Source organism: Klebsiella pneumoniae complex sp. WS1778, assembly GCF_049472055.1.
Lineage (GTDB): Bacteria > Pseudomonadota > Gammaproteobacteria > Enterobacterales > Enterobacteriaceae > Klebsiella > Klebsiella quasipneumoniae.
Genome location: NZ_JBKGTJ010000002.1, coordinates 342459 through 400129, shown reverse-complemented (window position 1 = coordinate 400129; position 57671 = coordinate 342459). Strand labels below are relative to the sequence as shown.

Genomic DNA, 57671 nt, shown 5'->3' with positions numbered 1-57671 from the left:
CAGCGCCGGACGGCATGGGTTGCCTGACGTTCAGGCGGGTAAAATGCATGAACAGCGGCCGGATGAGGCGCGAGCGCCACGATCCGGCAGGGGGCTATTCAGCAATCTTCTCGGAAATGTACGGGTCCTCATAGCCCAGAGCAAGCATTATCTCTGTTTCGAGGCCTTCCATCTCTTCCGCTTCGTCATCTTCGATGTGATCGTAGCCCAGCAGATGCAGGCTGCCGTGCACCACCATATGCGCCCAGTGCGCCTCCAGCGGCTTCCCTTGCTCGCTGGCTTCCTGCTCCACCACCTGACGGCAAATGATCAGATCGCCGAGCAGCGGCATTTCAATTCCCGGCGGCGCTTCAAACGGGAAAGAGAGGACGTTGGTCGGCTTATCCTTGCCGCGATAGGTCAGGTTCAGCTCATGGCTTTCTGCAACGTCGACCAGACGAATCGTTAACTCTGACTCCTCCTGAAACGGCGGAATGACGGCGTCGACCCAGCGTTGAAAAAGGGCTTCGTCCGGCAGGCCGCTGGTCTCTTCGCAGGCCAGCTGTAAATCGAGGATCACCTGACTCATTTTTGCTCCTGTTCCTGGGCTTCGCGTTTGCGCTCGGCGGCCAGTTCTGCTTTACGTTTCTGGTCTGCGGCTTCCCATGCCTCATAGGCGTTCACGATGCGGGCGACCACCGGATGGCGGACCACGTCTTCGCTATGGAAGAAGTTAAAGCTGATCTCATCGACTTCCGCCAGCACTTCGATGGCGTGGCGCAGACCGGATTTGGTGCTGCGCGGCAGGTCAATCTGCGTGATATCGCCGGTGATCACCGCCTTGGAGTTAAAGCCGATGCGGGTCAGGAACATTTTCATCTGCTCGATGGTGGTGTTCTGGCTTTCATCAAGAATGATAAAGGCGTCATTCAGCGTCCGTCCGCGCATATAGGCCAGCGGGGCCACTTCGATGACGTTACGCTCAATCAGCTTTTCCACCTTCTCAAAGCCGAGCATCTCGAACAGCGCGTCGTACAGCGGGCGCAGATACGGGTCGACCTTCTGGCTCAGATCGCCGGGCAGGAAGCCGAGCTTTTCACCCGCTTCGACGGCCGGACGGGTCAGCAGAATGCGGCGGATCTCCTGACGCTCCAGCGCATCAACCGCCGCCGCCACCGCCAGATAGGTTTTCCCGGTACCCGCCGGACCCACGCCGAAGGTGATGTCGTGATCGAGGATATTGGCGATGTACTGCGCCTGGTTCGGCGTACGCGGTTTGATCACCCCGCGCTTGGTCTTGATATTGACGGCTTTTCCGTACTCCGGCACGCTCTCGGCGCTTTGCTCAAGCACGCGCGCCTCTTTGATCGCCAGATGGATCTGCTCTGGTTCAATATCCTGAATCTGACCGCGCATCGGCGCCGTGTCGACATACAGGCTGCGCAGAATATCGGCGGCGGCGTGTACGCAAAGGGCGCGTCCGGTCAGCTTAAAGTGATTGTCACGGCGGTTGATCTCAATGCCTAACCGACGCTCCAGCTGTTTGATGTTGTCGTCAAACGGGCCGCACAGGGCTAACAGGCGTGCGTTATCCGCTGGCTCCAGGGTAATTTCACGAGTGTCTATGTTCAAACTGTTCCTCTTTACGCAGGTGGCCGGACGCGGCGCGTGGCCGGCTAATCAGGAAATTATTTACGTCACAGGAAAATGGCGCAAGCATTGCTGTAGATATAGGGACGGAGAGAGGAATTACAAGGCCTGCCGGAACCGACAGGCCTGAAGGGATCACGGCTGATAGATACCCACGCCAAGATCGTTCTCTTTACGGGTGCGGGCAATCACTGATTCGGGGGATTCAGCGATACGCAGACCCATCTCCGCTTCGGTGCGCACGATTTTGCCGCGCAGCGAGTTGGTGTAAACATCGACGATTTCGACATCGACAAACTTGCCGACGAGGTCCGGGGTGCCTTCGAAATTGACCACCCGGTTGTTCTCCGTACGCCCGGAGAGCTCCATGATGTTCTTGCGCGACGTGCCTTCCACCAGGATGCGCTGTACCGTGCCGAGCATGCGACGGCTCCAGGCCATCGCCTGCTGGTTGATGCGCTCCTGCAGAATATACAGACGCTGTTTCTTGTCTGCATCCGGCACGTCGTCGACCATATCGGCCGCCGGGGTGCCCGGACGGGCGGAGAAGATAAAGCTGTAGCTCATATCGAAATTGACGTCGGCGATAAGCTTCATCGTCTTTTCGAAATCTTCCGTGGTTTCGCCGGGGAAGCCGACGATAAAGTCTGAGCTTATCTGAATATCCGGACGCGCTTCACGCAGCTTACGAATAATCGCTTTATACTCCAGCGCGGTATGGGTCCGTCCCATCAGGTTCAGCACGCGGTCGGAACCGCTCTGCACCGGCAAGTGCAGGAAGCTCACCAGCTCCGGCGTATCGCGATAGACGTCGATGATGTCGTCGGTAAATTCGATCGGATGGCTGGTGGTGAAGCGAATGCGGTCGATGCCGTCGATAGCGGCCACCAGGCGCAGCAGATCGGCAAAGCTGCCGGTGGTGCCGTCGTAGTTCTCACCGCGCCAGGCGTTCACGTTCTGGCCCAGCAGGTTGACTTCACGCACGCCCTGCGCCGCCAGTTGGGCGATTTCAAACAGGATATCGTCGCACGGGCGGCTGACTTCTTCACCGCGGGTGTAGGGCACCACGCAGTAGGTGCAGTATTTGTTGCAGCCTTCCATAATCGAGACAAAGGCGGTAGGGCCTTCGGCGCGCGGTTCTGGCAGGCGATCGAATTTTTCAATTTCCGGGAAGCTGATATCAACCACCGGGCTGCGGTTGCCGCGCACAGAGTTAATCATCTCCGGCAGGCGGTGCAGGGTTTGCGGCCCGAAAATAATATCGACATAGTGCGCGCGCTGACGAATATGGTCGCCTTCCTGGGAGGCCACGCAGCCGCCAACGCCAATAATCAGGTCCGGGTTCTTCTCTTTCAGCAGCTTCCAGCGTCCAAGCTGATGGAAAACTTTTTCCTGGGCCTTCTCACGAATTGAGCAGGTATTGAGCAACAGCACATCTGCTTCTTCCGCCACTTCGGTCAGTTGATACCCATGTGTCGCATCCAGCAGATCGGCCATCTTTGATGAATCATACTCGTTCATCTGACAGCCCCAGGTTTTAATATGGAGTTTTTTTGTCATTGACTTGCTCATGCTCAGTAATAGATATCCAAAACGCGGGGATATATACAGGGTGAATTTCGCATTCCAGGGCGCGTATTGTAATGCTTTGGTCGCCCCCTGACCAGTGCGAGCGTTATCACCGCAAGAGGGCGAAAAATCCGGTAAACTTAACGGATTCTGCTTTAAGGATAATAGCCATGACAATTCACGCAACAGATGTCGCCATCGTGGGCGGCGGCATGGTCGGCGGCGCCCTGGCGTTAGGGCTGGCGCAACAGGGATTTACCGTGACGGTGCTTGAGAAAACGGCGCCCCCGGCTTTCGATCCGGCATCCGCCCCGGATGTGCGGATCTCGGCGATCAGCGCGGCCTCGGTCGGCCTGCTGAAAAGCCTTGACGTCTGGGATGCCGTGCGGGCGATGCGCGTCCACGCTTACCGTCGTCTGGAGACCTGGGAGTGGGAGAGCGCGCACGTCGCCTTTGACGCCGCAGAGCTCAAGCTCCCAGAGCTGGGCTATATGGTTGAGAACAAGGTCCTGCAGTGGGGCCTGTGGCAAGCGCTGGCGGCGCACGAAGGGGTTACCCTCCGCGTTGGCGGCGAACTGGAGGCGATGCAGCGCGGCGAGGCGCAGACGGCGCTGCGTTTACGCGAGGGGGAGACGATCCACGCCCGGCTGGTTATCGGCGCCGACGGCGCCAGCTCTCAGGTGCGGGAGATGGCCGGCATCGGCGTGCATGCCTGGCAATATCAGCAGTCCTGTATGCTCATCAGCGTCCAATGCGCCGACGATCCCGGCGACAGCACCTGGCAGCAGTTTACCCCCAGCGGACCGCGCGCCTTCCTGCCGCTGTTCGACAACTGGGCCTCGCTGGTGTGGTATGACGCCCCGGCGCGGATCCGTCAGCTACAGGGCATGTCCATGCCCCAGCTTCAGCAGGAGATCGCCCGCCATTTCCCGGCGCGTCTCGGACGGGTGACGCCGCGGGCGGCCGGCGCCTTCCCGCTCACCCGGCGTCATGCGCTGCAGTATGTTCAGCCCGGTCTGGCGCTGGTGGGCGATGCGGCGCACACCATTCATCCGCTGGCGGGGCAGGGGGTTAACCTTGGCTATCGCGATGTCGACGCCCTGCTGGAGATCCTGGCGCAAGCGCGCGGCCGAGGCGAAGAGTGGGCCAGCCTGCCGGTGCTCAAGCGCTACCAGGCGCGGCGGCGGGCGGATAATTTTATTATGCAGTCGGGGATGGATCTGTTTTACGCCGGATTCAGCAATGACCTGGCGCCGGTGCGGATGCTGCGTAATATTGGCCTGATGGCGGCCGAACGCGCCGGGGTGCTGAAGCGTCAGGCGCTGAAGTATGCGTTAGGCTTGTAACTCCGGCTTCCCGGGCGGGGGCGTAGTGGAAAGCGCCTGCCCGGCAGTCAGTGACGCGCCAGGATGGCTATACGCCAATAGCAAAAAAGCCCACCGAGGTGGGCTTTTTTGCATTTAAGTGGCTGGGGTACGAGGATTCGAACCTCGGAATGCCGGAATCAGAATCCGGTGCCTTACCGCTTGGCGATACCCCAATTGTCTGTTGCGCCTGACCGTCATTATCACGGTTTAAGAGCAACAGTGCGTTCATTGCTGAACGACTTTTTAATTTGGCTGGGGTACGAGGATTCGAACCTCGGAATGCCGGAATCAGAATCCGGTGCCTTACCGCTTGGCGATACCCCAACAAATTGTTTGCGGATTTATCGATGTGTATCGATACGTCCCGAATATGGTGGCTACGACGGGATTCGAACCTGTGACCCCATCATTATGAGTGATGTGCTCTAACCAGCTGAGCTACGTAGCCAAATTGTCTTACTGTTTCTTCGATGGCTGGGGTACCTGGATTCGAACCAGGGAATGCCGGTATCAAAAACCGGTGCCTTACCGCTTGGCGATACCCCAATACCGTCGCGGTGACCCGCAAATATCGAAGAAATATGGCTGGGGTACCTGGATTCGAACCAGGGAATGCCGGTATCAAAAACCGGTGCCTTACCGCTTGGCGATACCCCATCCGTACAACGCTGACTGGTGAATGGTGCGGGAGGCGAGACTTGAACTCGCACACCTTGCGGCGCCAGAACCTAAATCTGGTGCGTCTACCAATTTCGCCACTCCCGCAAAAAAAGATGGTGGCTACGACGGGATTCGAACCTGTGACCCCATCATTATGAGTGATGTGCTCTAACCAGCTGAGCTACGTAGCCATCTTTTTTTCGCGTAACCTTATCGGCGTTGCGGGGCGCATTATGCGTATTGGGCCTGCGAGCGTCAACCTCTTTTTCAAGGAAAATCGTTGTAATGTGACTGTTTGGTTAGGTTGCGAACAGCTCGCTGCAATAATCGGCAATTATTGGTTATTTATCGTTTTTCAGCGGCATAATTCCCGCAAAAAGAAAACGGACCCCGGAGGGTCCGTTTCGCGTATCAACGCCTGTCAGGGCTTATTTATAGGCCGACTGGTGGACGCCTACCGCGCGGCCTGACGGATCGTTCATGGTTTTGAATGCTTCATCCCACTCAATGGCTTTAGCAGAAGAGCAGGCCACCGACGGACCGCCAGGAACACACTCCGCCGCGCTTGGCAGCGGGAACAGCTCTTCGAAGATCTCGCGGTACAGATAGCCTTCTTTGGAGGTCGGCGTGTTGTACGGGAAGCGGAAGCTTGCGGTTTCCAGCTGCTGGTCGCTGATCTGTTTCGCGGCCACTTCTTTCAGCGTATCGATCCAGCTGTAGCCGACGCCGTCAGAGAACTGCTCCTTCTGGCGCCAGGCAACGCTGGCCGGCAGATAGGATTCAAAGCATTCGCGCAGCACGTGTTTTTCCATTTTGCCGTTGCCGCACATCTTATCCTGCGGGTTGATGCGCATCGCCACGTCGAGGAACTTCTTGTCAAGGAACGGCACGCGGGCTTCCACGCCCCAGGCGGACATCGCTTTGTTGGCGCGGGCGCAGTCAAACATATGCAGCGCCTGCAGCTTACGTACCGTCTCTTCGTGCAGTTCTTTGGCGTTCGGCGCCTTATGGAAGTAGAGGTAGCCGCCGAACACTTCGTCCGAGCCTTCGCCGGAAAGCACCATTTTGATGCCCATGGCTTTAATTTTCCGCGACATCAGGTACATCGGCGTCGAAGCGCGAATAGTGGTCACATCGTAGGTTTCGATGTGATAGATAACGTCGCGGATCGCATCCAGCCCTTCCTGGACGGTAAAGTGAATTTCATGGTGCACGGTGCCAAGGTGGTTAGCCACTTCCTGCGCCGCTTTCAGGTCAGGAGAGCCTTCCAGACCGACCGCGAAGGAGTGCAGCTGCGGCCACCAGGCTTCGCTACGCTCCTGATCTTCAACGCGACGGGCGGCAAATTTCTTGGTGATGGCGGAGATGACCGAAGAATCAAGGCCGCCGGAGAGCAGCACGCCGTAGGGGACGTCGGACATCAGGTGGCTTTTCACCGACTCTTCCAGCGCCTGGCGCAGCTCGTTCTTATCGGTAACGTTGTCTTTTACCGCGTCGTAATCGAACCAGTCGCGCTGATAGTACTGGCGAATTTCACCGTCTTTGCTCCACAGGTAGCTACCCGCCGGGAACTCTTTAATGGTGCGGCACACCGGCACCAGGGCTTTCATTTCAGAGGCGACATAGAAGTTGCCGTGTTCGTCATGGCCCATATACAGCGGGATAATGCCGATATGGTCGCGGCCAATTAAGTACGCGTCTTTTTCGCTGTCGTACAGGGCGAAGGCGAACATCCCCTGCAGGTCGTCGAGGAACGCCGGGCCTTTTTCCTGATACAGCGCGAGGATCACTTCGCAGTCGGAGCCGGTCTGGAACTGATAGCGGTCGCCATATTCCGCGCGCAGCGCCTGATGGTTGTAGATTTCTCCGTTAACGGCCAGCGCATGGGTTTTTTCGGCGTTGTACAGCGGCTGAGCGCCGGCGTTGACATCGACAATCGACAGGCGCTCGTGCGCCAGAATCGCTTTGTCGCTGGCATACACGCCAGACCAGTCCGGACCGCGATGGCGCATCAGGCGGGAAAGCTCCAGCGCCTTTTTACGCAGCTCACCTGCGTCAGTTTTAATATCCAGTACGCCAAAAATAGAACACATAGCCTTCTCCATTACCCTGTCGTGTTTGATGTTGTGCTGGCTTCGTCTCGTGGCGAAGCCTGAGTGCGTGCTTAAGAAAATGCCGTAAAGGGGGAGCAGGCGCAAGGGTTTTACGGCCGGAAAAAGAAAAAACGCAACTGCGATTGTTGAATAGTAAAAAAAGAATATCTTTTGAACGGCTTCATTGAAGAATACGCAATTTTAAGCCGTTTTTATTAGATATGGTACTTTTGGCAGGCGTCAAAAATGAACAACCACGTCCTGAGACGTGGCTGACATTAGAAAATATCGATTTCCGCGACGGAGGGGTAGATCCACGACGGGCGGAACGGCATGCTGTCGATGTCGTCGAGGGTTGAGACTCCGGAGAGCACCAGAATGGTCTCCAGCCCCGCCTGGAAGCCAGCCAGAATGTCGGTGCGCAGATTGTCGCCGACAATCACCGTCTGTTCGGAGTGGGCCTGCATTTTGTTCAGCGCTGAGCGGATGATCCACGGGCTGGGTTTACCGACGTAAAACGGCTTACGGCCGGAGATCTTCTCGATCCCGGCGCACAGGGCGCCGCAGGCCGGGTAGAAGCCGCGACCGTGAGTATCCGGGTTAGTGGCAATGAAGCGGGCGCCATTGGCGACAAAGAAGGCCGCCTTATGCATCATCTCCCAGTTAAAGGACCGGGTTTCCCCGACGATGACAAAATCCGGGTTGACGTCGGTAATGGTAAAGCCGGCTTTGTACAGCTCGTGGATCAGCGCCCCTTCACCCACCACATAGGCTTTCTTACCTTCCTGGCGGCGCAGAAAATCGGCCGTCGCCATCGCCGAGGTGTAGAAGGCGCTATCCGGAACCTCAATCCCGGCGGTGGCGAAACGGTTCGCCAGATCCTGGCCGGTTTGCGACGGGTAGTTGGTCAGCATCACCAGCGGCATGCCTTTCTCGAGGATGCGCTTGATAAACTCGGCAGCGCCGGGAACGGCGACGTTATCGTGCATCAGCACACCGTCAATATCACAAATTATGTTTTGAATGGTCATGGTGGGTCCAGAATCATTATCAAAGACGAAACTATACGCGTCATTGATGAGGTTTCACACCTCTGACGGGCGATGCCCGCCAACGACAGAGCGACGCGCTTATCAATAAAGGGGGGCGGTTAGCTCTCAAGCAAGCGCTGCAGCAGCGTGCCATTGAGCATGGCGCGTTTGACCAGCGCGAAGGCGCCAATCGCTGAGCGATGATCGAGGGTGGAGCGCACCACAGGCAGGTTCTTACGAAACGCCTTCAGCGCCTGGGCGTTAATGCAGCCCTCAATGGCCGGGAGCAGCACTTTCTCGGCTTCCACAATTTCGCCGGCGATGACGATTTTTTGTGGATTGAACAGGTTGATGGCGATGGCGATCGTTTTTCCGAGGTGACGCCCTACGTACTCGACCACTTCGCAGGCCAGGGCATCGCCTTTGTTGGCCGCTTTGCAGATGGTTTTGATGGTGCAGTCATCGAGGGTCAGACGGCTCTGATAGCCCTGCTCCAGCAGGTGGCGAACGCGATGTTCGATGGCGGCATTAGCTGCGACGGTCTCCAGACAGCCAAAGTTGCCGCAGTGGCAGCGCTCGCCCAGCGGGTCGACCTGAATATGGCCGATTTCGCCGACGTTGCCGTTACGGCCGATAAAAATGCGTCCGTTGGAGATGATCCCTGCCCCGGTGCCGCGGTGCACGCGCACCAGAATGGAGTCTTCGCAATCCTGGCTTGCGCCAAAATAGTGCTCGGCCAGCGCCAGGCTGCGGATATCGTGTCCGACAAAGCAGGTAACGTTGAAGCGTTTTTCCAGCGCCCCGACCAGGCCCCAGTTTTCCACCGCAATGTGCGGCATATAGCGGATCACCCCGCTTTCCGGATCCACCAGCCCCGGCAGGATCACCGAGATGGCGATCAGCTCGCGAATTTTGCGCTGACAGTTTTCAATAAAAGTGGCGATGATATTCAGCAGGGCGTGTTCCAGCGTTTCCTGGGTGCGCTCGGGCAGCGGGAAATGCTCCTCTTCCAGGGTCTTGCTGCTTAAATCATAGAGGGTGAGAGTGGCGTCATAGCGGCCAAGGCGCACGCCAATGGCGTTGAAGTTGCGCGTCTCCGCAATGATGGAGATGGCGCGGCGCCCCCCGGTGGAGGCCTGCTGATCGACTTCTTTGATCAGGCCGCGCTCAATAAGCTGACGCGTGATTTTGGTCACGCTGGCAGGGGCAAGCTGGCTTTGTTCCGCGATCTGAATGCGCGAGATAGGCCCATGCTGGTCAATCAGGCGGTACACGGCCGCGCTGTTCAGTTGTTTTACGAGGTCAACGTTACCAATTTGAGCTTGTCCGCCTGCTGTCATACTTTTACTTACTCAGTGACGACCTCGTTACCATTAACGATGGTCTTGGTGATTTTATAATCGCGTGTAAAGGCGGTCAGGTTAGCGACCATACCCGGCGCAATACTGCCGAGCTGCTTGTCCACACCAATGGCGCGCGCGGGATAGAGCGTCGCCATGCGCAATACTTCGTCCAGCGCCACACCGCAATGCTCAACCAGATTACGCACCCCTTCAATCATGGTCAGGGAAGATCCGCTGAGGGTGCCGTTTTCATCTACGCACAGCCCGTTGCGGTAGTATATTGTTTTCCCGGCAAAAATGAACTGGTCAATATTCGCCCCCGCCGGCGCGGTGGCGTCGGTGACCAGGCACAGTTTGTCGCCTTTCAGGCGCTTGGCGTTGCGCACGTTGGCGTAATCGACGTGCATCCCGTCGACAATAATACCGCAGTAGACATCCGGCTCGTCAAAAATCGCCCCGGCCAGACCCGGTTCGCGGCCAGTAATGTACGGCATTGCATTATACAGGTGGGTGGCGAAGGTAATGCCTGCGCGGAAGCCCACTTTCGCCTCTTTCAGCGTGGCGTTGGAGTGGCCCGCGGAGACGACGATCCCGGCGGCGACCAGTTTGCGGATCACTTCCGGCTCAACGCGCTCAGGGGCGAGGGTTACTTTGGTGATCACATCGGCGTTGTCGCACAGGAAATCGACCAGCGCCGCGTCCGGTTTACGCACATAGTCCGGGTTGTGGGTGCCTTTCTTGACGATATTCAGCCACGGTCCTTCAAGATGCAGACCCAGCGCCTGGTTCGGGTGCTTTTGCAGGTATTCGCGCATCACGCGCACGCCTTGCTTCATCAGATCGTCGCTGGAGGTAATCAGCGTCGGCAGGAAGCTGGTGCAGCCTGAGCGTTCGTTGGCCTTCTGCATGATCTCCAGCGTGTCGACAGTGACCGCGTCAGGGCTGTCGTTAAACTGTACGCCGCCGCAGCCGTTGAGCTGGACGTCGATAAAACCGGGGGCGAGGATGGCGCCGTTGACTGAGCGCTGCTCGATGTCAGACGGCAAATCTGCCAGCGGACAAAGACGTTCGATAAGGCCATTAGCGATAACAACCGCATGGTCATCAAGAATTTCATGACCGGTATAAACCCGGCCCTGGGTTAATGCATACATTACGACCCCCGGTATATACGCCTCATCAGGCCCGGGTACGTTCGTTTGCCGCCGGCATGATGATGCATACAAAGAAAAAGATGGTCCCGCGCAAATCGCGGGACACGACTACATTACAGACCTTTAATATTTTCAGCTTCTAATTCGTTGAAATATTTCAGTGTCTTCACTTTCAGCTCCATGGTAGACGGTTCGTCACAGACGATCACCGCCTTCGGATGCAGCTGCAGACAGGTAATGGTCCACATGTGGTTGACGTTACCTTCTACCGCCGCCTGCAGCGCCAGCGCTTTCTGATGGCCCAGCACCAGAATCATTACCTCTTCTGCGTCCAGCAGGGTGCCCACGCCGACGGTTAGCGCATATTTCGGCACCAGATCCACGTCGCCGTCGAAGAAGCGGGAGTTCGCCACGCGGGTTTCATGGGTCAGGGTCTTAATACGGGTACGAGACGCCAAAGAGGAGGCCGGTTCGTTAAACGCGATGTGACCATCGTTGCCCACGCCGCCCATGAACAGGTGGATTTTACCGTAGGAACGAATTTTTTCTTCATAGCGACGGCATTCCGCATTGATGTCCGGCGCGTTACCATTCAGCAAGTTGATATTTTCTGCCGGAATATCAACGTGGTCAAAGAAATTACGGTGCATGAAGCTATGATAGCTTTCCGGATGCTCTTTCGGCAGGCCAACGTATTCATCCATGTTGAAGGTGACGACGTGTTTGAAGCTAACCTGGCCTGCTTTATGCATTTCAACCAGCGCCTTGTAGGCGGTGAGTGGGGTGCCGCCGGTCGGCAGTCCCAGGACGAACGGACGGTCCGCGGTTGGTTTAAATGCATTAATGCGGTTAACGATATGGCGGGCAGCCCATTTACCGACCTGCTCAGCGGTTACCAGGGGGATCAGTCTCATTCTTCACCTCTATAGTTAAAGTAGATTCTGGCGGATTGGCGCCAGCACTCTGAGGAGAGTATTGCAGCAACTGCGCCGACCGGGGTCAATCCGTGTTGATTTTTTGAATGATAAAATAAGTTTTCGATGTTAGCCAGTGTAAGGGAGGGGGGAATACGATATTTGGTGATAATTATCACAAAAAATACCCATTTAATTTGCGATACGAATTAATTTTTCACACACTTTGCCGGTAAGTGATAAAACCGACCTTGTTACACAATAAAAAAGTGGCTTTGAAAATGAGCCTCATCGGGGTCTCATAGGGGGAATAAGATGAATATTTTAGGTTTCTTTCAGCGGCTGGGTAGGGCGTTACAGCTCCCTATCGCAGTGCTGCCGGTCGCAGCATTGCTGCTGCGTTTCGGGCAACCAGACCTGTTGAATGTACCCTTCATCGCGCAAGCGGGTGGGGCTATCTTCGACAACCTGGCGCTGATCTTTGCTATCGGTGTGGCGTCAAGCTGGTCCAAGGATAACGCCGGTTCTGCGGCGCTGGCCGGGGCAGTAGGTTATTTCGTGATGACCAAAGCGATGGTCACCATCAATCCGGAAATTAACATGGGCGTACTGGCCGGTATCATTACCGGTCTGGTAGCAGGGGCGGTGTACAACCGCTGGGCCGGCATCAAGCTGCCGGACTTCCTGAGCTTCTTCGGCGGCAAACGCTTCGTGCCGATCGCCACCGGCTTCTTCTGTCTGATTCTCGCGGCGATCTTCGGCTACGTCTGGCCGCCGGTGCAGCACGCTATCCATGCGGGCGGCGAGTGGATCGTTTCCGCAGGGGCATTGGGTTCCGGTATCTTCGGTTTTATCAACCGTCTGCTGATCCCGACCGGCCTGCATCAGGTGCTGAACACCATCGCCTGGTTCCAGATTGGTGAGTTTACTAACGCCGCAGGCGCCGTGTTCCACGGCGACATCAACCGCTTCTACGCCGGCGACGGCACCGCGGGGATGTTCATGTCCGGCTTCTTCCCAATCATGATGTTTGGTCTGCCGGGCGCGGCGCTGGCGATGTATCTGGCCGCTCCGAAAGCGCGTCGTCCAATGGTGGGCGGTATGCTGCTGTCTGTTGCCATCACCGCGTTCCTGACCGGGGTAACCGAGCCGCTGGAATTCCTGTTCATGTTCCTGGCTCCGCTGCTGTACCTCCTGCACGCGGTACTGACCGGTATCAGTCTGTTCATCGCAACGGCGCTGGGCATTCATGCGGGCTTCTCCTTCTCCGCCGGCGCCATTGACTACGTGCTGATGTACAGCCTGCCGGCCGCCAGCAAAAACGTCTGGATGCTGCTGGTGATGGGCGTGGTCTTCTTCTTCGTCTACTTCCTGCTGTTCAGCGCGGTGATCCGCATGTTCAACCTGAAAACACCGGGTCGTGAAGACAAAGCCGCTGACGTGGTAACGGAAGAAGCTAACAGCAACACTGAAGAAGGCCTGACCCAGCTGGCGACCAGCTATATCGCCGCGGTGGGCGGAACGGACAACCTGAAAGCGATTGACGCCTGTATCACCCGTCTGCGTCTGACCGTGGGCGATTCGGCGAAAGTGAACGACGCCGCCTGTAAACGTCTCGGCGCATCCGGGGTGGTGAAACTGAATAAGCAAACCATCCAGGTTATCGTCGGCGCGAAGGCAGAGTCTATCGGCGATGAGATGAAAAAAGTGGTTGCCCGCGGCCCGGTAGCGGCAGCGGCAACCGCACCGGCTGGCAACGTCGCCACCGCAGCGCCAGCGGCTAAACCGCAGGCGGTAGCGAACGCGAAGACCGTTGAGTCGCTGGTTTCGCCGATTACCGGTGACGTGGTGGCGCTCGAACAGGTGCCGGACGAAGCCTTCGCCAGCAAAGCCGTCGGCGACGGTATCGCGGTGAAACCGACCAGCAACATCGTTGTCGCGCCAGCGGCGGGTACTGTGGTGAAAATTTTCAACACTAACCACGCGTTTTGCCTCGAAACCAACAACGGTGCGGAAATCGTCGTCCACATGGGTATCGACACCGTGGCGCTGGAAGGCAAGGGCTTCAAGCGTCTGGTTGAAGAGGGCACGGACGTGAAGGCGGGCGAGCCGATTCTGGAAATGGATCTGGACTTCCTCAACGCCAACGCGCGCTCGATGATTAGCCCGGTCGTCTGCAGCAATAGCGATGACTACAGCGCGCTGGTGATACTGGCGAGCGGTAAGGTCGTAGCCGGCCAGACGCCGCTGTATGAGATTAAAGGCAAGTAAGGCTCCTGAGTCGAGTTTATGCCTCAGCGGCGAAGGGAAACCTTCGCCGCTTTTTTTTCCAGCAATCGGCCCCATAATCCTCTTCTGATACCTATTTTACGTAACTAATAGTTGTCACTACGCCCTGCTTGTAAGATCATGTGCCGTTATACGTTGTTTACGCTTTGAGGAACCCGTGATGAGTGAGGCAGAAGCCCGCCCGACTAACTTTATCCGTCAGATCATTGATGAAGATCTGGCTACCGGTAAGCACACCACCGTTCACACCCGCTTCCCGCCGGAGCCGAACGGTTATCTGCACATTGGCCATGCGAAATCCATCTGCCTGAACTTCGGCATCGCCCAGGATTATCAGGGCCAATGCAACCTGCGTTTCGATGACACCAACCCGGTGAAAGAAGATATCGAATACGTGGAGTCGATTAAAAACGACGTGCAGTGGTTAGGTTTCCACTGGTCCGGGGACGTTTGCTACTCGTCTGATTACTTTGATCAGCTGCATCAGTATGCGGTTGAGCTGATCAACAAGGGCCTGGCCTACGTTGATGAACTCTCTCCTGATGAGATCCGCGAATACCGCGGCACCCTGAAAGCGCCGGGTAAAAACAGCCCGTATCGCGACCGCAGCGTGGAAGAAAACCTGGCGCTGTTCGAAAAAATGCGCAGCGGCGGCTTCGAAGAGGGCAAGGCCTGCCTGCGCGCGAAGATCGATATGGCGTCGCCGTTCATCGTGATGCGCGATCCGGTGCTGTACCGCATTAAGTTCGCTGAGCATCATCAGACCGGCAACAAGTGGTGCATCTACCCGATGTACGACTTCACCCACTGCATCAGCGATGCGCTGGAAGGCATTACCCACTCGCTGTGTACCCTGGAGTTCCAGGACAACCGTCGTCTGTACGACTGGGTGCTGGACAACATCAGCATCCCGGTGCACCCGCGCCAGTACGAATTCTCGCGCCTGAATCTCGAATACACCGTGATGTCCAAGCGTAAGCTGAACCAGCTGGTGACTGAGAAGCACGTGGAAGGCTGGGACGATCCGCGGATGCCGACCATCTCCGGTCTGCGTCGTCGCGGCTACACCGCCGAATCCATCCGCGAATTCTGCAAGCGTATCGGCGTGACCAAGCAGGACAACACCATTGAGATGGCGTCGCTGGAGTCCTGCATTCGCGAAGATCTCAACGAAAACGCGCCGCGCGCGATGGCGGTGATCGATCCGGTGAAACTGGTTATTGAGAACTATCCGCAGGGCGAAAGCGAAATGGTGGCGATGCCGAACCATCCGAACAAGCCGGAGATGGGCAGCCGCGAAGTGCCGTTCAGCGCGGAAATCTGGATCGACCGCGCGGACTTCCGTGAAGAAGCCAACAAGCAGTACAAGCGTCTGGTGCTGGGCAAAGAAGTACGTCTGCGCAACGCCTACGTCATCAAAGCGGAACGCGTGGAGAAAGATGCCGAAGGCAATATCACTACTATCTTCTGCACCTACGATGCCGACACCCTGAGCAAAGATCCGGCTGACGGCCGCAAGGTCAAAGGCGTGATCCACTGGGTGAGCGCGGCGCATGCGCTGCCGGTAGAGATCCGTCTCTACGATCGCCTGTTCAGCGTACCAAACCCGGGCGCAGCGGAGGATTTCCTCGCGGTGATCAATCCGGAATCGCTGGTGATCAAACAGGGTTACGCGGAGCCGAGCCTGGCGCAGGCGGAAGCCGGTAAAGCTTACCAGTTTGAGCGTGAAGGTTACTTCTGCCTCGACAGCCGCTATGCAACCGCAACCAGTCTGGTGTTTAACCGCACCGTCGGTCTGCGCGATACCTGGGCGAAAGCGGGCGAATAACATTTTCCCTACCGTCAAAGCGCCGCTCTCTGCGGCGCTTTTTTTTGTTTCAGAATCAGCCAATTACTCTTTTAATTTTCGCGAAGCGAATTAATTCTGTTTCGCTCCGGAAATAAATAACGCTTCTGATGTTTCCTGTCTCATATAAAAAACCAATGTAATCGCTTTCAGTCTTCGCATTTTTCCCTGATTTAGCAATGACTTCCATGATAAAATCATCAGAGATAAGACTGTAACAAAACGACATAAATTATGTGCGCTTTGTCATAATCTTAAGCTTTGCCTCACGAAAAACATTGATAATTCGCGTCACGAAAAATAGTCTATCTACAGTGGTTTCGCGGCCTTTTTCGCCGCCCCACATTTTTCAGTTTTATTTATTTTTTTAGCGAATGACCCCTGGTCTTCGCCTTTTAAAACGTCAAAGAGGATATGCACATGCGTACGTTTAGTGGCAAACGTAGTACGCTGGCGCTGGCTATTGCCGCCGTCACCGCGATGTCGGGCTGGGTTGTGATTCCGCAGGCCAGCGCAGCAGGCTTTATCGATGATTCTACTTTAACCGGCGGTATCTATTACTGGCAGCGTGAGCGTGACCGTAAAGATGTGACCGACGGCGATAAATACAAAACCAACCTTTCCCACTCCACCTGGAACGCCAACCTGGACTTCCAGTCCGGCTATGCCGCCGATATGTTTGGCCTTGATATTGCGGCGTTTACCGCGATTGAAATGGCGGAGAACGGCGACAGCGGCCACCCGAACGAAATCGCCTTCTCGTCGCGCAACAAAGCCTATGATGAAGACTACTCCGGCGATAAGAGCGGCATCAGCCTGTATAAAGCCGCCGCGAAATTCAAATACGGTCCGGCGTGGGCGCGCGCGGGCTACATCCAGCCAACCGGTCAGACCCTGCTGGCGCCGCACTGGAGCTTCATGCCGGGGACCTATCAGGGGGCGGAAGCCGGGGCCAACTTCGACTATGGCACCGCGGGCGCGTTAAGTTTTTCCTACATGTGGACGAACGAGTATAAAGCGCCATGGCATATCGAAATGGATGATTTCTACCAGAACGATAAGAAGACCAAAGTTGATTATCTTCACTCCGTCGGCGCCAAATATGATTTCAAAAACGACCTGGTGCTGGAGGCGGCATTTGGTCAGGCTCAGGGCTATATCGATCAGTACTTTGCTAAAGCCAGCTACAAGTTTGACGTCGCCGGCGCACCGTTGAGCACCAGCTACCAGTTCTACGGCACTCGCGATAAGGTCAGCAACGGCGGGGTCAACGACATCTATGACGGCACCGCATGGCTGCAGGCGTTAACCTTTGGCTATAAAGTGGCGGATGTGCTGGATCTGCGTCTGGAAGGGACCTGGGTGAAGGCCGATGGCCAACAGGGCTACTTCCTGCAGCGTATGACCCCGACCTACGCCTCCTCCAACGGTCGTCTCGATATCTGGTGGGATAACCGTTCCGACTTCAATGCCAACGGTGAAAAAGCGGTCTTCTTCGGCGCGATGTATGACATGAAAAACTGGGATATGCCGGGCTGGGCGTTTGGCGCGTCTTATGTGTACGCCTGGGATGCGAAGCCTGGCAGAATGGCTTCTCCGGATGCGTACTATGACCCTGACTATCGCCTGAAAGAGTCGGCCTATAGCCTCGATGCCATGTATACCGTGCAGGAAGGCCGGGCGAAGGGCACGCTGTTTAAACTGCACTTTACCCAGTACGACAACCATTCCGATATTCCGAGCTGGAGCGGCGGCTACGGCAATATCTTCCAGGATGAGCGCGACGTGAAGTTCATGGTTATCGCCCCGTTCACCATTTTCTGATGCCTGCGCGGCGGGCGTGAGCCTGCCGCACCTCTGGGAGAACGACTATGAAAAAAATGCTGCTTATTGCCATAATGGCATCGGCTCTGGTGGCCTGCACCACGTCCCCGGCCCCGAAAGAAGACACCAAACTGAAAGATGCCTATAGCGCCTGTATTAATACGGCGGAAGGCAATCCGGACAAGATTGAAGCCTGCCAGAGCGTACTGAATGTCCTGAAAGAGGATAAACAGCACCAGCAGTTTGCTAACCAGGAGAGCGTCCGGGTGCTGGATTACCAACAGTGTATCCAGGCTACCCGCACCGGCAACGATCAGGCGGTAAAAGCGCGCTGCGACCAGATCTGGAAAGAGATCCGCAGCAATAATTCGACCCATTAAGCCAGACGGCAGCGGCAAACGGGCGGAGCATATCTCCGCCCGTTTGCTTTTTTAGCGCTGACTCTCCGCCGGCTGATAGCCGCGACTCAGGCGCACAAACAGCAGCGCGGTGGCGATGAACCCGCACAGCGCAGCGCACATTAGCCACCATCCCGGCGCGCTTTTATCGCCGGTAAGCTCGACCAGGGCAGTGGAGATAGCCGGCGTCAGGCCGCCGAAGATGGCGGTGGCGAGGCTGAAGGCAAGCGAAAAGCCCACGGTGCGGACGTAAACCGGCATCACTTCGGTGAGCGCCGCCACCATCGCGCCGTTATACATGCCAAAGAAGAATGAGAACCACAGCAGGACCAGCGTCATGCGGGTGAAATCCGGCGCGGCGGTGAGCCAGTGCATCACCGGCCAGGTGGTGAGCAGCGCCAGCACGGTAATTCCCATCAGCACCGGGCGACGACCGATCCGGTCAGAGATGGCTCCGCCAATCGGCAACCAGATAAAGTTGGAGATGCCCACCAGCATGGTTACCAGCAGGCTGTCGCGGGCGCTGAGGTGCAACACCGCTCTGCCGTAGGTTGGTGTATAGACGGTAATAAAGTAAAACGTGGTGGTGGTCATCGCCACCAGCAGGGTCCCCGCGGTAATAATGCGCCAGTTCCTGGCGATGGTGGTCAGGATCTCTTTGGTATCCGGGCGATGTTTACGCTGCAGGAATTCCTCGGTTTCCTGCAGTGAGCGGCGCAGCACGAAAATCAGCGGAATGATCAGGCAGCCAATAAAGAAGGGGATGCGCCAGCCCCAGGCGGCGATCTCCTCATGTTCCAGCGTGGCGTTCAGCGCATAGCCGATCAGCGCCGCCATGATGATAGCCACCTGCTGGCTGGCGGACTGCCAGCTGGTATAGAAGCCTTTATTGCCCGGCGTGGCGATTTCAGAGAGATAGACCGACACTCCGCCAAGCTCGACGCCCGCCGAGAACCCCTGCAGCAGACGGCCCACTAACACGAGGATCGGCGCCAGCACACCGATAGTCTGATAGCCAGGGACCAGGGCGATGAGTAGCGTCCCGCAGCCCATGATCGCCAGGGTGACCATCAGCCCTTTGCGGCGACCGATTCTGTCGATATAGGCGCCGAGCACCACCGCGCCGATGGGACGCATCAGGAAGCCCGAGCCAAATACCGCAAAGGTGAGCATCAGCGCCGCGAACTCGCTCTCCGCCGGAAAGAAGGTGCGGGCGATATAGGTGGCGTAAAAGCCAAACAGGAAGAAGTCGAACTGTTCGAGAAAATTACCGCTGGTCACGCGGAGGATAGCGCCGACGGTGCCGGCGCGGGTGGGTTGTTGGGTCATAGGGGGTGCTCTCCATTGTCTTTATCTTGTTGTTATCGGGTGCAGAGGGGGTAGGTCAGTCGCCGGCGACGCCCACCTGTTTTCCGCGGCGTTTCTCAATCGCCCACTTGAGTAACGCCGCACAGCGATAAAATCCGTGGGCAAATTTTCCATACGGCAGGGTTAAGAACAGGGCCATCACCACCCCGAGGTGGATGGCGAGCAGGATGCCCATCCACGAGGTATCCCGCCCCGCCAACAGCGCCAGGCCAGTGAAGCTGGTCAGCAGCAGCAGCAGAATAAATCCGCGATCCATCGGCTTCTGCCGCGCGTCGCCGTGCAGCGGCGAGCGGCGCAGGTTCAGCCACAGTAGGCCCGCCGGGCCGACCAGCAGGCCGATGCCGCCGAGGGTGCCGAGCAGCACCGGCAGGCTGAAGAACGGGTAGGGGGCTTCCCGGCCGGCGATATAGTGATAGCCCGTGGCCACCACGGTGGCGGCGAAGCAGAGCATAAAACCGTAGAAGGTGCAGTGGTGGAATCGGCGGCGCAGCAGGGTGAAGGCGTCATCGGCTTCGTTGCAGCCTTTCCCGTGCCCGCCGTCGAGATATTTCAGCGTCAGCGCATCATGGGATGCCTTTGCGATATCAATCGGTTGCGGCTGGCCAGGGGAGATCTCGCGCCAGAAGCGGATCACCCCGGTCATCAGTAAGCCAATCGCCAGCACCAAGACCGAGCCAAACATCCACGCCAGCAGGTTATGGGGGAATATCTGGTAGAAGTCGCCTGCCAGCGGCGGATGAAGCAGCGAGCCTTTGAGCCCCATCGCCAGCAGCAGAAAGATAATCAGGCCGCCGACCAGCGCCAGCACGGTGGTCATGCCGGCCCGGCGGTACAGGCTGCCAAAGGCGGCGGGCTGGGCGTAGTGTTGATAGGTCTCGAGCCGGACTTCGGCCATCGCCTTCGGCACGTTAATGGCGAACTCGTGCGGTGGCGCGTACTGGCAGGCGTGCAGGCAAGCGCCGCAGTTATGGCACAGGTTAGCCAGATAGTTGATATCCGCCTTGCCAAAGGCCAGGCGCTGGGTCATCGCCGGGAAGACGGCGCAAAACCCTTCGCAGTAGCGGCAGGCGTTACACACCTGCATCACCCGTTCGACTTCCGCTTCCGGTTCGGTGATGATCTGCGCGTCAATGATCAGCTTTTCAAGCGACTTCATGGTGTTTCTCCTGCTGCGCCGCCCGGGCGGCTTGCTGGCCGGCGATACGGCCGAAGGTGGTGCCGATCGACATCCCAACGCCGGCGGTGTAGCCCTTGCCCAGCACGTTGCCAGCCATCATTTCCCCGGCGACGAACAGATTACGGCTGGGTTGACCGGCGAAATGGACGGCGGCGGTGTCGTCGACGTAGAGCCCGAGGTAGGTGAAGGTGATCCCCGGACGCATGGCGTAGCCGTAGTAAGGCGGCGTATCGATGGGGCGCGCCCAGTGAGTTTTCGCCGGGGTGAGGCCAGAGGTCGCGCAGTTATCCAGGCGGGTGTGATCGAACTGGCCCGGCGCGCAGGCGGCATTATAGTCGGCGATGGTTTGCGCTAAGCGTTCGCCGTCAAGCCCCAGCTGGCGGGCCAGTTCCGCGATGGTATTGGCCTGAGCGCCGGGAAAGACCGGGGGCATAAAGTGGCCGATGGCTTTGCTGTCGATGATCGAGTAGCCGATCTGTCCGGGCTGGTGGGCGACCAGTCGGCCCCAGATGGCGTAGCGTTTAGGCCAGAAATCTTCCCCTTCATCATAAAAGCGCACGGCATCGCGGTTGACCACCACCCCCAGCGAAACGCAGTCGACACGGGTGCAGATCCCGCCGTCATAGAGCGGCGCCCGGGCGTCAATGGCGACGCAGTGGGACTGAGAAGGATCGCCGATGATATCGGCCCCAGCGTCGATCATAAACTTGAGCAGCACCCCCTGGTTGAAGCGCGTGCCGCGGATGAGAAAGTTATCGGCGGGCCATTCGCCGCGGTCATTTTGCCCCCAGGCCTCGCGCAGCCACTCGCGGTTGGATTCAAATCCGCCGGCGGCGAGAACGCAGCTTTTCGCGACAATCCGTTCCTCGCCCGCCAGCGCGGCGACAAATTCACCGTTGCGCAGCTCCAGGGCCTGCACCGGCGTGTTGTAGCGGATCTGCACCCCCATCTGCTCTGCGCTGCGGTAATAGGCATTGACCAGCGCTTTGCCGCCGCCCATAAAAAAGGCGTTGGTGCGGGCCACGTGCAGGGCGCCGGAGAGCGGCGGCTGAAAGTTAACCCCGTGCTGGCGCATCCAGTCCCGGCACTGGGATGAGGTGCGGATCACCAGCCGGGCCAGCGCTTCGTTGGTGTTCCCTTCGGTGACGCGCAGCAGATCCTGCCAGTACTCCTCTTCCGGGTAGCTGTCGACCAGCACGTCCTGTGGCGCATCGTGCATACAGCGCAGGTTACGCGTGTGCTGCGAGTTGCCGCCTCGCCACTCCCGCGGCGCCGCCTCCAGCAGCAGCACCGAGGCGCCGGCTTCCCGGGCGGTTAAGGCGGCGCATAGCGCGGCATTGCCGCCGCCAATGACCAGTACATCCACCATTATCGGTTCCCTTGTAATTTAATTAATTGTTAAATTTGTAATGGGAATGTAGGCGGTAACGGCGGCAGGGCGCTATGGTGTAGCGCTAAAGAGGGGTTTAGTTAACGTAAAGGGTAGCACCTGGCCAGCGATCCGACTCCACCAGCTGGCGCATGACTTTGCTCAGTATTACCCTTGCCGCAAGGCCTGCCGGGGTGAGCTCATCATCCGACAGGCTGACCAGAAAGTTGGGACGGCTGAGGACCGGATTAGCGATGCCGATCACCCTCAGCGCCTGATGGTCGAGATGGGAAATGGCGGCCCCGGGCTGCAGGGTAGCGCCCAGCCCGCTGCGCACGGCCTGCATCAGCAGGGCCAGACCGTCAATGTCCGCCACCACCTCAACGCTGAGGTTGTGCTGCTGGCAAACCGCCTCCAGCCTGCCGCGCAGGCCGTGGCCCTGGCTTGGCATAATCAGCGGCAGGGTGGTGAGCTGGTCAGGGGAAACAGGGTCATCCGGCAGCGAGGCCAACAGCGCATGGGTGCCAATCAGGAACAGGCGCTCTTCGAGCACCGGTCTGGCGCTCCAGCGCAGGATCTTCTCCTGCTGGAAGACGATGGCTAAATCCAGCTGGCGGGTGTTGATCATCCGCTCCAGATTCCCGGAGAGGCTTTCCACCAGGTGCAGGCGGACGTCGGGGTAGCTCTCGCGCATCGCGTTGATGAACGGAACGCCAAGAACGGAGGCGGTACTGGGGGCCATGCCGACGCTGACGTGGCCCGACAGCCGCGCCTCGCGGGCGGCGAGGATGGCATCATCGGCATGACGCAGCGCCAGCTGCGCCTGTGAGTAGAAAGCGAGGCCCGCGCTGGTGGGCGTCACGCCGCGGGAGGTCCGCTGCAGGAGGCGAATGGCCAGCTCATTTTCCAGACGCGCGATCTGCTGGCTGAGCGCCGAGACGCCGATATTCAGATCGAGCGCGGCGCGGCCCATGCTGCCGGTTTCAACAATGCGCGTAAAATAGCGTAGCTGGCGAAGTTCCATATCAACTCTCCGGACAAAGCGGGGACTCGCGAGGGGCGCCGCCGGGACGTGAGCGGGAAGCGCGGCAGAAGCGCCCATAAAAAAGCCAACCGGCAGGTTGGCTTTTCAGAGCAGGCGAAGCGGGGAATTACTTTTCCACCGCGTCGTGGGCGTGTTCGTCCTCGCGGCAATCACCTTCCGCACAGTGACCGTACAGATACAAACTGTGGTTGGTCAGGCGGATGCCGTGACGGGACGCGATTTCACGCTGGCGTGCTTCGATAGAGTCATCACTGAATTCGATCACTTTGCCGCAGTCGAGGCAGATCAGGTGATCGTGGTGATGCTGCTGAGTCAGTTCGAAAACGGATTTACCGCCTTCAAAATTATGACGAGTCACGATACCGGCGTCATCAAACTGGTTGAGGACGCGGTAAACGGTCGCCAGACCAATCTCTTCGCCCATGTCGATCAGGCGTTTATATAAGTCTTCCGCACTGACATGATGGTTATCCGGTTCCTGCAGCACTTCAAGGATTTTCAGTCGAGGAAGTGTGACTTTCAGGCCAGCCTTCTTTAATGCGGTATTGTTGTCAGTCATGCGGAATCTGTCCTGTTGCTAAACGATCTACTTCCTTCAACGGAAGTCATACAGAAATTAACCCGACGTAATGCGTCTCATTATAGAACTGCCACTGGTAAATGAAAACTGCAAGTATCGGGCCTGGTTTGCTGTCAAAAACGAGGCACCAGCTACAAACTGCGTCACGTGCCTCGTAGAATCAGAGGACATTGTACAGATATGTGATTAAAAGTTAAAAACTTGTAGCTATTAGTTTGATTGCTTTTGTCTATTAATGCGACGCAACTCAATGATTGCGCCGCTTAATCATCAGGCGTTTTTGATTTCTTCGAGGTGCAGCTCTTCGGCCACCTGCTTCACCCACTTCTCAACGCGCTCGTTGGTCAGCTCCGGCTGGCGGTCTTCATCAATGGCGAGGCCGACGAAGTGGTCGTCATCCGCCAGGCCTTTAGAGGCCTCGAAGTGATAGCCGGCAGTCGGCCAGTGGCCAACGATGGTCGCGCCGCGCGGCTCAATGATGTCGCGGATGGTGCCCAGCGCATCGCAGAAGTACTCGGCGTAGTCTTCCTGGTCGCCGCAGCCGAACAGCGCCACCAGTTTGCCGTTAAAGTCGATCTCTTCCAGCGTCGGGAAGAAGTCGTCCCAGTCACACTGCGCTTCACCGTAGTACCAGGTCGGGATGCCGAGCAGCAGGATGTCGTGGGCTTCCAGATCTTCTTTGCTGCTTTTGGCAATGTCGTGAACATCAGCAACATCTTTACCAAGCTGCTTTTGAATCATTTTTGCAATATTTTCGGTGTTGCCGGTGTCGCTGCCAAAAAAGATGCCGATGATTGCCATGAGTAAAATAACCTCTTGAAACTTAAATGATGTGGTAGGGACGCGATGCCCACAGATAACGGCAATCATAGCAGAACAGGCAAGGGCGCGGAAACAGCAATCACGCCCGACTGCACACTCTGCTACATGAATGCGGATTTTTCGCGGAAAGTTAGAGTTTTCCCTGGCTGCGCAGGGCGGTTAATTGCGTCATCAGCATCTCTTCAATGAGATCGCTGCGGCTCATATTACGCGTTTCCGCCAGTTCGTTAAGCGCATCGACCGCGTCGGCGTTGAGCTTTAGCTCCACGCGCTTCAGCCCGCGCACTTTATCGCGTTTCAGCTGATTACGTTTGTTGATGCGCAGTTGTTCATCGCGCGACAGCGGATTGGTTTTCGGTCTTCCCGGGCGACGCTCGTTTGCGAACAAATCTAATGTCGTACGGTCCGTTTGTTCTTTTGCCATGATTCTGAGTGACTTCGGGGAAACAAGCTGCCGGGCTCTAGCCGGCGCAGATAGCGCGCCATCATACATCAGGCGAACGGCTGCGCCAACGACCGCGGGCATTCTGCGGCGCGGTCGGGCATATTTTAGCCAATCAGGCGGCTATGCTCGTCAGATAGCGGCGGATCGCGCGCAACACCGCCTCGGGTTTCTCGGCATGGACCCAATGTCCGGCGCCGGCAATGACGTGGGCCCGAGCCTGCGGGAACTGGGCCAGCAGCGCGTCGCGGTAGGCGTCGGTCACATAGGGGGAGTTGCCGCCGGGAATAAACTGCGTTGGGTGCGGCCAGGCCGGGATGGTTTCCCAGCCGACGATATGCGGGTACTGGTCCCACAGCACCGGGACGTTGAAGCGCCAGTCGCCGTCGACGAAAGATTTCAACAGGAACTGAATCACGCCCTCTTCCTGCAGATGCTCGCGCATCACCTGCGCCGCCTGCTGGCGAGTGCTGGCGGCGGATTCGCTGACGGCGCGGATAGCGGCGAAGATCTCATCATGGCGGCGAACGTGATAATCCACCGGCGCGATATCAATAGCCACCAGACCGCTGATGCGCTCCGGGGCCAGGGCGGTCAACGCCATCACCGCTTTGCCGCCCATCGAATGGCCGATAAAGGTGGCCCGTTCAATCTGATGTGCATCGAGCGTGTCGAGCAGATCCTGCGCCATCGCGGGGTAGGTCATCTCTGGCGACCGCGGCGACAAACCGTGGTTGCGCATATCGACCTGCAGAATATCGTGGTCGGCGATCAGGTCGCGGGCGAGGATGCCCAGGTTGTCCAGGCTGCCAAACAGACCATGGACCAGCACGATCGGGGAGTGGTTGTGCGGATTCTGTGCAGATTGCGCTCGGCTATTTAATTTCATGGCAAAGTTCTTTTTTTCGCTCCGTCGGGTTAGGGTATTATGTTGGACATTCTGCCATCCGGCTGCAAGACCCAGAAGTTTTCTGAGTTTTACCGCCATCCTGGTTTGACGCTATCCGCGGTTGGGATTTGTACTTATAATCCCAACGATTTGTATTCAGAAAAGATATCGCACTGGATTAAGATGAAAACAATTGAAGTTGATGATGAACTCTACCGCTATATTGCCAGCCACACTCTGCATATCGGCGAGAGCGCATCCGACATTTTACGGCGTATGCTGAAATTTTCCGCCGTTTCCCAACCGGCTACACCGGTCAGCAAAGCCGCGCCGACGCTGGCGCCCACGCCTGCCGCTGAGGTGAAACCCGCTAACCCGGTGAAAGATAAAGTCCGCGCCATGCGCGAGATGCTGTTATCTGATGAATACGCCGAGCAGAAGCGCGCGGTGAACCGTTTTATGCTGGTGTTGACCACCCTCTATTCCCTGGACAGTAAAGCATTTGCCGAGGCCACTGAGTCTCTGCACGGCCGCACGCGCGTTTACTTCGCGGAAGATGCGCGTACGCTGCTGAAAAGCGGTAATCAGACCAAACCGAAACAGGTTCCTGGTACACCGTGGTGGGTGATCACCAATACCAATACCGGCCGTAAATGCAGCATGATTGAGCACATCATGCAGTCGATGCAGTTCCCTGCGGAGCTGATTGAAAAGGTTTGCGGCACGATCTAGCTTTTTAACATTTGCACCAGAAGGATCAGGCAATGGCAATCGATAAACGTGCGGGGCAGCCTGCGCAACAGAGTGATTTGATTAACGTCGCCCAACTGACTGCTCAGTACTACGTGCTGAAGCCTGAAGTCGGTAATGCGGAGCATGCGGTCAAATTCGGCACCTCCGGCCATCGCGGCAGCGCGGCGCGTCACAACTTCAACGAACCGCATATCCTGGCCATCGCCCAGGCTATTGCGGAAGATCGTGCGAAGAACGGGATCACCGGTCCGTGCTATGTCGGTAAAGATACCCACGCCCTGTCCGAGCCGGCGTTTATTTCGGTGCTGGAAGTGTTAACCGCCAACGGCGTTGACGTTATCGTTCAGGAAAACAACGGCTTCACCCCGACGCCGGCGGTCTCCAACGCGATTCTGGTGCATAACAAAAAAGGCGGTCCGCTGGCGGACGGCATTGTGATCACCCCGTCACACAACCCGCCGGAAGATGGCGGTATCAAGTACAACCCGCCAAACGGCGGTCCGGCTGATACCAACGTCACCAAAGTGGTGGAAAACCGTGCCAACGAACTGCTGGCCGCTGGCCTGCAGGGTGTGAAACGCATTTCTCTGGACGCGGCGCTGGCTTCCGGCCACGTCAAAGAGCAGGATCTGGTGCAGCCGTTCATTGAAGGCCTGGCGGACATCGTCGACATGGCGGCGATCCAGAAAGCGGGCCTGACGCTGGGCGTCGATCCGCTGGGCGGTTCCGGTATCGAATACTGGAAGCGCATTGGCGAGCACTACAAGCTCAATCTGACCATTGTGAACGACCAGGTGGACCAGACCTTCCGCTTTATGCACCTCGATAAAGACGGCGCCATCCGCATGGACTGCTCCTCGGAATGTGCGATGGCGGGCCTGCTGGCGCTGCGCGATAAGTTCGATCTGGCATTTGCCAATGACCCGGATTACGACCGTCACGGGATTGTCACCCCTGCCGGGCTGATGAATCCGAACCACTACCTGGCGGTGGCGATTAACTACCTGTTCCAGCATCGTCCGCAGTGGGGCAAAGAGGTGGCGGTCGGTAAAACCCTGGTCTCCTCGGCGATGATTGACCGCGTGGTGAACGATCTGGGCCGCAAGCTGGTGGAAGTGCCGGTGGGCTTTAAGTGGTTCGTTGACGGCCTGTTCGACGGCAGCTTCGGCTTCGGCGGCGAAGAGAGCGCCGGGGCCTCCTTCCTGCGCTTCGACGGCACGCCGTGGTCCACCGATAAAGACGGCATCATCATGTGCCTGCTGGCGGCGGAAATCACCGCAGTGACCGGGAAAAACCCGCAGGAGCACTATAACGAGCTGGCGGAACGCTTCGGCGCGCCGAGCTACAACCGTCTGCAGGCTTCCGCGACCTCCGCGCAGAAAGCGGCGCTGTCTAAGCTGTCGCCGGAAATGGTCAGCGCTGACACCCTGGCGGGGGATCCGATCACCGCTCGTCTGACCGCGGCGCCGGGCAACGGGGCGGCGATTGGCGGCCTGAAAGTGATGACCGACAACGGCTGGTTTGCGGCACGCCCGTCAGGCACCGAAGACGCCTACAAGATCTACTGCGAAAGCTTCCTCGGCGAAGAACATCGCAAGCTGATTGAAAAAGAAGCGGTAGAGATTGTCAGTGAAGTGCTGAAGAACGCTTAACGGCGCACGATCATCAGGCCCCTTGCGGGCCTGATTTTTTTCGCAAGGATAGCGATGAAAATACAACGGAAGTCCCTGTTTTTGTTCTGGGCGTGGATGGATCTCTTTTTCGTCCTGCAATTCTTATGGTGGAATATTGCCCACCGCCGACTCCCTTTTTACGACGACCTGCTGGCTTATCTCCAGCTGCTGCACACCTGGGGCTCTGCGGCGGTCTGGCTCTATCCGCTAAATGTGCTGCTGATTATCAGCATCCCGTTGTCGATGATCCTTTTTTTCCGTCAGAGCCGCTATGGGCTGTGGCTGGCCTGGGGGCAGGCGCCGCTCAGGCTGGTGTTTATGCAGCCTTCGCTTTCTTTGGGTCTGTGGCTGATTCAGGCCGCCGGCGTCAGGCATTTAGCGATCCTGGCAGGCTTCCTGCTACTCTCTGAAGGGCTGAAGATCACCAGCCTCTGGTACTGCAGAGGCGGGGCTCAGGGCATAAAGCGATAGCCAATCCCGGTTTCGGTCAGCAGATGCTGAGGGCGCGCCGGATCGGCCTCCAGCTTTTGCCGCAGGTGACCCATATAGATCCGCAGATAATGGCTGTGCTCCACGGCGTTAGGGCCCCACACCTGATTCAGCAGCTGGCGCTGGGTAAGCACTTTGCCGGGATTATTCAATAGCGCCGCCAGCAGGCGAAACTCGATGGGCGTCAGGTGGATCTCTTCGCTGCCGCGCAGGATGCGGCGGGCAGGGATATTGACCTCCAGGTCGGCGAAGCGCACCACCGGCTCGTCGGCCTGCGCCGCGCCGTGGCGACGCAGCGCGACGCGCAGGCGGGCCTGCAGCTCGCCGATGCCAAAGGGTTTACTTAAGTAGTCATCGGCGCCGGCATCCAGGGCGGCAATTTTGTCATGCTCTTCGCTACGCGCTGACAGGACGATAATCGGCATCTGACTCCACTGGCGCAGGTCGCGAATAAAATCAATGCCGTCACCATCCGGCAGGCCGAGATCGAGGATCGCGAGGTCGGGCTTACGGGTGGCGGCTTCGATCAGCCCGCGCTGCAGGGTTTCCGCTTCAAATACGCGCATGCCGTCGGCTTCCAGCGCGGTGCGCAGAAAGCGACGGATAGCGTGTTCGTCTTCGATAATCAGAACGTTAATCACAATTCCTCAGATAGCTCTTCCAGTTCAGGGGGCGTTTCTCCCGGCAGTGTAACACGGAATGAGGCGCCGCCCTCTGGCCGGTTGCTGGCGGAGATGGTCCCGCCGTGGACGTCGACGATGGCCTGACAGATGGCAAGGCCCAGCCCGACGCCGGGGATCGCCGATTCTTTGTTGCCGCGGGCGAATTTATCAAAGATAGCCTGTTCCTGGCCCGCCGGGATCCCTGGACCATTATCCCATACCTCCAGCGACAGCTGCCGGGCGTCCGCTTCGGCGCGAATACCGATGTCCGCCCGGGCGCCGGCATACTTATGGGCATTCTCCAGCAGATTAATCAGCACCCGCTCGAACAGCGGCCCGTCAACATGCACCAGCTGCAGCGGATCGGGTAAATCCAGTTGAACGTGCTGGCCGCCGAGGCTCGGTTCGAGCATGCGCAGCGCGCTGCCGACCACCTCCTCCAGCGTCAGCCACTCCTTGTGCAGATTAAAGCCGCCGGACTGGATCCGCGCCATATCCAGCAGGTTGTTCACCAGCCGGGTGGTGTTGAGCACATGCTGGCGGATTTCGTTGGCCTGCGGGGCATGCTTCGAGCCCTCGCTGGCCAGATCGAGGGTCAGGATTTCCGCCTGGCCAAACAGCACGGTCAGCGGGGTACGCAGATCGTGCGACAGGGCGGCGAGCAGCGAGTTACGCAGGCTTTCGCGCTCGCTGGTCAGTCGGGCCTGCTCTTCGCTGGCGGTCAGGGTGAGACGCTCCAGGGCGCTGGCCACCAACAGAGTGAAGGTCTCCAGCAGCCGCTGTTGCTCCGGGATCATCAGCTGGCGCAGATTCGCCGGCTCCACCACCAGCAGGCCCCAGGTGCGGGCGGCGCTCTTCAGGGGCAGGATCTGATACGGCACGCCGGGCAGGGTATCGGTGCCAGCGCCGGCGGGTTGACCCTTATCAAAGCTCCAGCGGGCGATGGCGTCATCCCACGGCGTCAGCCCGGGCTGGTGGGTTAAGGGCAGCAGTTTCCCCTGGGCGTCCGGGAGCAGCAGCTGGCTGCGGGCCTGAAAGGTGGAGGCGATAAACCGCTCGCTGGTGGTGGCGATATCCTGCTGGCTACGACCCACCGCCAGCGCTTTGGACATCTCATACAGATGGCGGGTACGCCGCTCACGGTAGCGCGCCACCCGCGCCTGGTAGCGCACGCCGGCGGTGAGGTTACCGATAAGCAGGCCCACGGTGAGCATCACGCCGAAGGTAAGCAGATACTGGACATCGGACACCGCCAGCGTGCCGCGCGGGGCGACAAAAAAGAGATCGAAGCTGATAACGTTGATCACCGTCGCCAGGACCGACGGCCAGCGGCCGTAGAGCAGAGCGATGATCACCACCCCCAGCAGATAGAGCATCACCAGGTTGGCGGCTTCGAAGGCCATCAGCCACTGCATGGCCACCAGGGTAATGATGGCGCACAGCGCCACCGCCACCGCGCAGCCCTGCAGCTGCAGGCGCCATTTCTCCAGCGCCGGACGGCTGTCGCTGGCGCGCACCGGAAAGGGGAAGGGTTTTTCATCCAGGGCGATGACCACCAGATCGAGGTCCGGCGCGTGGCGAGCCAGACGGTTGGCAAAACCGCTACGATCCCACCAGCGGCGCTTGCTCTGGCGGCCGATGACAATTTTCCCGAGGTTGTGTTCGCGGGCGTAATGGAGAACCGCTTTCTCTTCTGACGGGTCGGAGAGGGTGGCGGTTTCGGCGCCCAGCTCCTGGGCCAGACGCAGCGCGGCGAGGATGGCCCGTCGCCGGGCTTCCGGTAGCTGGTGCAGGGAAGGGGTCTCGACATACACCGCATGCCAGACGCTGCCCAGACGGGCGGCGAGCCGTGCGGCGGCGCGCACCAGCTTTTCGCTGCCGGTGTTGTGCCCGATACAGAGCAGGATCGCGTCTCGGGTGTGCCAGACTTTCTCCTGGCCCTGGCGGTCGCGCCAGGCGCGCATCTGCTCATCGACGCGATCGGCGGTGCGGCGCAGGGCCAGTTCACGCAGCGCAATCAGGTTCCCTTTGCGGAAAAAGTTCTCGATAGCGCGCTCGGCCTGGCCGCCGATATAGACTTTGCCCTCATTGAGCCGCTGGCGCAGATCGTCAGGGGGCAGATCCACCAGCACCACGTCGTCCGCGGCGTCAAAGAAGGGATCGGGGACGGTCTCTCGCACCTGCACGCCGGTGATCCCGCTGACGACGTCATTCAGACTTTCCAGATGCTGGACGTTAACGGTGGTGAAGACGTCAATCCCTGCCTCCAGCAGTTCGTCCACATCCTGCCAGCGCTTTGGATGGCGGGAGCCGGGGGCATTACTGTGCGCCAGCTCATCCACCAGAATCAGCGCCGGACGGCGGGCGAGGGCGGCGTCGAGATCGAACTCATACACATAGCGCCCGCGGTGGGCGAGCCGCCGCGGCGGCAGGGTGCTCAGGCCCTGCAGCATCGCGGCGGTCTCTTTCCGGCCGTGGGTCTCCGCCACGCCAATCAGAATATCCAACCCCTGCGCCCGGAGCCGCTGCGCTTCCGCCAGCATCGCCCAGGTTTTCCCCACCCCGGCGCAGGCGCCGAAGAACACTTTTAGTTTGCCGCGATGCGGGGCGGCGGTGTGCTGCAGCAGGCGGTCAGGGTCCGGACGCAGCGGCTCGTCACTCATTTACTTATCCTTCAGGGCATCCAGCGCCATATTGAGTTGCAGTATATTGACCACCGGCTGGCCAAGGAAGCTCAGCAGCGGCTTTTGTGTGGCCTGGTTAACCAGCGCGGTCACCTGGTCGACGCTCAGCTGGCGCGCTTTGGCCACCCGCGGCGCCTGCCACAGCGCGGCGGCCGGGGTCAGGTTGTTATCGAGACCGCTCGCCGAGGTGGTGACCAGTTCGACCGGCACACGCGGGTCGGCATCCGGGTTTGCGGCGCGCAGGGCCTGCACCCGCTCGCTCACCGCCTTATCCAGCGCCGGGTTGCTGGCGGCGAGGTTGCTGCCGCCAGAGGCCATCGGGTTATCCGCTGTCTCCGCGGTGGCTGACGGGCGACCCTGGAAATAGCCTGCGGCGGTAAAGTTCTGGCCAATCAGCGCCGAGCCGCGCACCTCGCCGTTCATGCGGATCAGCGAGCCGTTGGCCTGTGAGTTAAACCACCACTGCCCCAGGCTGGTGGTCAGCAGAGGATAAACGCCGCCGGTGAGCATGGTTAACAGAATAAATAGCACAAGTGCTGGACGAATCAATGACATAGTTTGTTCCTCACACCAGACCGCTCAGGGTCAGCAGCAGGTCGATGGCTTTAATACCGATAAAAGGCACCAGCAGACCGCCGAGGCCGTAGATCCACAGGTTGCGGCGCAGCATCGCCGAGGCGGAGAGCGGGCGATAGCTCACCCCTTTCAGGGCCAGCGGGATCAGGAAGACGATGATCAGCGCGTTGAAGATAACGGCGCTGAGGATCGCCGACGATGGCGAATGCAGGCCCATCACGTTCAGCATGGCCAGCTGGGGATAGACCGCGGCAAACGCCGCCGGAATAATGGCGAAATATTTCGCCACGTCGTTGGCAATACTGAAGGTGGTCAGCGAGCCGCGCGTCATCAGCATCTGTTTGCCGATATGGACCACCTCAATCAGCTTGGTGGGGTTGGAATCCAGGTCGACCATGTTGCCCGCCTCTTTCGCCGCCTGGGTGCCTGAGTTCATGGCTACCGCCACGTCGGCCTGCGCCAGCGCGGGCGCGTCGTTGGTGCCGTCGCCGGTCATCGCCACCAGCCGACCTTCCGACTGATACTGGCGGATCAGCGCCAGCTTGGCTTCCGGCGTCGCTTCGGCGAGGAAATCGTCGACGCCGGCCTCGGCGGCGATCGCCGCAGCGGTCAGGCGGTTATCACCGGTGATCATCACCGTTTTAATGCCCATTTTGCGCAGCTGGGCGAAACGTTCTTTGATGCCGCCTTTGACGATATCTTTGAGTGAAATAATCCCCAGCACCTTTTCCCCTTCGGCGACCACCAGCGGCGTGGCCCCCTGGCGGGCGACCTCTTCCACCTGCTTCTCGACATCGGCAGGGAAGTGGCCACCGTTGGCCTCTACGTGGCGGCGAATGGCGTCCACCGACCCTTTGCGGATCATGCGCTGATCGATATTGATGCCGCTCATCCGCGTTTGCGCGGTAAAGGGGACAAAGGTGGCGTGCAGCGACTGCAGATCGCGTTCGCGCAGGTTAAAGCGCTGTTTCGCCAGCACCACGATGCTGCGTCCTTCAGGGGTTTCGTCCGCCAGCGAGGAGAGCTGGGCGGCATCGGCGAGGGTTCGCTCTTCCACACCGCGCGCCGGCAGGAAAGCGGAGGCCTGGCGGTTGCCGAGCGTAATGGTCCCGGTTTTATCCAGCAACAGCACATCAACGTCGCCTGCCGCTTCCACCGCGCGGCCGCTGGTGGCGATCACGTTGGCGCCCAGCATACGGCTCATCCCGGCGACGCCGATGGCCGACAGCAGACCGCCGATGGTGGTCGGGATCAGGCACACCAGCAGCGCCACCAGTACGGTGACGCTGACCGCATTGCCGCTCCACGCCGAGAATGGCCAGATGGTGGCGGTGGCCAGCAGGAACACCAGCGTCAGGGCGATCAGCAGGATCGTCAGGGCGATTTCGTTCGGCGTTTTACGGCGCTGGGCGCCTTCCACCATGGCGATCATCCGGTCGAGGAAGGTTTCTCCCGGGTTAACGCTGCAACGGATCACCAGCCAGTCGGAGAGGATGCGCGTCCCGCCGGTCACCGAGGCGAAATCACCGCCGGATTCGCGGATCACCGGAGCAGACTCGCCGGTAATGGCGCTTTCATCCACCGAGGCGCCGCCTTCGATGACTTCACCATCGCAGGGGATAATATCCCCTGCTTCCACCAGCACCACGTCGCCTTTGCGCAGGTCTTCCGCCGGCACGTGGTCGACCGTCGCGTCATGCTGCGGGGCGCGCAGCTTACGGGCGAAGGCCGTTTTTTTCACCCCTTTCAGGCTATTGGCCTGGGCTTTGCTGCGGCCTTCCGCCATCGCTTCGGCAAAGTTGGCGAACAGCACGGTAAACCATAGCCAGATACTGATGGCGGCGGTAAAAGTGGCGCTGCCGGTCAGGGCGCCGCCAGCCATGGCGATGGCCAGCAGAGTGGTTAACAGGCTGCCCACCCAGACGATAAACATCACCGGATTGCGCCACTGCACCATCGGGCTGAGTTTTTTCACGGCATCCAGCAGCGCCTGGCGCACCAGCGTCGGCTCCAGCAGGGCTAATTGTTTGCGACTCATAACAGGGTGCTCCGCATCGCTCAAAGTAAGGAAAAGTGTTCGGCCAGCGGGCCAAGCGCCAGCGCAGGAATAAAGGTCAGGGCGCCAACCAGCAGCACGGTGCCGATCAGCAGACCGATAAACAGGGCGTCGTGGGTGGCCAGGGTGCCGGGGCTGGCCGGTTGAATTTTCTTCGCCACCAGCGAGCCGGCGATAGCCATCACCGGAATGATGACGGCGAAGCGTCCAGCCAGCATGCAGAACGCCAGCAGTAGGTTCCAGAATGGCGTCGCCGCGCCCAGGCCGGCGAAGGCGCTGCCGTTGTTATTGGCCGCCGAAGTGACGGCGTACAGCACTTCGCTAAAGCCGTGCGGTCCGGGGTTGAACATCCCGGCGCGGCCGGCCTCGGTCATCATCGCCAGCGCCGTGCCGAGCAGCACCAGCGTCGGGGTGACCAGAATGGCCAGGGCGATCATTTTCATTTCCCGGACATCGATTTTCTTTCCGAGGTACTCCGGGGTGCGGCCGACCATCAGGCCGGCGATAAACACCGCCAGCATAACGAACAGCAGCATGCCATAAAGACCCGAGCCGACGCCGCCGAACACCACTTCGCCAATCTGCATCAGCCACATCGGCACCATCCCGCCCAGCGCGGTGAAGGAGTCATGCATGGCGTTGACCGCGCCGCAGGAGGCGGCGGTGGTGATCACCGCGAACAGACTGCTGGCGAGAATACCGAAGCGGCTCTCTTTACCTTCCATATTCAGGCTGCTGTCGGCGCCCAGCGTCATCAGGTGCGGGTTACCGCGGGTTTCCGCCCACATCACCACGGCGACGCAGAGGATAAAGATCAGCGTCATAGCCCACAGGATGGCGCGCCCCTGGCGGCGATCGCTCACCACCTCGCCGAAGGCGAAGCACAGCGCCGCCGGGATCAGGAAGATGGCCAGCATCTGCACGAGATTGGTCAGCGCCGTCGGGTTTTCAAACGGATGGGCGGAGTTGGCGTTAAAGAAACCGCCGCCGTTGGTGCCCAGCAGCTTAATCGCTTCCTGTGAGGCGACGGGCCCCATCGGCAGCAGCTGGTGCGCCCCTTCGAGGGTGGTAAAGGGCTGGTAGGCCTGCAGGTTCTGCGGCACGCCCTGCTGAATAAAGAACAGGGCCACCAGCAGAGAGAGCGGCAGCAGCAGCCACAGGGTAATGCGCGTCAGGTCGACCCAGGCATTGCCGAGGGTGGACATTTTCTGCCGGGCGAAGGCGCGGGTCAGGGCGAAGACCACGGCGATGCCGGTAGCGGCGGAGAGGAAATTCTGCACCGTCAGCCCCACCATCTGGCTGAGATAGCTCATGGTGCTTTCGCCGGCGTAGGCCTGCCAGTTCGTATTGCTGACAAAGCTGACCGCGGTATTGAGCGCCAGATCCCACGTCAGCCCCGGCAGGTGCTGTGGGTTAAACGGCAGCACGCCCTGCAGCATCAGCAGGGCAAACAGCGCCAGGCCGCCGAGGGCGTTGAACAGCAGGAGCGCCAGCAAATACTGCAGCCAGCCCATCTCTTCGGCGCGGATCCCGGCCACGCGCCACAGGACGCGCTCGATCCCGGCCAGGCCGGGAAGCGGGATGTCATTCACCATTCTTGCCAGACACATCCCCAGCGGGCGCGCCAGCACCAGCAAAACCAGCAGATAGCTGGCTAATAATAAAAATCCCTGGGCAGCCATCAGAATGCCTCCGCATGTATCAAGGCATAAACCAGATAAGCCAGTAACAGGAACACCAGCCCAACGCCAGTGAGTACGCCTGCAGTCACAATCCACCTCCGGGTGTGTTTTTGATTTACCTGGAGGATAGAAATTACGACGCAAAGATTTCGCAAAAATCCGCGGGCGCGGTGTAAAAAAAGTATAAAAATGACAAAGGCACAATTTAACTGATGGTTAGTATTAATTTAACTTTTTCGTAACTAATTTACGTAGCGAATGTAAATTAAGTATAAATACGTGCTTTTTAGTGGTCGGATGAGTAGTAAAATTACAACCAGAGCGGTATTATTTTGCTCAGACAAACATGATTAATTTTACCGGCGCTGCTTGCCGGCCTGACAAAGGGGAGAGAAATGATGGCGTTGTACAAAGCTTATCCTGCTCATATTATTTTGCTGCGTCGTGCTTTCGCCGTCGTGGCTGGCGTCGCGGCGCTGCCGGTGATGCTGTTCTGGAAGGATCGCGCCCGCTATTACAGCTGGCTGCACCGTGTATGGTCGAAAACCAGCGAGCAGCCGGTGTGGATGGCGCAGGCGGAAAAAGCCGCGCACGACTTCTACTAATTCGCCCTGCTGCGAGGAAAACCACTAACCGCCGGTTGCCCCCGGCGGTTTTTTTTCGCCGCTTGTCTACACTCGTTTTCAGGCGCCGCAGCGGAATTGGCAGGTGCTTATTTTGCCGGGGCGCGCTATTTTTGCCGGCTTAGATCATAAGATGAGTTTTGCTGACGGAGAGTGAGGAGTGATATGGCCACCCATCTGGTCTGGTTACGCACGGATTTACGCATTCACGATAACCTGGCGCTGGCCGCCGCCTGCCGCGATCCGCAGGCGCAGGTGCTGGCGCTGTATATTGCCACACCGGGGCAGTGGCGCGAACATCACCTGGCGCCGCGGCAGGCCGCTTTTATCGCCAGCCATTTGCACAGTCTGCACGCCGCGCTGGCGGAGCGGGGCATACCGCTGTGGGTAGAAGAGGCGGACGATTTTAGCGCCAGCGTCGAGCGGCTGGCCCATTTCTGCAAGCAGCACCAGGTCAGTCACCTGTTCTACAACTATCAGTACGAATTCAATGAACGCCAGCGCGATGCCGCCGTTGAGAGCTCCTTGAGCGAAGTGATTTGCCAGGGATTTGACGACAGCGTCCTGTTGCCGCCCGGCAGCGTACTGACCGGCGGCGAAATGTATAAAGTCTTCACCCCGTTTAAGAACGCGTTTATTCGCCGGCTGCGGGAAGGATTGCCGGCGTGCGTGGCCGCGCCAAAGCCGCGCCAGGCGCCCGCTCGCCTGGCGCCGCCGGTGCCGGAGCTTAACTATCCGCAAACGCCGTTCGATGGGCTGCTGTTTGCCGCGGATGAAAAAACGGCGCTGGCGCGGCTGCGCGCGTTTTGTCAGCAACCGGCGGCGGATTATGAGGGGCAGCGCGACTTCCCGGCCGTGGAAGGGACCAGTCGCCTGTCGCCCTGCCTGGCCATCGGGGTGCTGTCGCCGCGCCAGTGCCTGCATCGGCTGCTGACGGAACACCCCGCCGCACTGGATGGCGGGGCAGGCGCCACCTGGCTTAATGAGCTGATCTGGCGCGAGTTTTACCGCCATCTGATGGTCTACTATCCGAAACTCTGTAAAGGTCGGCCGTTTGTCGCCTGGACCGATAAGGTCGCCTGGCGCGAAGAGGATGGCGCCCTGCAGGCCTGGCAGCGCGGGGAGACCGGCTTTCCGATTGTCGATGCCGCCATGCGCCAGCTTAACGCCACCGGCTGGATGCATAACCGGTTGCGCATGATTGTCGCCAGCTTCCTGACCAAAGATCTGCGCCTCGACTGGCGGGCAGGGGAGCGCTATTTCATGAGCCAGCTGATTGACGGCGACCTGGCGGCGAACAACGGCGGCTGGCAATGGGCGGCTTCGACGGGCACCGACGCCGCGCCCTATTTCCGCATATTTAATCCCACCACCCAGGGCGAGAAGTTTGATAAGCAGGGGGTGTTTATGCGTCGCTGGCTGCCGGAGCTGGCAAAGGTGCCGGAGAAGGCGCTGCATCAGCCGTGGGTGTGGGCGGATAAACAGGGGGTGACGCTGGATTATCCGCGCCCGATAGTCGATCACAAGCAGGCGCGACAGGAGACGCTGGCGGCCTGGGAGGCCGCCAGAAAGGGGATTATTCCACCGCCAGACGGCGGGTCCTGACCTTCAGCGAGTGATACAGCCAGATAACCAGCACTACGCCGACGCAGGCCAGCGCGCCCCAGGTGATCTGGCTGAAGACGTTGATGTAGGCGTCAATGGAATAGTTCACCGCCCCGGCGACGTCGAATGACGCCTGCGAGGTCTGGTCGGCGATAACGCCGGCCAGATAGTTGGCGATGGCCCCGGAGAGCAGCATATAGATGCCGGTCAGCACCCCGGTCACTCCCGGGATCTCAATGCGGGTGATTTGCGACATCGCGACCGGGTCGATAAACAGTTCGGCAAAACCCATCACCGCCAGCCCCAGCACCATCAGCGGCATGGACGACTGGCCATAGGCCGCCGACCAGCGGGCGCTGAGGGTCAAAATGCAGAACCCGGCGCTCATCAGGCCCAGACCGAGGGCAAATTTCCCCCAGATGCGCACGGTGCGGTTACCACCGACGCTCTCTTTCACCAGCCACGCCAGCACCATGCCGCAGAGCATCACCGCAAAGGCGTTGATCGACTGGAACATAGCGGTAGGGACTTCGTAGCTCATGATATGGCGGTTAACGAAGCGGTCAATATACAGGCTGATGGAGCTACCGCCCTGTTGGGCGAAGGCCCAGAACAGCAGGCTGAAGGCGGTCAGGACGACGATCAGGCGCAGATCCTTGCGCTGTTTATCGGTCTCGGCACGCAGGTAGATCCGCGCCAGCACCGCGAGGCCAATGGCCGTGGCCACGATCAGGGCATACACCGACCACTCCTGCCAGAACAGCACGGCAATCAGCAGCGGCGCGATGACCAGCAGCACCAGCAGCCAGCCCCAGTTCGGCAGCAGGAAGCGGCGGGCGCACAGCGCCTGGCGGTTCACGCCGGCGGTATGCTGGAAATGACGGTTGCCGCAGAGGAAGATCACCAGTCCCGCCACCATGCCGATGGCCGCCAGGGCAAAGCCCATCGCCCAGCTATACTCCTCCTGAACGTAGCCGCAGGCGATGGGCGCGATGATCGAGCCGATATTGCCCGCGGCATACATCAGCGAGAAGCCGCCATCGCGACGCGGATCGGCGGGTTCGTACAGTTCGCCCAGCAGACAGCTGACGTTGGATTTAAACAACCCGTAGCCGCAGACGATGATCGCCAGCGACAGGTAGAGGAAGGCCGGGGCGGTTTCGCTGGCCCCGAGCACCAGATGGCCAATGGCCATCAGCAGCGCGCCGAGCATGACTGCCATCCGGTTGCCTAACAGCTTATCGGCCAGATAGCCGCCGAGGATCGGCGTTACATAGACCAGCGAACAGTAGGCGCTGAACAGGGCGTAAGCGTGGTTATCGTCATATTTGAGCTGATTGGTGAGATAGAGGATCAGCAGGGCGCGCATGCCGTAGAAGCTAAAATATTCCCAGATTTGCAGCGCCACGACGTAGTAAATCGCCCGCGGTTGCGATGATGTTGTCTTCATGAGAAGTGTGTTTCCTGGCCTAAAGCGAAAGTCGATCGTTCTGCATGAATAGCGTTTAATTAGTCATATTCATGGCTTGAGGGGCTTTCTGATTATTTAATATGCTTTATTAGTGCATAAATATACACGAATGCGCGGCGGGGTGAATAGACAAATTGCGCTATTCAGTAAAAAGTCATCGTCAGTGTCGGAGGCGGACTATCGACGACCCGAATGGATCTGGTTATGTTATGCCTTTGTATACCCTGATTATCTGCTGGAGTGGCGATGAAAAATAGCGAACTGGAACAACTGATAAACGACAAGCTCAATAGTGCAGCCATCAGTGACTTCGCCCCTAACGGTCTGCAGGTGGAAGGGCGCGACACGGTGCACAAGATCGTCACCGGAGTGACGGCCAGCCAGGCGCTGCTGGATGAGGCCGTTCGTCTTCAGGCGGATGCGGTGATTGTCCATCACGGCTATTTCTGGAAAAACGAATCGCCAGTGATCCGCGGTATGAAGCGCCGGCGCCTGAAAACCCTGCTGGCCAATGATATCAATCTCTACGGCTGGCACCTGCCGCTGGATGCCCATCCCGAGCTGGGCAATAACGCGCAACTGGCGCATCTGTTGGGGATTAACGTGCTGGGGGAAATCGAACCGCTGGTGCCCTGGGGCGAACTGTCGATGCCGGTTTCCGGCCTTGAACTGGCCTCATGGATTGAAGCGCGGCTGGGGCGTAAGCCGCTGTGGTGCGGCGATACCGGGCCGGACACCGTCAGCCGCGTCGCCTGGTGTACCGGCGGCGGCCAGAGCTTTATCGACGCCGCGGCGCGCTTTGGCGTGGACGCGTTTATCACCGGCGAGGTGTCGGAACAAACCATCCATTCCGCCCGCGAGCAGGGCCTGCATTTTTATGCCGCCGGCCACCACGCCACCGAGCGGGGCGGTATTCGCGCCCTCAGCGAATGGCTGACGGAAACCACTGACCTGGACGTCACCTTTATTGATATTCCCAACCCTGCCTGACGGGAGAGAGAAAAAGTGCAGCGAGCGCGTTGTTATCTGTTAGGAGAAACGGCCGTCGTGCTGGAGCTGGAGCCGCCGGTCACCCTTGAGAGCCAGCAGCGGATCTGGGGCTTAGCCCAGCGTCTGGCGAACCATGAGGAAGTGATTGACGCCATTCCCGGCATGAACAATATCACTGTGGTGCTCCGCCGCCCGCAGGAGGTGGCGTGGGAGGCGATAGACCGTCTGCAGCGCTGGTGGGAGGAGAGCCTCGCGATCGAGCCGGAGTCGCGCTCGCTGACCATTCCGGTCGTCTACGGCGGCGAGGCCGGACCGGATCTCGGGGTGGTGGCGCAGCACAGCGGCCTCAGTGAAAAGCAGGTCGTGGAGCTGCACGCCTCGGTGGAGTATCTGGTCTGGTTTATTGGTTTTCAGCCGGGATTTCCCTACCTGGGCGGGTTGCCAGCGGCGCTGGCGACGCCGCGTCGCGCCGAACCGCGCGTGCACGTCCCGGCCGGGTCGGTGGGTATCGGCGGCGCGCAAACCGGGATCTATCCGCTGGCGACGCCCGGCGGCTGGCAGCTGCTGGGGCGGACCTCGCTAACGCTGTTCGACCCGTCGCGGAAGGAGCCTGCGCTGCTGCGCGTGGGCGATAAAATTCGCTTTGTGCCGCAAAAGGAGGGGGTATGTTGACTCTGATCCGCGCCGGCCTGTACACCTCGGTACAGGACGGTGGACGAGAAGGCCTGCGCCAGTCTGGCATCAGCCGCTGCGGCGCTCTGGATTATCCCTCGCTGGTGATTGCCAATCTGCTGGTTGGCAACGAGGCGAATGCCGCCGGGCTGGAGATTACCCTCGGCCAGGTGGAGATCGAATTTGCCCGCAGCGGCTGGTTTGCGCTGACCGGCGCCGCCTGCGAAGCGACCCTGGACGGTAAAGCGGTCTGGGTGGGCTGGCGCACCGCCTACCGGCCCGGGCAGCGCCTGGTGCTGAAAACGCCGCAGCATGGCATTCGCAGCTATCTGGCGGTGGCGGGCGGGATTGCGGTTCCCGAGGTCCTTGGCTCGCGCTGCACGGATCTCAAGGCGGGGATTGGCGGTCTGGAAGGACGCCGCCTGCAGGACGGCGACAAGCTGAAGCTCGGGAAAGCCGCCCGCCGCTTCACCACCCCGCGCGGCGTCAAGCAGTTGCCGCTGGGCAACCGCATTCGTGCGCTGCCCGGGCCGGAGTACCACGAATTTGACGCGGCCTCGCAGGCGTCATTCTGGCGCGCCCCCTGGAAGCTCAGTCCGCAGAGTAACCGCATGGGGTACCGCCTGCAGGGGCAGCCGCTGAAACGCACCACCGATCGCGAAATGCTGTCGCACGGCCTGCTGCCGGGCGTGGTGCAGGTGCCGCACAACGGCCAGCCCATTGTGCTGATGAACGACGCGCAAACCACCGGCGGCTATCCGCGGATCGCCTGCATCATCGATGCCGATATGTACCAGCTGGCGCAGATCCCGCTCGGGCAGCCGATCCATTTCGTGGCCTGCTCGCTGGAGGAGGCGCTGAAGGCGCGGGCCGATCGTCAGCGTTATCTTGAACAACTGGCCTGGAGACTCCACGATGATGATTGATCTCAATGCCGATCTCGGGGAAGGCGGGGCGAACGATAGCGCGCTGCTCCAGCTGGTGTCGTCGGCGAATATCGCCTGTGGTTTTCACGCCGGCGACGCCGGGCTGATGGTGCAGAGCGTGCGCGAGGCGCTGAAGTACGGCGTGGCGGTGGGCGCCCATCCGGGATATCCCGACCGGGAAAATTTTGGCCGCACGGCGATGGATCTGCCGCCGGAAACGGTCTATGCCCAGACGCTGTATCAGATTGGCGCTCTGGCGGCGATCGTTCAGGCTCAGGGCGGCGAGTTGCAGCACGTAAAGCCGCACGGCATGCTCTACAACCAGGCGGCCAAATCGCCGCCGCTGGCCGACGCGATCGCCCGCGCGGTCCGCGATGTTAACCCGCAGCTGGTGCTGGTGGGTCTGGCGGGCAGCGAACTGATCCGCGCCGGGCAACGCTATGGCTTGACGACGCGTCAGGAGGTGTTTGCCGATCGCGGTTATCTGGCCGACGGCAGCCTGGTGCCGCGCACCGAGCCTGGCGCGCTGATTGACAGCGAAGAGCAGGCCCTGGCGCAAACCCTCGAAATGGTGCAACACCACCGGGTGCGTAGCGTCAGCGGCGAATGGGCGAACGTGGTGGCGCAGACGGTATGTCTGCATGGCGATGGTCCGCATGCCCTCGAATTTGCCCGCCGTTTGCGGGCGGCGTTCGCCGGGCGCCATATTATGGTCAGCGCTCAGCCAGAGGCTGAGATATGACAATCTGAAGGACCGCGAAGGAGAAGACGATGGCGGGCGTATTACTCACCGGTTTTGAACCCTTTGACGGCGAGACGGTGAACCCTTCCTGGGAAGTGGTGCAGCAGCTTGACGGTACAATGATTGCTGGTCAGCCGGTGATCGCCAGGCAGCTTCCCTGCGTGTTTGGCGAGGCGCTGTCGGCGCTGGACGCGGCGATTGAAGACCTGCAGCCGAAGCTGGTTATCGCGGTGGGACAGGCCGGCGGCCGGGTCGATATCAGCGTCGAACGTGTGGCGATTAACGTCGATGATGCGCGTATCCCCGATAACAAAGGCCAGCAACCCATCGACACGCCGATCGTCGACGGCGGGCCGGCCGCGTGGTTCAGCACCTTGCCGATCAAAGCGATCGTCAGCGCGCTGCGCGATCGCGGGATCCCGGCCTCAGTGTCGCAAACCGCCGGCACCTTCGTCTGCAATCACGTCATGTACGGTCTGCTGCACAAGCTGCAGGGACAGAATGAGGTGAGGGGCGGGTTTATCCATATTCCCTGGCTACCGGCGCAGGCGGCGGCCCATCCCGGCGAGCCGAGTATGGCGACCGCCACCGTGCGGGAAGCGCTGGAGGCGGCCATAGCCGTAGCCCTGCACCAGCCGGTGGATAGTAAACTGGGCGGCGGCGCCACCCACTAACAGAAGGATGACAGTATGCCGGAAGGTCCGGAGATCCGCCGCGCGGCGGATACACTGGAGGCAGCAATCAAAGACGAACCCTTAACCGACGTCTGGTTCGCTTTTCCCCGGTTGCAACCCTATCAAACCGAACTGATTGGTCAGCGGGTTACCCATATCGACACCCGGGGCAAGGCCCTGCTAACCCGCTTCTCCGGCGGCCTGACCCTGTACAGCCATAATCAGCTGTACGGCGTCTGGCGCGTGGTTGAGGCCGGCGAACAGCCTGCCTCTAACCGGGTGCTGCGCGTCAGGCTACAGACGGCCAGCAAGGCGATTTTGCTCTACAGCGCGTCGGACATTGAGATGCTCACGGCGGAGCAGGAGGCCAACCATCCGTTCTTGCTGCGCGTCGGTCCGGACGTGCTGGATATGACGTTAACCGCGGAGCAGGTGAAAGCGCGACTGCTGTCGGCCAAATTCCGCAATCGTCAGTTTTCCGGCCTGCTGCTGGATCAGGCTTTTCTTGCCGGTCTGGGTAACTATCTGCGGGTGGAAATCCTCTGGCAGGTGGGGCTGACCGGGGGGCATAAGGCCTCGGAGCTTAATGAAACACAGCTGGATGCGCTGGCGCACGCGCTACTCGATATCCCGCGGCTTTCTTATCGCACTCGCGGCCAGCCCGATAACAACAAGCACCACGGCGCGCTGTTCCGCTTTAAGGTCTTCCATCGCGATGGGGAAAAGTGCGAGCGCTGCGGGGGCGTGATTGAGAAGACCATGCTCTCATCGCGGCCGTTTTACTGGTGCCCGCACTGCCAGCATTAAGCCGGCAGCCAGGCAGTGTCAGCGCCAGGCTTCATCGTCAGGCATAAAAAACGCGCCAGCAGGCGCGTTTTTATCATCCGGACAGCGAGATTAACGCTTGATGTCGGACTGGAAGTCGCGTTTGGCGTAGCCGGTGTACAGCTGACGCGGACGGGCGATCTTCATGCCGTCGCTGTGCATTTCGTTCCAGTGCGCAATCCAGCCCACGGTACGCGCCATGGCGAAGATAACGGTAAACATGGAGGACGGAATACCCATCGCTTTCAGGATGATACCGGAGTAGAAGTCGACGTTCGGGTAGAGCTTCTTCTCGATGAAGTACGGGTCGTTCAGCGCGATATGCTCCAGCTCCATGGCCACCTGCAGCAGGTCGTCTTTGGTGCCCAGCTCTTTCAGCACTTCATGGCAGGTTTCACGCATTACGGTGGCGCGCGGGTCGTAGTTTTTGTAAACACGATGGCCGAAGCCCATCAGGCGGAAAGAGTCATTCTTGTCTTTCGCACGACGAACAAATTCCGGAATGTGTTCAACGGAGCTGATCTCTTCCAGCATTTTCAGCGCCGCTTCGTTGGCGCCGCCGTGCGCCGGTCCCCACAGAGAGGCGATGCCGGCTGCGATACAGGCGAACGGGTTAGCGCCGGAAGAGCCCGCGGTACGTACCGTCGAGGTTGAGGCGTTCTGCTCGTGATCGGCGTGCAGGATCAGAATACGGTCCATGGCGCGCTCGAGCACCGGATTGACTTCGTACTCTTCGCACGGCGTGGCGAACATCATGCGCAGGAAGTTGCCGGCGTAGGAGAGGTCGTTGCGCGGATAAACAAACGGCTGGCCGATAGAATACTTGTAACACATAGCTGCCATGGTCGGCATTTTGGACAGCAGGCGATAGGCGGCGATTTCGCGGTGACGCGGGTTATTCACGTCGAGGGAGTCGTGATAGAACGCCGCCAGGGCGCCGGTGATCCCGCACATAACGGCCATCGGGTGAGAATCGCGACGGAACGCATGGAACAGACGGGTGATCTGCTCATGGATCATGGTGTGACGGGTCACGGTGGTTTTGAATTCGTCATATTCGGCCTGGGTTGGTTTTTCACCGTTTAGCAGAATGTAACAAACTTCAAGATAGTTTGATTCGGTCGCTAACTGGTCGATCGGGAAGCCGCGGTGCAGCAGGATTCCCTCGTCACCATCGATAAACGTAATTTTAGATTCACAGGAAGCGGTAGATGTGAAACCTGGGTCAAAGGTAAATACGCCTTTTGAACCAAGACTACGAATATCAATAACATCCTGACCGAGCGTGCCTTTTAGCACATCCAGTTCAATAGCAGTGTCACCACCCAGGGTGATTTTTGCTTTAGCATCAGACATTTATGGTCTCCTTAGCGCCTTTATTGCTTAAGACTGCCGGGTGGTGGATTTGCTTTCGGCCCGCGCCCGTATACGTTACCAGTTTGTTATGTTGCACACAGCTCTGCGTCAGCGAAAAGGGCAGGGTACAGAGCAACGGCGCTTGATGGCACGTTCTTCAGGGCTGCGGTGAAACAACAGCAAATCAGCGTTTTAGCAGTCCGAATATTAAAACCTGTATACCACTAATAACTGTCCTGATTACATCGGTCAATACTGACACACTGTTACATAACTTATTCTCAGGTGAAAGAGTGACCCCATAACTTTTGAGCATTATTGCATTTAACTGGTAATGGTTGTAACAAGAATGTTTAATATTTGTCAAATCAGGTGATTAAAAATTAAAAAAATGTTGTTATCGTGACCTTGATCACTGTTCCGGAGAAAACCCAACAAACTATATGTAGGTTAATTGTAATGATTTTGTGAACGGCCTATACTGCGGCCAGGTCTCCGGAACACCCTGCAATCCCGAGCCACCCAGCGTTGTTTAGTGATGTTTTAATGCCTGAAAAGACGTTTTAACATGACTTCTGGTTATAGAAAGGACGCTGTCTGACCCGCAAGCAGACCGGAGGAAGGAAACAATAAGAACAGCATGTGGGCGTTATTCATGGTAAGAAATGTGAAAAAACAAAGACCTGTCAATCTGGATCTACAAACGATACGGTTCCCAATCACGGCGATAGCGTCCATTCTCCATCGCGTTTCCGGTGTCATCACCTTCGTGGCGGTCGGAATTCTGCTTTGGCTGCTGGGCACCAGCCTCTCCTCCCCTGAAGGTTTTCTGACGGCGGCCTCGATCATGGATAGCTTCTTTGTGAAGTTCATCATGTGGGGCATTCTCACCGCGCTGGCCTATCACGTCGTTGTCGGTATCCGCCATCTGATGATGGACTTTGGTTACCTGGACGAAACCCTCGAAGCAGGGAAACGTTCCGCCAAGATTTCTTTTGTTATTACTGTCGTGCTTTCACTTCTCGCAGGAGTCCTCGTATGGTAAGCAACGCCTCAGCACTGGGACGCAACGGCGTTCATGACTTTATTCTGGTCCGTGCTACCGCCATCGTTCTGACCCTCTACATCATCTACATGGTTGGCTTCTTCGCTACCACCGGTGAGATCTCATGGGAAGTGTGGACCGGATTCTTTGCCTCCGGCTTCACTAAAGTCTTCACACTGCTGGCTCTCGTTTCCATTCTTATCCATGCCTGGATCGGGATGTGGCAGGTGTTAACGGACTACGTTAAACCACTGGCTCTGCGCCTGGTTCTGCAGCTGGCTATCGTTGTGGCGCTGGTGGCTTACGTTCTTTATGGATTTGTTGTGGTGTGGGGTGTGTAATGAAATTGCCAGTCAGAGAGTTTGATGCTGTTGTCATCGGTGCCGGCGGCGCAGGTATGCGCGCGGCGCTGCAAATTTCCCAGAGCGGACAGACCTGTGCGCTGCTCTCTAAAGTCTTCCCGACCCGTTCCCATACCGTGTCAGCGCAGGGGGGTATCACCGTCGCGCTCGGTAACTCCCATGAAGATAACTGGGAATGGCATATGTACGACACCGTAAAAGGGTCGGACTATATCGGTGACCAGGACGCCATCGAATATATGTGTAAGACCGGCCCGGAAGCGATTCTCGAGCTGGAGCACATGGGCCTGCCGTTCTCCCGTCTTGACGACGGCCGTATTTATCAGCGCCCGTTCGGCGGCCAGTCGAAGAACTTCGGCGGCGAGCAGGCGGCGCGCACCGCGGCGGCGGCTGACCGTACTGGCCACGCCCTGCTGCACACCCTGTACCAGCAGAACCTTAAAAACCACACCACTATTTTCTCCGAATGGTATGCCCTCGATCTGGTGAAAAACCAGGACGGCGCGGTGGTGGGTTGTACCGCCCTGTGCATCGAGACCGGCGAAGTGGTCTACTTTAAAGCCCGCGCCACCGTGCTGGCGACCGGCGGCGCAGGCCGTATCTATCAGTCCACCACCAACGCCCACATCAACACCGGTGACGGCGTCGGGATGGCCATTCGTGCCGGCGTGCCGGTGCAGGATATGGAAATGTGGCAGTTCCACCCGACCGGCATCGCCGGGGCAGGGGTTCTGGTCACCGAAGGTTGCCGCGGCGAAGGTGGTTATCTGCTCAATAAACACGGCGAACGCTTTATGGAGCGTTATGCCCCGAACGCCAAAGACCTGGCGGGTCGTGACGTGGTGGCGCGTTCCATCATGATCGAAATCCGCGAAGGTCGCGGCTGCGATGGCCCGTGGGGCCCGCACGCGAAATTGAAGCTGGATCACCTGGGTAAAGAGGTTCTGGAATCTCGTCTGCCGGGTATCCTCGAGCTGTCCCGTACCTTTGCTCACGTCGATCCGGTGAAAGAGCCGATCCCGGTTATCCCAACCTGCCACTACATGATGGGCGGTATTCCGACCAAAGTGACCGGCCAGGCGCTGACCGTCAATGAGAAGGGCGAAGACGTGGTGATCCCGGGCCTGTTCGCGGTAGGCGAAATCGCCTGCGTATCGGTCCACGGCGCTAACCGTCTTGGCGGCAACTCGCTGCTCGACCTGGTGGTCTTCGGCCGCGCGGCGGGCCTGCATCTGCAGGAATCCATCGCCGAGCAAGGCACGCTGCGCGACGCCAGCGAATCCGATATCGAAGGCTCGCTGGACCGCCTCAACCGCTGGAACAACACCCGTTCCGGTGAAGATCCGGTGGCGATCCGCAAAGCGCTGCAGGAATGTATGCAGCATAACTTCTCGGTGTTCCGCGAAGGCGATGCGATGCACAAAGGTCTGGAACAGCTGAAAGTGATCCGCGAGCGCCTGAAAAACGCCCGTCTCGACGATACCTCCAGCGAGTTCAACACCCAGCGCGTTGAGTGCCTGGAGCTGGATAACCTGATGGAAACCGCGTACGCGACCGCCGTATCCGCTAACTTCCGTACCGAGAGCCGTGGCGCCCACAGCCGCTTCGACTTCCCGGATCGTGATGATGAAAACTGGCTGTGCCATTCCCTGTATCTGCCAGAGTCGGAATCCATGACGCGTCGTAGCGTCAACATGGAACCGAAACTGCGTCCGGCATTCCCGCCGAAGATTCGTACTTACTAATGCGGAGACAGGAAAATGAAACTCGAGTTTTCAATTTATCGCTATAACCCGGATGTTGATGACGCTCCGCACATGCAGGATTACACCCTCGAAGCGGAAGAAGGTCGTGACATGATGCTGCTGGATGCGCTGATCCAGCTGAAAGAAAAAGATCCGTCGCTGTCGTTCCGCCGCTCCTGCCGTGAAGGGGTTTGTGGTTCCGATGGCCTGAATATGAACGGGAAAAACGGTCTGGCGTGCATCACGCCGATCTCCGCGCTGAATCAGCCGGGCAAGAAGATTGTTATCCGTCCGCTGCCAGGATTACCGGTTATCCGTGATTTGGTGGTGGACATGGGGCAATTCTATGCACAATATGAGAAGATTAAGCCTTACTTGTTGAATAATGGGCAAAATCCTCCGGCTCGCGAGCATCTGCAGATGCCTGAGCAGCGTGAGAAACTCGATGGTCTGTACGAGTGTATTCTCTGCGCATGTTGTTCGACTTCGTGCCCGTCGTTCTGGTGGAACCCGGATAAGTTCATTGGCCCGGCTGGCCTGTTGGCCGCGTATCGCTTCCTGATCGACAGTCGCGATACCGAAACCAGCGAGCGTCTGGACGGCCTGAGCGATGCTTTCAGCGTATTCCGCTGTCACAGCATTATGAACTGCGTCAGTGTGTGTCCGAAGGGGCTGAACCCGACGCGCGCCATCGGCCATATTAAGTCGATGCTGCTGCAGCGCAGCGCGTAAGAAACCCGGTGTGTCCCGGATGGCGCTACCGCTTATCCGGGCTACCAAAAGCAGTAACCCCGGTAGCGTTTGTGCTACCGGGAAATGAATACCCTAAATAATTCGAGTTACAGGACAACGTACATGTAACTTGAAGTATGAAGGGATAGCAGGAAATCTTTAAAAACCGCCACAAGATGTACCAGTAATCAAGGCGTTCAGTGCGAGGTAAGGCGGCAACTGAACGCATCCCCGGGAGCATAGCGAACTATGTGACCGGGGTAAGTGAAGGCAGCTAACGCAACCGCAGCCTGAACGCCGAAGATTAATGGCAGTTTTTAAAGGTTCCTTAGCGGATAGAAACCACAACTCGTCCGCAACAAGTGAACCCCGGCACGTGCACTCGGTGTGCGTGGTAGTTTCTACGGCGAAATAAGCATATGAATGCTTAAGGGATCACGATGCAGAACGGCGCAATGAAAGCCTGGCTGGACTCTTCTTACCTCTCTGGTTCGAACCAGAGCTGGATAGAACAGCTCTATGAAGACTTCTTAACCGATCCTGACTCTGTTGACGCCAACTGGCGTTCAATGTTCCAGCAGTTACCTGGCACCGGAGTTAAACCGGATCAATTTCATTCCAAAACGCGTGATTATTTCCGTCGACTGGCGAAGGATGCCTCACGTTACACTTCTTCGATTTCCGACCCAGACACCAATGTGAAGCAGGTTAAAGTCCTGCAGCTCATCAACGCATACCGTTTCCGTGGCCACCAGCATGCGAATCTCGATCCGCTGGGGCTGTGGAAGCAAGAGAGAGTGGCGGATCTCGATCCGGCCTACCACGATCTGACCGAGGCCGATTTCCAGGAAAGCTATAACGTAGGTTCATTTGCCATCGGTAAAGATACGATGAAGCTGGGCGAGCTGATTGCTGCCCTCAAGCAAACCTACTGCGGCTCCATCGGCGCGGAATACATGCATATCACCTCTACCGAAGAAAAACGCTGGATCCAGCAGCGCATTGAATCGGTAGCTGGCAAAGCGAGCTTTACCGCGGAAGAGAAAAAACGCTTCCTCAGCGAACTGACCGCCGCGGAAGGCCTGGAGCGCTACCTTGGCGCCAAATTCCCGGGGGCGAAACGCTTCTCGCTGGAGGGTGGCGATGCCTTGATCCCGATGCTCAAAGAGATGATCCGCCATGCGGGCAAGAGCGGCACCCGCGAAGTGGTGCTGGGCATGGCGCACCGCGGTCGTCTCAACGTGCTGGTCAACGTGCTGGGTAAAAAACCGCAGGATCTGTTCGACGAGTTCGCCGGCAAACATAAAGAACATCTCGGTACCGGCGATGTGAAGTACCACATGGGCTTCTCATCCGATATGGAAACCGAAGGCGGTCTGGTGCACCTGGCGCTGGCGTTTAACCCGTCGCACCTCGAGATCGTCAGCCCGGTGGTTATCGGTTCCGTACGCGCCCGTCTGGATCGTCTGGACGAGCCGAGCAGCAACAAGGTTCTGCCGATCACTATCCACGGCGACGCCGCCGTCACCGGTCAGGGCGTGGTTCAGGAAACCCTGAACATGTCGAAAGCCCGCGGTTACGAAGTGGGCGGTACCGTGCGCATCGTTATCAACAACCAGGTGGGCTTCACGACCTCTAACCCGCTGGATGCGCGTTCGACCCCGTACTGCACCGACATCGGTAAAATGGTGCAGGCGCCGATTTTCCACGTCAATGCCGACGATCCGGAAGCGGTCGCGTTCGTCACTCGTCTGGCGCTGGATTTCCGCAATACCTTCAAACGCGATGTTTTCATCGATCTGGTGTGCTACCGCCGTCACGGCCATAACGAAGCCGATGAGCCGAGCGCAACTCAGCCGCTGATGTATCAGAAGATCAAAAAGCACCCGACCCCGCGCAAAATCTATGCTGACAAGCTGGAGCAGGAGAAGGTGGCGACTCTGGAAGACGCGACCGAGCAGGTTAACCTCTACCGCGATGCGCTGGATGCCGGCGAATGCGTGGTGCAGGAATGGCGTCCGATGAACATGCACTCCTTTACCTGGTCGCCGTACCTCAATCATGAGTGGGACGAGAGCTATCCGGATAAAGTGGAGCCGAAGCGTCTGCAGGAGCTGGCGAAACGCATCAGCACGGTGCCGGAAGGTATCGAAATGCAGTCCCGCGTAGCGAAAATTTACGCCGACCGCCAGGCGATGGCGGCAGGTGAGAAGCTGTTCGACTGGGGCGGCGCCGAAAACCTGGCCTACGCCACGCTGGTTGACGAAGGTATTCCGGTGCGTCTGTCCGGGGAAGACTCCGGTCGAGGCACCTTCTTCCATCGTCATGCGGTGATCCATAACCAGACCAATGGTTCAACTTACACCCCGCTGCAGCATGTCCATAACGGTCAGGGCCAGTTCCGCGTTTGGGACTCGGTGCTGTCTGAAGAAGCCGTACTGGCGTTTGAATATGGTTACGCCACCGCTGAGCCGCGCACCCTGACCATCTGGGAAGCGCAGTTTGGCGACTTCGCCAACGGCGCGCAGGTGGTGATCGACCAGTTCATCTCCTCCGGTGAGCAGAAGTGGGGCCGGATGTGCGGCCTGGTGATGCTCCTGCCGCACGGCTATGAAGGCCAGGGTCCGGAGCACTCCTCCGCGCGTCTGGAGCGTTATCTGCAGCTGTGCGCTGAGCAGAACATGCAGGTCTGCGTACCGTCCACACCGGCGCAGGTGTACCACATGCTGCGTCGTCAGGCGCTGCGCGGTATGCGTCGTCCGCTGGTGGTGATGTCGCCGAAGTCGCTGCTGCGTCATCCGCTGGCAGTCTCCAGCATGGATGAGCTGGCGAACGGCACTTTCCTGCCGGCCATCGGTGAAATCGATCAACTTGATCCGCAGGCTGTGAAGCGCGTTGTGCTGTGCTCTGGTAAGGTTTACTACGACCTGCTGGAACAGCGCCGCAAAAACGAGCAAAAAGATGTCGCTATCGTTCGTATCGAGCAGCTCTATCCGTTCCCGCATCAGGCGGTGCAGGAAGCGCTGAAAGCGTATGCGCACGTGCATGATTTTGTCTGGTGCCAGGAAGAGCCGCTCAACCAGGGCGCATGGTACTGCAGCCAGCATCACTTCCGTGAAGTGATTCCGTTTGGGGCCTCTCTGCGTTATGCAGGCCGCCCGGCCTCCGCCTCTCCGGCGGTAGGGTATATGTCCGTTCACCAGAAACAGCAACAAGATCTGGTCAATGACGCGCTGAACGTCGATTAATTAAAGGATACACAATGAGTAGCGTAGATATTCTGGTTCCCGACCTGCCTGAGTCCGTAGCTGACGCAACCGTCGCCACCTGGCACAAAAAACCGGGCGACGCGGTCGTCCGTGACGAAGTCCTGGTCGAAATCGAAACTGACAAAGTGGTACTGGAAGTACCGGCATCAGCGGACGGCATTCTGGATGCAGTGCTGGAAGACGAGGGCGCTACCGTCCTGTCTCGCCAGATCCTTGGCCGCCTGCGCGAAGGTAACAGCGCAGGTAAAGAAAGCAGCGAAAAAGCCGATGCGAAAGCGTCCACTCCGGCGCAGCGTCAGCAGGCCTCTCTGGAAGAGCAGAACAACGACGCGCTGAGCCCGGCGATCCGTCGTCTGCTGGCTGAACACAACCTTGACCCAGCGGCCATCAAAGGCACTGGCGTCGGCGGCCGTCTGACCCGCGAAGACGTTGAGAAACATCTGGCGAAAGCCCCGGCGCCGGCAGAAGCCAAAGCGCCAGCCTCCGCCGCGGCAGCCGCGCCGGCGCCGCAGCTGGGCAATCGTTCTGAAAAACGCGTCCCGATGACCCGCCTGCGTAAACGCGTGGCCGAGCGTCTGCTGGAAGCGAAAAACTCCACCGCCATGCTGACCACGTTCAACGAAGTCAACATGAAGCCCATCATGGATCTGCGTAAGCAGTACGGTGAGGCGTTCGAAAAACGTCACGGCATCCGTCTGGGCTTTATGTCCTTCTACGTGAAAGCGGTAGTGGAAGCGCTGAAACGCTATCCGGAAGTGAACGCTTCCATCGATGGCGACGACGTGGTGTACCACAACTACTTCGACGTCAGCATGGCCGTATCCACCCCGCGCGGCCTGGTCACCCCGGTTCTGCGTGACGTCGACCTGCTGGGCATGGCGGATATCGAAAAGAATATTAAAGAGCTGGCAGTGAAAGGCCGCGACGGCAAGCTGACCGTAGATGACCTGACCGGCGGTAACTTCACCATTACCAACGGCGGCGTGTTCGGCTCCCTGATGTCCACGCCGATCATCAACCCACCGCAGAGCGCCATCCTGGGTATGCATGCCATTAAAGACCGTCCGATGGCGGTGAATGGCAAGGTAGAGATCCTGCCGATGATGTACCTGGCGCTCTCCTACGACCACCGTCTGATCGACGGACGTGAGTCGGTAGGCTTCCTGGTGGCGATTAAAGAGCTGCTGGAAGATCCGACCCGTCTGCTGCTGGACGTGTAGTCAGCAAGCGTATTACCTACCGTAGGCCGGATAACACGCGTTAGCGCCGTTATCAGGCCTACAGGTTTAAAGATAATTACACCCTGAAGGATGGACTGAACACATGAACTTACATGAATATCAGGCAAAACAACTTTTTGCCCGCTATGGCTTACCGGCGCCGGTGGGTTATGCCTGTACTACTCCGCGTGAAGCAGAAGAAGCCGCTTCAAAAATCGGCGCGGGTCCGTGGGTAGTGAAATGTCAGGTTCACGCTGGTGGCCGCGGCAAAGCGGGCGGTGTGAAAGTGGTGAAGAGCAAAGAAGAGATCCGCGCATTTGCCGAGCACTGGCTGGGCAAACGTCTGGTGACCTATCAAACAGATGCGAACGGCCAGCCGGTTAACCAGATCCTGGTTGAAGCGGCGACCGATATTGACAAAGAGCTGTACCTGGGCGCGGTCGTTGACCGTAGTTCCCGTCGCGTGGTGTTCATGGCCTCTACTGAAGGCGGCGTGGAAATCGAAAAAGTGGCGGAAGAGACCCCGCACCTGATCCACAAGATCGCCATCGATCCGCTGGCTGGCCCGATGCCTTACCAGGGCCGTGAACTGGCGTTCAAACTGGGCCTGGAAGGTAAGCAGGTTCAGCAGTTCACTAAGATTTTCATGGGCCTGGCGACCATTTTCCTGGAGCGCGACCTCGCGCTGATCGAAATTAACCCGCTGGTGATCACCAAGCAGGGCGACCTGATCTGCCTGGACGGCAAACTGGGCGCTGACGGCAACGCGCTGTTCCGCCAGCCGGATCTGCGCGAAATGCGCGACCAGTCTCAGGAAGATCCGCGTGAAGCGCAGGCGGCGCAGTGGGAACTGAACTACGTCGCGCTGGACGGCAACATTGGTTGCATGGTTAACGGCGCGGGTCTGGCGATGGGTACCATGGACATCGTTAAACTGCACGGCGGCGAACCGGCTAACTTCCTCGACGTGGGCGGCGGCGCCACCAAAGAGCGCGTCACCGAAGCGTTCAAAATCATCCTCTCTGATGACAACGTGAAAGCGGTGCTGGTTAACATCTTCGGCGGTATCGTACGCTGCGACCTGATCGCTGACGGTATCATCGGTGCGGTAGCGGAAGTTGGGGTTAACGTTCCGGTGGTGGTTCGTCTGGAAGGTAACAACGCCGAACTGGGCGCGAAAAAACTGGCTGACAGCGGCCTGAATATTATTGCAGCGAAAAGTCTGACGGACGCAGCACAGCAGGTTGTTGCCGCAGTGGAGGGGAAATAATGTCAGTTTTAATTAATAAAGATACCAAGGTTATCTGCCAGGGCTTCACCGGTAGCCAGGGGACCTTCCACTCTGAACAAGCGATCGCTTACGGTACGCAAATGGTTGGCGGCGTGACGCCAGGCAAAGGCGGCACCACGCACCTGGGCCTGCCGGTGTTCAACACCGTGCGCGAAGCCGTTGAAGCGACCGGCGCTACCGCGACCGTGATCTACGTTCCGGCGCCGTTCTGCAAAGATTCCATTCTGGAAGCGATTGACGCGGGCATTAAGCTTATCATCACCATCACCGAAGGTATCCCGACCCTGGATATGCTGACTGTGAAAGTGAAACTGGACGAAGCGGGCGTGCGCATGATCGGCCCGAACTGCCCAGGCGTGATCACCCCGGGCGAATGCAAAATCGGCATCATGCCGGGTCACATTCACAAGCCGGGTAAAGTGGGCATCGTTTCCCGTTCCGGTACCCTGACCTATGAAGCGGTTAAGCAGACCACCGACTACGGCTTCGGCCAGTCTACCTGTGTCGGTATCGGCGGCGACCCGATCCCGGGCTCTAACTTCATCGATATCCTGAAGCTGTTCCAGGAAGACCCGCAGACCGAAGCGATCGTCATGATCGGTGAGATCGGCGGCAGCGCGGAAGAAGAAGCGGCTGCCTACATCAAAGAGCACGTGACCAAGCCGGTTGTCGGCTACATCGCGGGCGTGACCGCGCCGAAAGGCAAGCGTATGGGCCATGCGGGCGCCATCATCGCTGGCGGTAAAGGTACTGCTGATGAGAAATTCGCAGCCCTGGAAGCAGCCGGTGTGAAAACCGTTCGCAGCCTGGCCGATATCGGCGAAGCGCTGAAAGCGATCATCAAGTAAACCCTCTCTGCTTGTCCGCAAGCAGAAATCTGTCCGATTTCGACATGGTTGGCCACCGTCAGGTGGCCTTTTTTTTGGCCGTTATCCGCTTCTCCCGAAAGCCGCTGAGCCAGCAAACCCCGCGTTTGGCGAAAACCTTATCTATCATATTGATTTTAAGAATTATTTCATAAATATTCTCGACGTGCGGTTGTCGGAAAGGAAAATATGCCCTGGCCGTACCGGAGGGAAGCAAAACAGACACTAAAAAAAGAGTGGGGGAGGGGATAAGAAAACAGGAAAAAATACTGTGAGCGGTCTAGCATTAATCGGATCGGCTCTTTTTTTTCTTTTTTTTCCTGCGGCGTTAAATAATATTACCTATGATTCTCATCTCTCCCTTTTTAGTAACCAATCAAAGTATACTTTAAACACAGTATTAACATTAAGTTTACCAATATTCTTTATTGGGCTACATAATTAACACGTAGAGTAAAAATTGATTTATATCAATACTTAATGCTTGGAAAAATCCTTCAAAAAACGTTAAATTGTCTCAAGTCAAATTGGCCTAAACTGGCCATCTTCGCTATATATTGATCACCGTCGAAAAATGTAAAACTGGAACAATAAAAACATATTTATTGTAAGGTTATTGCGGCGTAATATATTGGGGAATCAATTGGGTTTTTCGTTAACGTATTTGTAACCTTGTCCTGGCGTGGTTTCACTTTCGGTTGAAACCCGCTCCGGGCGGGCGACAAATAAAAATTTGTATTGGGGCATGCGTATGAGCCAGAGCTTCTCGGTTCATTTTCGGAGTCTTCATGCGATGAGCAAGGAGTCATGATGTTAGATATAGTCGAACTGTCGCGCTTACAGTTTGCCTTGACCGCGATGTACCACTTCCTG

At 58.5% G+C, this 57671-nt stretch carries 50 protein-coding genes and 7 tRNA genes (1 of these 57 only partly in view); 25 read left to right on the top strand and 32 right to left on the bottom strand.

The annotated features are described in order from the left end of the window. Positions 1–94: 94 nt before the first annotated feature. The 3 genes from ybeY to miaB form a co-directional block, all read right to left on the bottom strand. The gene (gene ybeY, locus ACLEXF_RS11900) at positions 95–568 is read right to left on the bottom strand and encodes an rRNA maturation RNase YbeY (protein ID WP_002894722.1); all 474 of its coding nucleotides are present in this window, start codon (positions 566–568) and stop codon (positions 95–97) included. Continuing rightward, entirely contained in the window at positions 565–1611 is a 1047-nt protein-coding gene (locus ACLEXF_RS11895; protein WP_004176871.1) for a PhoH family protein, read from the bottom strand. Before ACLEXF_RS11895 ends, ybeY begins: the two co-directional genes overlap by 4 nt. A 153-nt stretch (positions 1612–1764) precedes the next feature. After that, entirely contained in the window at positions 1765–3189 is a 1425-nt protein-coding gene (miaB, locus tag ACLEXF_RS11890) for a tRNA (N6-isopentenyl adenosine(37)-C2)-methylthiotransferase MiaB (protein ID WP_004885906.1), read from the bottom strand. A 179-nt stretch (positions 3190–3368) separates the two neighbouring features. Between miaB and ubiF the strand changes: the two genes are divergently transcribed. Then, positions 3369–4544: a 3-demethoxyubiquinol 3-hydroxylase gene (gene ubiF / locus ACLEXF_RS11885; protein WP_049093460.1), complete on the top strand. Its 1176-nt coding sequence runs from the start codon at positions 3369–3371 to the stop codon at positions 4542–4544. 119 nt (positions 4545–4663) lie between these two features. Here ubiF and ACLEXF_RS11880 read toward each other — a convergent pair. The 12 genes from ACLEXF_RS11880 to nagB all read right to left on the bottom strand — a co-directional run bounded on the left by ACLEXF_RS11880 (position 4664) and on the right by nagB (position 11760). Beyond that, positions 4664–4738: transfer RNA gene (locus tag ACLEXF_RS11880), tRNA-Gln, on the bottom strand. A gap of 76 nt (positions 4739–4814) precedes the next feature. Further along, positions 4815–4889: transfer RNA gene (locus ACLEXF_RS11875), tRNA-Gln, on the bottom strand. 47 nt (positions 4890–4936) lie between these two features. Then, positions 4937–5013 (bottom strand) — tRNA-Met (locus ACLEXF_RS11870). A gap of 23 nt (positions 5014–5036) precedes the next feature. After that, positions 5037–5111: transfer RNA gene (locus ACLEXF_RS11865), tRNA-Gln, on the bottom strand. 36 nt (positions 5112–5147) lie between these two features. Further along, positions 5148–5222 (bottom strand) — tRNA-Gln (locus tag ACLEXF_RS11860). A 23-nt stretch (positions 5223–5245) separates the two neighbouring features. Then, positions 5246–5330: transfer RNA gene (locus tag ACLEXF_RS11855), tRNA-Leu, on the bottom strand. Between the two features lie 9 nt (positions 5331–5339). Next, a tRNA-Met gene (locus ACLEXF_RS11850) sits at positions 5340–5416 on the bottom strand. A 237-nt stretch (positions 5417–5653) separates the two neighbouring features. Next, a complete protein-coding gene (gene asnB / locus ACLEXF_RS11845) occupies positions 5654–7318 on the bottom strand; it encodes an asparagine synthase B (RefSeq protein ID WP_004885914.1) in 1665 nt (554 codons plus the stop codon). Between the two features lie 278 nt (positions 7319–7596). Next, complete coding sequence (locus tag ACLEXF_RS11840) at positions 7597–8349, bottom strand: HAD-IIA family hydrolase (RefSeq protein ID WP_004885918.1); 753 nt, start codon at positions 8347–8349, stop codon at positions 7597–7599. 119 nt (positions 8350–8468) lie between these two features. Beyond that, a complete protein-coding gene (nagC, locus tag ACLEXF_RS11835) occupies positions 8469–9689 on the bottom strand; it encodes a DNA-binding transcriptional regulator NagC (protein WP_004885919.1) in 1221 nt (406 codons plus the stop codon). A gap of 8 nt (positions 9690–9697) precedes the next feature. Then, a complete protein-coding gene (gene nagA, locus ACLEXF_RS11830) occupies positions 9698–10846 on the bottom strand; it encodes an N-acetylglucosamine-6-phosphate deacetylase (RefSeq protein WP_004885928.1) in 1149 nt (382 codons plus the stop codon). 113 nt (positions 10847–10959) lie between these two features. Next, positions 10960–11760: a glucosamine-6-phosphate deaminase gene (nagB, locus tag ACLEXF_RS11825; protein ID WP_135731332.1), complete on the bottom strand. Its 801-nt coding sequence runs from the start codon at positions 11758–11760 to the stop codon at positions 10960–10962. A gap of 315 nt (positions 11761–12075) precedes the next feature. Between nagB and nagE the strand changes: the two genes are divergently transcribed. The 4 genes from nagE (at position 12076) to chiQ (ending at position 18099) form a co-directional block, all read left to right on the top strand. Beyond that, entirely contained in the window at positions 12076–14031 is a 1956-nt protein-coding gene (nagE, locus tag ACLEXF_RS11820) for a PTS N-acetyl glucosamine transporter subunit IIABC (protein ID WP_064183003.1), read from the top strand. 178 nt (positions 14032–14209) lie between these two features. Then, a complete protein-coding gene (gene glnS / locus ACLEXF_RS11815; protein WP_004885933.1) occupies positions 14210–15877 on the top strand; it encodes a glutamine--tRNA ligase in 1668 nt (555 codons plus the stop codon). A gap of 438 nt (positions 15878–16315) precedes the next feature. Then, positions 16316–17719, top strand: a complete 1404-nt coding sequence (chiP, locus tag ACLEXF_RS11810) for a chitoporin ChiP (protein ID WP_004885937.1) — start codon at positions 16316–16318, stop codon at positions 17717–17719. Between the two features lie 47 nt (positions 17720–17766). After that, positions 17767–18099 carry a ChiQ/YbfN family lipoprotein gene (gene chiQ, locus ACLEXF_RS11805; protein WP_004885941.1) on the top strand — a complete coding sequence of 111 codons (333 nt, stop codon included), beginning with the start codon at positions 17767–17769 and terminating at the stop codon, positions 18097–18099. A gap of 51 nt (positions 18100–18150) precedes the next feature. On the opposite strand, the gene ACLEXF_RS11800 is transcribed toward chiQ, so the two are convergent. From ACLEXF_RS11800 to ybfF, 8 genes are all read right to left on the bottom strand, one after another. After that, positions 18151–19446 carry an MFS transporter gene (locus tag ACLEXF_RS11800; protein WP_004885943.1) on the bottom strand — a complete coding sequence of 432 codons (1296 nt, stop codon included), beginning with the start codon at positions 19444–19446 and terminating at the stop codon, positions 18151–18153. 55 nt (positions 19447–19501) lie between these two features. Next, positions 19502–20641 (bottom strand): tricarballylate utilization 4Fe-4S protein TcuB, encoded by a 1140-nt coding sequence (tcuB, locus tag ACLEXF_RS11795; RefSeq protein ID WP_043521608.1) that lies wholly within the window; start codon positions 20639–20641, stop codon positions 19502–19504. Beyond that, positions 20628–22031: an FAD-dependent tricarballylate dehydrogenase TcuA gene (gene tcuA / locus ACLEXF_RS11790; protein WP_043521606.1), complete on the bottom strand. Its 1404-nt coding sequence runs from the start codon at positions 22029–22031 to the stop codon at positions 20628–20630. Before tcuA ends, tcuB begins: the two co-directional genes overlap by 14 nt. A 97-nt stretch (positions 22032–22128) precedes the next feature. Then, the gene (gene tcuR / locus ACLEXF_RS11785; RefSeq protein ID WP_004885949.1) at positions 22129–23055 is read right to left on the bottom strand and encodes a tricarballylate utilization LysR family transcriptional regulator TcuR; all 927 of its coding nucleotides are present in this window, start codon (positions 23053–23055) and stop codon (positions 22129–22131) included. A gap of 127 nt (positions 23056–23182) precedes the next feature. After that, a complete protein-coding gene (gene fur, locus ACLEXF_RS11780) occupies positions 23183–23635 on the bottom strand; it encodes a ferric iron uptake transcriptional regulator (RefSeq protein WP_004885952.1) in 453 nt (150 codons plus the stop codon). A gap of 291 nt (positions 23636–23926) precedes the next feature. After that, positions 23927–24457 carry a flavodoxin FldA gene (gene fldA / locus ACLEXF_RS11775; RefSeq protein WP_002894765.1) on the bottom strand — a complete coding sequence of 177 codons (531 nt, stop codon included), beginning with the start codon at positions 24455–24457 and terminating at the stop codon, positions 23927–23929. Positions 24458–24608: 151 nt separating this feature from the next. Beyond that, positions 24609–24902, bottom strand: a complete 294-nt coding sequence (gene ybfE / locus ACLEXF_RS11770) for a LexA regulated protein (RefSeq protein WP_407259886.1) — start codon at positions 24900–24902, stop codon at positions 24609–24611. Between the two features lie 133 nt (positions 24903–25035). Continuing rightward, complete coding sequence (gene ybfF, locus ACLEXF_RS11765) at positions 25036–25809, bottom strand: esterase (protein WP_032455726.1); 774 nt, start codon at positions 25807–25809, stop codon at positions 25036–25038. A gap of 183 nt (positions 25810–25992) precedes the next feature. Here ybfF and seqA point away from each other — a divergent pair, with 183 nt between their 5' ends. The 3 genes from seqA to ACLEXF_RS11750 are packed head-to-tail and all read left to right on the top strand — an operon-like array spanning position 25993 to position 28706. Continuing rightward, on the top strand, positions 25993–26541 hold the full coding sequence (gene seqA, locus ACLEXF_RS11760) for a replication initiation negative regulator SeqA (RefSeq protein ID WP_017901421.1): 549 nt from the start codon (positions 25993–25995) through the stop codon (positions 26539–26541). 32 nt (positions 26542–26573) lie between these two features. Beyond that, on the top strand, positions 26574–28214 hold the full coding sequence (gene pgm / locus ACLEXF_RS11755) for a phosphoglucomutase (alpha-D-glucose-1,6-bisphosphate-dependent) (RefSeq protein WP_002894773.1): 1641 nt from the start codon (positions 26574–26576) through the stop codon (positions 28212–28214). A 54-nt stretch (positions 28215–28268) separates the two neighbouring features. Further along, on the top strand, positions 28269–28706 hold the full coding sequence (locus ACLEXF_RS11750) for a hypothetical protein (RefSeq protein ID WP_004885958.1): 438 nt from the start codon (positions 28269–28271) through the stop codon (positions 28704–28706). Here the strand turns inward: ACLEXF_RS11750 and kdpE are convergent. Genes kdpE through kdpF form a run of 6 tightly spaced genes read right to left on the bottom strand, consistent with a single transcriptional unit; the run spans position 28688 to position 36473 of the window. Next, a complete protein-coding gene (kdpE, locus tag ACLEXF_RS11745; protein ID WP_002894776.1) occupies positions 28688–29365 on the bottom strand; it encodes a two-component system response regulator KdpE in 678 nt (225 codons plus the stop codon). The genes ACLEXF_RS11750 and kdpE overlap by 19 nt on opposite strands. Further along, positions 29362–32049: a two-component system sensor histidine kinase KdpD gene (gene kdpD / locus ACLEXF_RS11740; RefSeq protein WP_407259885.1), complete on the bottom strand. Its 2688-nt coding sequence runs from the start codon at positions 32047–32049 to the stop codon at positions 29362–29364. Before kdpD ends, kdpE begins: the two co-directional genes overlap by 4 nt. After that, positions 32050–32625 carry a potassium-transporting ATPase subunit KdpC gene (kdpC, locus tag ACLEXF_RS11735; protein WP_023319985.1) on the bottom strand — a complete coding sequence of 192 codons (576 nt, stop codon included), beginning with the start codon at positions 32623–32625 and terminating at the stop codon, positions 32050–32052. A gap of 10 nt (positions 32626–32635) precedes the next feature. After that, positions 32636–34684 carry a potassium-transporting ATPase subunit KdpB gene (kdpB, locus tag ACLEXF_RS11730; RefSeq protein WP_004885966.1) on the bottom strand — a complete coding sequence of 683 codons (2049 nt, stop codon included), beginning with the start codon at positions 34682–34684 and terminating at the stop codon, positions 32636–32638. A gap of 20 nt (positions 34685–34704) precedes the next feature. Further along, the gene (gene kdpA, locus ACLEXF_RS11725) at positions 34705–36384 is read right to left on the bottom strand and encodes a potassium-transporting ATPase subunit KdpA (RefSeq protein ID WP_004885967.1); all 1680 of its coding nucleotides are present in this window, start codon (positions 36382–36384) and stop codon (positions 34705–34707) included. Further along, on the bottom strand, positions 36384–36473 hold the full coding sequence (gene kdpF / locus ACLEXF_RS11720) for a K(+)-transporting ATPase subunit F (RefSeq protein ID WP_020323459.1): 90 nt from the start codon (positions 36471–36473) through the stop codon (positions 36384–36386). The genes kdpA and kdpF overlap by 1 nt, the downstream gene beginning before the upstream one ends. Before the next feature lie 306 nt (positions 36474–36779). On the opposite strand from kdpF, the gene ACLEXF_RS11715 reads away from it, so the two are divergent. Continuing rightward, entirely contained in the window at positions 36780–36989 is a 210-nt protein-coding gene (locus tag ACLEXF_RS11715) for a DUF2517 family protein (protein ID WP_004142243.1), read from the top strand. 183 nt (positions 36990–37172) lie between these two features. Continuing rightward, positions 37173–38612 (top strand): deoxyribodipyrimidine photo-lyase, encoded by a 1440-nt coding sequence (gene phrB, locus ACLEXF_RS11710; RefSeq protein WP_049003337.1) that lies wholly within the window; start codon positions 37173–37175, stop codon positions 38610–38612. Here phrB and ACLEXF_RS11705 read toward each other — a convergent pair. Beyond that, entirely contained in the window at positions 38584–40062 is a 1479-nt protein-coding gene (locus tag ACLEXF_RS11705; protein WP_004885969.1) for an MFS transporter, read from the bottom strand. The two genes, phrB and ACLEXF_RS11705, sit on opposite strands and share 29 nt — an antisense overlap. 267 nt (positions 40063–40329) lie before the next feature. On the opposite strand from ACLEXF_RS11705, the gene ACLEXF_RS11700 reads away from it, so the two are divergent. The 6 genes from ACLEXF_RS11700 to nei are packed head-to-tail and all read left to right on the top strand — an operon-like array spanning position 40330 to position 44894. Next, positions 40330–41073: a type 2 GTP cyclohydrolase I gene (locus ACLEXF_RS11700; RefSeq protein ID WP_004885970.1), complete on the top strand. Its 744-nt coding sequence runs from the start codon at positions 40330–40332 to the stop codon at positions 41071–41073. Between the two features lie 15 nt (positions 41074–41088). Further along, entirely contained in the window at positions 41089–41745 is a 657-nt protein-coding gene (gene pxpB, locus ACLEXF_RS11695) for a 5-oxoprolinase subunit PxpB (RefSeq protein ID WP_017901415.1), read from the top strand. Next, positions 41739–42671, top strand: a complete 933-nt coding sequence (pxpC, locus tag ACLEXF_RS11690) for a 5-oxoprolinase subunit PxpC (protein ID WP_004885976.1) — start codon at positions 41739–41741, stop codon at positions 42669–42671. Before pxpB ends, pxpC begins: the two co-directional genes overlap by 7 nt. Further along, entirely contained in the window at positions 42661–43413 is a 753-nt protein-coding gene (pxpA, locus tag ACLEXF_RS11685) for a 5-oxoprolinase subunit PxpA (protein ID WP_032455730.1), read from the top strand. The genes pxpC and pxpA overlap by 11 nt, the downstream gene beginning before the upstream one ends. A gap of 29 nt (positions 43414–43442) precedes the next feature. Beyond that, the gene (gene pcp, locus ACLEXF_RS11680) at positions 43443–44087 is read left to right on the top strand and encodes a pyroglutamyl-peptidase I (RefSeq protein ID WP_017901413.1); all 645 of its coding nucleotides are present in this window, start codon (positions 43443–43445) and stop codon (positions 44085–44087) included. A gap of 15 nt (positions 44088–44102) precedes the next feature. Further along, a complete protein-coding gene (gene nei, locus ACLEXF_RS11675; protein WP_032455732.1) occupies positions 44103–44894 on the top strand; it encodes an endonuclease VIII in 792 nt (263 codons plus the stop codon). Positions 44895–44984: 90 nt separating this feature from the next. Here nei and gltA read toward each other — a convergent pair whose 3' ends face one another. Both gltA and ACLEXF_RS11665 read right to left on the bottom strand, forming a co-directional pair. Further along, positions 44985–46268: a citrate synthase gene (gltA, locus tag ACLEXF_RS11670; protein WP_004885983.1), complete on the bottom strand. Its 1284-nt coding sequence runs from the start codon at positions 46266–46268 to the stop codon at positions 44985–44987. 184 nt (positions 46269–46452) lie between these two features. Next, positions 46453–46584 (bottom strand): hypothetical protein, encoded by a 132-nt coding sequence (locus tag ACLEXF_RS11665; protein ID WP_418268517.1) that lies wholly within the window; start codon positions 46582–46584, stop codon positions 46453–46455. 324 nt (positions 46585–46908) lie between these two features. Between ACLEXF_RS11665 and sdhC the strand changes: the two genes are divergently transcribed. The 9 genes from sdhC to cydA form a co-directional block, all read left to right on the top strand. Then, positions 46909–47313 (top strand): succinate dehydrogenase cytochrome b556 subunit, encoded by a 405-nt coding sequence (gene sdhC / locus ACLEXF_RS11660; RefSeq protein ID WP_004142216.1) that lies wholly within the window; start codon positions 46909–46911, stop codon positions 47311–47313. Then, on the top strand, positions 47307–47654 hold the full coding sequence (gene sdhD / locus ACLEXF_RS11655) for a succinate dehydrogenase membrane anchor subunit (protein ID WP_002894949.1): 348 nt from the start codon (positions 47307–47309) through the stop codon (positions 47652–47654). The genes sdhC and sdhD overlap by 7 nt, the downstream gene beginning before the upstream one ends. Next, complete coding sequence (gene sdhA, locus ACLEXF_RS11650) at positions 47654–49420, top strand: succinate dehydrogenase flavoprotein subunit (RefSeq protein ID WP_004179067.1); 1767 nt, start codon at positions 47654–47656, stop codon at positions 49418–49420. Before sdhD ends, sdhA begins: the two co-directional genes overlap by 1 nt. A gap of 15 nt (positions 49421–49435) precedes the next feature. Beyond that, a complete protein-coding gene (sdhB, locus tag ACLEXF_RS11645; protein WP_002894954.1) occupies positions 49436–50152 on the top strand; it encodes a succinate dehydrogenase iron-sulfur subunit SdhB in 717 nt (238 codons plus the stop codon). A gap of 440 nt (positions 50153–50592) precedes the next feature. Then, positions 50593–53400 (top strand): 2-oxoglutarate dehydrogenase E1 component, encoded by a 2808-nt coding sequence (sucA, locus tag ACLEXF_RS11640; protein ID WP_004147623.1) that lies wholly within the window; start codon positions 50593–50595, stop codon positions 53398–53400. 14 nt (positions 53401–53414) lie between these two features. Further along, the gene (gene odhB, locus ACLEXF_RS11635) at positions 53415–54641 is read left to right on the top strand and encodes a 2-oxoglutarate dehydrogenase complex dihydrolipoyllysine-residue succinyltransferase (RefSeq protein WP_114505805.1); all 1227 of its coding nucleotides are present in this window, start codon (positions 53415–53417) and stop codon (positions 54639–54641) included. Between the two features lie 103 nt (positions 54642–54744). Beyond that, the gene (gene sucC, locus ACLEXF_RS11630) at positions 54745–55911 is read left to right on the top strand and encodes an ADP-forming succinate--CoA ligase subunit beta (RefSeq protein ID WP_002895039.1); all 1167 of its coding nucleotides are present in this window, start codon (positions 54745–54747) and stop codon (positions 55909–55911) included. Further along, positions 55911–56780, top strand: coding sequence for a succinate--CoA ligase subunit alpha (gene sucD, locus ACLEXF_RS11625; RefSeq protein WP_004885990.1), 870 nt, complete (start codon positions 55911–55913; stop codon positions 56778–56780). Before sucC ends, sucD begins: the two co-directional genes overlap by 1 nt. An 828-nt stretch (positions 56781–57608) precedes the next feature. Next, positions 57609–57671: the 5' end (the start) of a cytochrome ubiquinol oxidase subunit I gene (gene cydA, locus ACLEXF_RS11620; protein WP_032455734.1), read on the top strand. 1506 nt of this gene lie beyond the right edge of the window; the window shows 63 of its 1569 coding nt (coding positions 1–63); the start codon lies at positions 57609–57611; its stop codon lies beyond the right edge, outside the window.

Excerpts from the sequence above, each read along its gene's own strand:
- ybeY (WP_002894722.1), bottom strand. The coding sequence starts at position 568 with ATGAGTCAGGTGATCCTCGATTTACAGCTGGCCTGCGAAGAGACCAGC.
- miaB (WP_004885906.1), bottom strand. The coding sequence starts at position 3,189 with ATGACAAAAAAACTCCATATTAAAACCTGGGGCTGTCAGATGAACGAG.
- ubiF (WP_049093460.1), top strand. The coding sequence starts at position 3,369 with ATGACAATTCACGCAACAGATGTCGCCATCGTGGGCGGCGGCATGGTC.
- asnB (WP_004885914.1), bottom strand. The coding sequence starts at position 7,318 with ATGTGTTCTATTTTTGGCGTACTGGATATTAAAACTGACGCAGGTGAG.
- ACLEXF_RS11840 (WP_004885918.1), bottom strand. The coding sequence starts at position 8,349 with ATGACCATTCAAAACATAATTTGTGATATTGACGGTGTGCTGATGCAC.
- nagC (WP_004885919.1), bottom strand. The coding sequence starts at position 9,689 with ATGACAGCAGGCGGACAAGCTCAAATTGGTAACGTTGACCTCGTAAAA.
- nagA (WP_004885928.1), bottom strand. The coding sequence starts at position 10,846 with ATGTATGCATTAACCCAGGGCCGGGTTTATACCGGTCATGAAATTCTT.
- nagB (WP_135731332.1), bottom strand. The coding sequence starts at position 11,760 with ATGAGACTGATCCCCCTGGTAACCGCTGAGCAGGTCGGTAAATGGGCT.
- nagE (WP_064183003.1), top strand. The coding sequence starts at position 12,076 with ATGAATATTTTAGGTTTCTTTCAGCGGCTGGGTAGGGCGTTACAGCTC.
- glnS (WP_004885933.1), top strand. The coding sequence starts at position 14,210 with ATGAGTGAGGCAGAAGCCCGCCCGACTAACTTTATCCGTCAGATCATT.
- chiP (WP_004885937.1), top strand. The coding sequence starts at position 16,316 with ATGCGTACGTTTAGTGGCAAACGTAGTACGCTGGCGCTGGCTATTGCC.
- chiQ (WP_004885941.1), top strand. The coding sequence starts at position 17,767 with ATGAAAAAAATGCTGCTTATTGCCATAATGGCATCGGCTCTGGTGGCC.
- ACLEXF_RS11800 (WP_004885943.1), bottom strand. The coding sequence starts at position 19,446 with ATGACCCAACAACCCACCCGCGCCGGCACCGTCGGCGCTATCCTCCGC.
- tcuB (WP_043521608.1), bottom strand. The coding sequence starts at position 20,641 with ATGAAGTCGCTTGAAAAGCTGATCATTGACGCGCAGATCATCACCGAA.
- tcuA (WP_043521606.1), bottom strand. The coding sequence starts at position 22,031 with ATGGTGGATGTACTGGTCATTGGCGGCGGCAATGCCGCGCTATGCGCC.
- tcuR (WP_004885949.1), bottom strand. The coding sequence starts at position 23,055 with ATGGAACTTCGCCAGCTACGCTATTTTACGCGCATTGTTGAAACCGGC.
- fur (WP_004885952.1), bottom strand. The coding sequence starts at position 23,635 with ATGACTGACAACAATACCGCATTAAAGAAGGCTGGCCTGAAAGTCACA.
- fldA (WP_002894765.1), bottom strand. The coding sequence starts at position 24,457 with ATGGCAATCATCGGCATCTTTTTTGGCAGCGACACCGGCAACACCGAA.
- ybfE (WP_407259886.1), bottom strand. The coding sequence starts at position 24,902 with ATGGCAAAAGAACAAACGGACCGTACGACATTAGATTTGTTCGCAAAC.
- ybfF (WP_032455726.1), bottom strand. The coding sequence starts at position 25,809 with ATGAAATTAAATAGCCGAGCGCAATCTGCACAGAATCCGCACAACCAC.
- seqA (WP_017901421.1), top strand. The coding sequence starts at position 25,993 with ATGAAAACAATTGAAGTTGATGATGAACTCTACCGCTATATTGCCAGC.
- pgm (WP_002894773.1), top strand. The coding sequence starts at position 26,574 with ATGGCAATCGATAAACGTGCGGGGCAGCCTGCGCAACAGAGTGATTTG.
- ACLEXF_RS11750 (WP_004885958.1), top strand. The coding sequence starts at position 28,269 with ATGAAAATACAACGGAAGTCCCTGTTTTTGTTCTGGGCGTGGATGGAT.
- kdpD (WP_407259885.1), bottom strand. The coding sequence starts at position 32,049 with ATGAGTGACGAGCCGCTGCGTCCGGACCCTGACCGCCTGCTGCAGCAC.
- kdpC (WP_023319985.1), bottom strand. The coding sequence starts at position 32,625 with ATGTCATTGATTCGTCCAGCACTTGTGCTATTTATTCTGTTAACCATG.
- kdpB (WP_004885966.1), bottom strand. The coding sequence starts at position 34,684 with ATGAGTCGCAAACAATTAGCCCTGCTGGAGCCGACGCTGGTGCGCCAG.
- kdpA (WP_004885967.1), bottom strand. The coding sequence starts at position 36,384 with ATGGCTGCCCAGGGATTTTTATTATTAGCCAGCTATCTGCTGGTTTTG.
- ACLEXF_RS11715 (WP_004142243.1), top strand. The coding sequence starts at position 36,780 with ATGATGGCGTTGTACAAAGCTTATCCTGCTCATATTATTTTGCTGCGT.
- phrB (WP_049003337.1), top strand. The coding sequence starts at position 37,173 with ATGGCCACCCATCTGGTCTGGTTACGCACGGATTTACGCATTCACGAT.
- ACLEXF_RS11705 (WP_004885969.1), bottom strand. The coding sequence starts at position 40,062 with ATGAAGACAACATCATCGCAACCGCGGGCGATTTACTACGTCGTGGCG.
- ACLEXF_RS11700 (WP_004885970.1), top strand. The coding sequence starts at position 40,330 with ATGAAAAATAGCGAACTGGAACAACTGATAAACGACAAGCTCAATAGT.
- pxpC (WP_004885976.1), top strand. The coding sequence starts at position 41,739 with ATGTTGACTCTGATCCGCGCCGGCCTGTACACCTCGGTACAGGACGGT.
- pxpA (WP_032455730.1), top strand. The coding sequence starts at position 42,661 with ATGATGATTGATCTCAATGCCGATCTCGGGGAAGGCGGGGCGAACGAT.
- pcp (WP_017901413.1), top strand. The coding sequence starts at position 43,443 with ATGGCGGGCGTATTACTCACCGGTTTTGAACCCTTTGACGGCGAGACG.
- nei (WP_032455732.1), top strand. The coding sequence starts at position 44,103 with ATGCCGGAAGGTCCGGAGATCCGCCGCGCGGCGGATACACTGGAGGCA.
- gltA (WP_004885983.1), bottom strand. The coding sequence starts at position 46,268 with ATGTCTGATGCTAAAGCAAAAATCACCCTGGGTGGTGACACTGCTATT.
- ACLEXF_RS11665 (WP_418268517.1), bottom strand. The coding sequence starts at position 46,584 with ATGCTCAAAAGTTATGGGGTCACTCTTTCACCTGAGAATAAGTTATGT.
- sdhC (WP_004142216.1), top strand. The coding sequence starts at position 46,909 with ATGTGGGCGTTATTCATGGTAAGAAATGTGAAAAAACAAAGACCTGTC.
- sdhD (WP_002894949.1), top strand. The coding sequence starts at position 47,307 with ATGGTAAGCAACGCCTCAGCACTGGGACGCAACGGCGTTCATGACTTT.
- sdhA (WP_004179067.1), top strand. The coding sequence starts at position 47,654 with ATGAAATTGCCAGTCAGAGAGTTTGATGCTGTTGTCATCGGTGCCGGC.
- sdhB (WP_002894954.1), top strand. The coding sequence starts at position 49,436 with ATGAAACTCGAGTTTTCAATTTATCGCTATAACCCGGATGTTGATGAC.
- sucA (WP_004147623.1), top strand. The coding sequence starts at position 50,593 with ATGCAGAACGGCGCAATGAAAGCCTGGCTGGACTCTTCTTACCTCTCT.
- odhB (WP_114505805.1), top strand. The coding sequence starts at position 53,415 with ATGAGTAGCGTAGATATTCTGGTTCCCGACCTGCCTGAGTCCGTAGCT.
- sucC (WP_002895039.1), top strand. The coding sequence starts at position 54,745 with ATGAACTTACATGAATATCAGGCAAAACAACTTTTTGCCCGCTATGGC.
- sucD (WP_004885990.1), top strand. The coding sequence starts at position 55,911 with ATGTCAGTTTTAATTAATAAAGATACCAAGGTTATCTGCCAGGGCTTC.